General features: G+C 48.0%; 39 protein-coding genes (1 of these 39 running past the window's edge). 35 read left to right on the top strand and 4 right to left on the bottom strand.

Annotation, left to right across the window (positions count from 1 at the left end):
* From ONB37_15135 to ONB37_15115, 5 genes are all read left to right on the top strand, one after another.
* Positions 1-1,862, top strand: the 3' portion of a protein-coding gene (locus tag ONB37_15135; GenBank protein ID MDZ7401488.1) for an SUMF1/EgtB/PvdO family nonheme iron enzyme. The gene continues 859 nt to the left of window position 1, outside the view; only the last 1,862 of its 2,721 coding nucleotides appear in the window; the start codon falls outside the window, past its left edge; it ends in the stop codon at positions 1,860-1,862.
* A 34-nt stretch (positions 1,863-1,896) separates the two neighbouring features.
* Positions 1,897-2,247 (top strand): formylglycine-generating enzyme family protein, encoded by a 351-nt coding sequence (locus ONB37_15130; GenBank protein MDZ7401487.1) that lies wholly within the window; start codon positions 1,897-1,899, stop codon positions 2,245-2,247.
* Between the two features lie 486 nt (positions 2,248-2,733).
* Entirely contained in the window at positions 2,734-3,513 is a 780-nt protein-coding gene (locus ONB37_15125) for an HAD family hydrolase (GenBank protein ID MDZ7401486.1), read from the top strand.
* A gap of 38 nt (positions 3,514-3,551) precedes the next feature.
* Positions 3,552-4,481, top strand: a complete 930-nt coding sequence (locus tag ONB37_15120) for a formamidopyrimidine-DNA glycosylase (GenBank protein ID MDZ7401485.1) — start codon at positions 3,552-3,554, stop codon at positions 4,479-4,481.
* A gap of 23 nt (positions 4,482-4,504) precedes the next feature.
* A complete protein-coding gene (locus ONB37_15115; GenBank protein MDZ7401484.1) occupies positions 4,505-4,972 on the top strand; it encodes an MGMT family protein in 468 nt (155 codons plus the stop codon).
* Here ONB37_15115 and ONB37_15110 read toward each other — a convergent pair.
* Positions 4,878-5,135 (bottom strand): GlsB/YeaQ/YmgE family stress response membrane protein, encoded by a 258-nt coding sequence (locus ONB37_15110; protein MDZ7401483.1) that lies wholly within the window; start codon positions 5,133-5,135, stop codon positions 4,878-4,880. The genes ONB37_15115 and ONB37_15110 overlap by 95 nt on opposite strands.
* A gap of 633 nt (positions 5,136-5,768) precedes the next feature.
* Between ONB37_15110 and ONB37_15105 the strand changes: the two genes are divergently transcribed.
* The 22 genes from ONB37_15105 to ONB37_15000 all read left to right on the top strand — a co-directional run bounded on the left by ONB37_15105 (position 5,769) and on the right by ONB37_15000 (position 45,519).
* Positions 5,769-6,329 (top strand): GyrI-like domain-containing protein, encoded by a 561-nt coding sequence (locus tag ONB37_15105; GenBank protein MDZ7401482.1) that lies wholly within the window; start codon positions 5,769-5,771, stop codon positions 6,327-6,329.
* A gap of 577 nt (positions 6,330-6,906) precedes the next feature.
* The gene (locus tag ONB37_15100) at positions 6,907-7,287 is read left to right on the top strand and encodes a hypothetical protein (GenBank protein ID MDZ7401481.1); all 381 of its coding nucleotides are present in this window, start codon (positions 6,907-6,909) and stop codon (positions 7,285-7,287) included.
* Between the two features lie 317 nt (positions 7,288-7,604).
* Positions 7,605-8,726, top strand: a complete 1,122-nt coding sequence (amrB, locus tag ONB37_15095; protein MDZ7401480.1) for an AmmeMemoRadiSam system protein B — start codon at positions 7,605-7,607, stop codon at positions 8,724-8,726.
* A 314-nt stretch (positions 8,727-9,040) separates the two neighbouring features.
* Positions 9,041-11,722 (top strand): hypothetical protein, encoded by a 2,682-nt coding sequence (locus ONB37_15090; protein ID MDZ7401479.1) that lies wholly within the window; start codon positions 9,041-9,043, stop codon positions 11,720-11,722.
* A gap of 282 nt (positions 11,723-12,004) precedes the next feature.
* Positions 12,005-12,535, top strand: coding sequence for a peptidylprolyl isomerase (locus ONB37_15085; protein ID MDZ7401478.1), 531 nt, complete (start codon positions 12,005-12,007; stop codon positions 12,533-12,535).
* Positions 12,536-12,730: 195 nt separating this feature from the next.
* A complete protein-coding gene (gene pgsB / locus ONB37_15080) occupies positions 12,731-13,891 on the top strand; it encodes a poly-gamma-glutamate synthase PgsB (protein MDZ7401477.1) in 1,161 nt (386 codons plus the stop codon).
* Positions 13,881-14,309: a poly-gamma-glutamate biosynthesis protein PgsC gene (gene pgsC / locus ONB37_15075; GenBank protein ID MDZ7401476.1), complete on the top strand. Its 429-nt coding sequence runs from the start codon at positions 13,881-13,883 to the stop codon at positions 14,307-14,309. Before pgsB ends, pgsC begins: the two co-directional genes overlap by 11 nt.
* Before the next feature lie 338 nt (positions 14,310-14,647).
* Positions 14,648-16,405, top strand: coding sequence for a C69 family dipeptidase (locus ONB37_15070; GenBank protein MDZ7401475.1), 1,758 nt, complete (start codon positions 14,648-14,650; stop codon positions 16,403-16,405).
* Positions 16,406-16,746: 341 nt separating this feature from the next.
* Positions 16,747-17,421 carry a DUF6305 family protein gene (locus tag ONB37_15065; GenBank protein MDZ7401474.1) on the top strand — a complete coding sequence of 225 codons (675 nt, stop codon included), beginning with the start codon at positions 16,747-16,749 and terminating at the stop codon, positions 17,419-17,421.
* Positions 17,422-17,793: 372 nt separating this feature from the next.
* A complete protein-coding gene (locus ONB37_15060; GenBank protein MDZ7401473.1) occupies positions 17,794-19,107 on the top strand; it encodes a C4-dicarboxylate ABC transporter in 1,314 nt (437 codons plus the stop codon).
* A 91-nt stretch (positions 19,108-19,198) separates the two neighbouring features.
* Positions 19,199-19,354 carry a hypothetical protein gene (locus tag ONB37_15055; protein ID MDZ7401472.1) on the top strand — a complete coding sequence of 52 codons (156 nt, stop codon included), beginning with the start codon at positions 19,199-19,201 and terminating at the stop codon, positions 19,352-19,354.
* A 145-nt stretch (positions 19,355-19,499) separates the two neighbouring features.
* On the top strand, positions 19,500-20,663 hold the full coding sequence (locus ONB37_15050; protein ID MDZ7401471.1) for a succinylglutamate desuccinylase: 1,164 nt from the start codon (positions 19,500-19,502) through the stop codon (positions 20,661-20,663).
* A 155-nt stretch (positions 20,664-20,818) separates the two neighbouring features.
* On the top strand, positions 20,819-21,946 hold the full coding sequence (gene pgsW / locus ONB37_15045) for a poly-gamma-glutamate system protein (protein MDZ7401470.1): 1,128 nt from the start codon (positions 20,819-20,821) through the stop codon (positions 21,944-21,946).
* Positions 21,947-22,029: 83 nt separating this feature from the next.
* Positions 22,030-24,681, top strand: coding sequence for a M14 family zinc carboxypeptidase (locus ONB37_15040; protein MDZ7401469.1), 2,652 nt, complete (start codon positions 22,030-22,032; stop codon positions 24,679-24,681).
* A gap of 82 nt (positions 24,682-24,763) precedes the next feature.
* Positions 24,764-26,638 (top strand): gamma-glutamyltransferase, encoded by a 1,875-nt coding sequence (locus ONB37_15035; protein ID MDZ7401468.1) that lies wholly within the window; start codon positions 24,764-24,766, stop codon positions 26,636-26,638.
* Positions 26,639-26,722: 84 nt separating this feature from the next.
* Positions 26,723-29,278, top strand: a complete 2,556-nt coding sequence (locus ONB37_15030; protein ID MDZ7401467.1) for a glycoside hydrolase family 31 protein — start codon at positions 26,723-26,725, stop codon at positions 29,276-29,278.
* 468 nt (positions 29,279-29,746) lie between these two features.
* The gene (locus tag ONB37_15025; GenBank protein MDZ7401466.1) at positions 29,747-31,675 is read left to right on the top strand and encodes a DUF4185 domain-containing protein; all 1,929 of its coding nucleotides are present in this window, start codon (positions 29,747-29,749) and stop codon (positions 31,673-31,675) included.
* A 716-nt stretch (positions 31,676-32,391) separates the two neighbouring features.
* A complete protein-coding gene (locus ONB37_15020) occupies positions 32,392-35,325 on the top strand; it encodes a glycosyl hydrolase (protein ID MDZ7401465.1) in 2,934 nt (977 codons plus the stop codon).
* Between the two features lie 834 nt (positions 35,326-36,159).
* A complete protein-coding gene (locus ONB37_15015; GenBank protein MDZ7401464.1) occupies positions 36,160-39,147 on the top strand; it encodes a TonB-dependent receptor in 2,988 nt (995 codons plus the stop codon).
* A 72-nt stretch (positions 39,148-39,219) separates the two neighbouring features.
* Positions 39,220-41,055 (top strand): hypothetical protein, encoded by a 1,836-nt coding sequence (locus tag ONB37_15010; GenBank protein ID MDZ7401463.1) that lies wholly within the window; start codon positions 39,220-39,222, stop codon positions 41,053-41,055.
* 123 nt (positions 41,056-41,178) lie between these two features.
* Complete coding sequence (locus ONB37_15005; protein MDZ7401462.1) at positions 41,179-42,120, top strand: PorV/PorQ family protein; 942 nt, start codon at positions 41,179-41,181, stop codon at positions 42,118-42,120.
* A 618-nt stretch (positions 42,121-42,738) separates the two neighbouring features.
* Positions 42,739-45,519: a glycosyl hydrolase-related protein gene (locus ONB37_15000; protein MDZ7401461.1), complete on the top strand. Its 2,781-nt coding sequence runs from the start codon at positions 42,739-42,741 to the stop codon at positions 45,517-45,519.
* 8 nt (positions 45,520-45,527) lie between these two features.
* Here ONB37_15000 and ONB37_14995 read toward each other — a convergent pair whose 3' ends face one another.
* Together ONB37_14995 and ONB37_14990 are read right to left on the bottom strand one after the other, a co-directional pair.
* Positions 45,528-45,863, bottom strand: coding sequence for a DUF5615 family PIN-like protein (locus ONB37_14995; GenBank protein ID MDZ7401460.1), 336 nt, complete (start codon positions 45,861-45,863; stop codon positions 45,528-45,530).
* Positions 45,856-46,158: a DUF433 domain-containing protein gene (locus tag ONB37_14990; protein ID MDZ7401459.1), complete on the bottom strand. Its 303-nt coding sequence runs from the start codon at positions 46,156-46,158 to the stop codon at positions 45,856-45,858. Before ONB37_14990 ends, ONB37_14995 begins: the two co-directional genes overlap by 8 nt.
* Before the next feature lie 194 nt (positions 46,159-46,352).
* On the opposite strand from ONB37_14990, the gene ONB37_14985 reads away from it, so the two are divergent.
* The 5 genes from ONB37_14985 (at position 46,353) to ONB37_14965 (ending at position 52,743) form a co-directional block, all read left to right on the top strand.
* Positions 46,353-47,378 (top strand): DUF4185 domain-containing protein, encoded by a 1,026-nt coding sequence (locus ONB37_14985; GenBank protein MDZ7401458.1) that lies wholly within the window; start codon positions 46,353-46,355, stop codon positions 47,376-47,378.
* 109 nt (positions 47,379-47,487) lie between these two features.
* On the top strand, positions 47,488-47,844 hold the full coding sequence (locus ONB37_14980) for a four helix bundle protein (GenBank protein ID MDZ7401457.1): 357 nt from the start codon (positions 47,488-47,490) through the stop codon (positions 47,842-47,844).
* Positions 47,845-47,943: 99 nt separating this feature from the next.
* Positions 47,944-49,701 (top strand): ABC transporter ATP-binding protein/permease, encoded by a 1,758-nt coding sequence (locus tag ONB37_14975; protein ID MDZ7401456.1) that lies wholly within the window; start codon positions 47,944-47,946, stop codon positions 49,699-49,701.
* A 336-nt stretch (positions 49,702-50,037) separates the two neighbouring features.
* Positions 50,038-51,921 (top strand): ABC transporter ATP-binding protein/permease, encoded by a 1,884-nt coding sequence (locus ONB37_14970; protein ID MDZ7401455.1) that lies wholly within the window; start codon positions 50,038-50,040, stop codon positions 51,919-51,921.
* 12 nt (positions 51,922-51,933) lie between these two features.
* Positions 51,934-52,743, top strand: coding sequence for a hypothetical protein (locus ONB37_14965; protein ID MDZ7401454.1), 810 nt, complete (start codon positions 51,934-51,936; stop codon positions 52,741-52,743).
* Positions 52,744-52,810: 67 nt separating this feature from the next.
* On the opposite strand, the gene ONB37_14960 is transcribed toward ONB37_14965, so the two are convergent.
* The gene (locus tag ONB37_14960; GenBank protein ID MDZ7401453.1) at positions 52,811-53,131 is read right to left on the bottom strand and encodes a hypothetical protein; all 321 of its coding nucleotides are present in this window, start codon (positions 53,129-53,131) and stop codon (positions 52,811-52,813) included.
* Positions 53,132-53,505: 374 nt separating this feature from the next.
* On the opposite strand from ONB37_14960, the gene ONB37_14955 reads away from it, so the two are divergent.
* The 3 genes from ONB37_14955 to ONB37_14945 form a co-directional block, all read left to right on the top strand.
* Entirely contained in the window at positions 53,506-54,570 is a 1,065-nt protein-coding gene (locus ONB37_14955; GenBank protein ID MDZ7401452.1) for a DUF4185 domain-containing protein, read from the top strand.
* 139 nt (positions 54,571-54,709) lie between these two features.
* Entirely contained in the window at positions 54,710-55,885 is a 1,176-nt protein-coding gene (locus tag ONB37_14950) for a uroporphyrinogen decarboxylase family protein (protein MDZ7401451.1), read from the top strand.
* 241 nt (positions 55,886-56,126) lie between these two features.
* A partial coding sequence (locus ONB37_14945) for an alpha/beta hydrolase-fold protein (GenBank protein MDZ7401450.1) occupies positions 56,127-57,671 on the top strand: 1,545 nt, incomplete at its 3' end.

Raw genomic sequence — 57,671 nt, 5'->3', positions numbered from 1 at the left:
TTATTGCCAATGAATTGGCCGCTGCCACCCTGGCCGAATACGCCGATCCCTTGCGCCAGGAGCTGCTTAAGAACGGCGGCTTGCTATTGCTCGATGGATTGGACGAAGTGCCCGAAGCGGATAAACGCCGAGAGCAGATTAAACAAGCGGTGGAAGATTTCGCAGCGGCTTATCCCCGCTGTCGCATTTTGGTAACCAGCCGAACTTATGCCTATCAGAAGCAGGATTGGCGCCTGCCAGATTTTGCCGAGACCATCCTGGCGCCATTCAATACCGGACAAATTGAACGCTTTATCGATCGCTGGTACAGCTACATCGGCGTTTTGCGAGGCTTGAATTCGGACGACGCTCGAGGCCGGGCAGAGCTATTGAAACGTGCCGTCTTGACCAATGATCGGCTGCTGGCATTGGCCGAACGACCGCTATTGCTGACCCTGATGGCCAGCCTCCATGCCTGGCGTGGGGGTAGCTTGCCGGAACGCCGCGAGCAATTGTACGCCGATACCGTGGATCTGCTGCTGGATTGGTGGGAAAGCCCCAAGACCGTTCGGGATGCCGATGGCACGATTAAAGTATTGCAGCCCAGCCTGGCTGAATGGCTGAAAGTGGATCGCCAGCGCGTGCGCGACCAGTTGAATGAACTGGCATTTCTTGCCCACCATTCCCAGCCGGAGCTGGTCGGCACCGCCGATATTGCCGAACACGACCTGGTGGCGGGCATGATGAAGCTGAGCCAGAATCCGGATGTGAAGCCGGCGCGGCTCATCGAATACCTCAGCCACCGCGCCGGCCTGTTGCTGCCGCGTGGGGTGGGCATTTACACGTTTCCGCATCGCACCTTTCAAGAGTATCTGGCGGCCTGCTATCTGACCGACCATGATTACCCGGATAAGCTGGCTGAACTGCTGCGAGCCGAATCCAATCGCTGGCGCGAAGTGACCCTGCTGGCTGGAGCCAAAGCCGCCCGTGGCGCTGCCTCAACCATCTGGCTTTTGGTAGATGCCCTGTGCTGCAAAGAAATGGAAAAACAGCAGCCCGATTTATCCGAGGTCTGGTGCGCTCATCTGGCTGGACAGGCGATCGTGGAAACCGCGGACCTGAGCCGACTCAGCGAAAGCAACCGGATCAAGGCGGAGCGGATCAGAAATTGGCTGGTCGCTATTCTCCGCAACGAAAAGTTCCCTGCCATCGAACGCGCCGCAGCCGGCCGCACCCTGGCTAAACTCGGCGATCCTCGACCCGGCGTCGGCATTTTGATCCGCGAAAAAACCGAACTGCCGGATATTCTTTGGTGCCTAATCCCGGCCGGCGAGTTCTGGATGGGCAGCGATAAAAAAGTGGATAGCTTAGCTGATGATAGAGAATTTCATATACATAAATTGACGCTGCCAGATTTCTATATCAGCCGCTATCCCATCACCAACGCCCAGTTTATGGCATTTGTGAAAGCTGGCGGATATCAAAATCCACAGTATTGGCCGGAGGCAAAGCAGGCAAACATCTGGCAGGACGGCAAAGTGAAAGGCAATGGGGATGAAAAACCTCGTTCTCAGCCACAAAATTTTGGCGAACCGTTCCATCTGCCCAACCACCCAGTGGTCGGTATAACCTGGTACGAAGCCCTGGCCTTTTGTCGATGGTTGAATGAAAAAATATTGAATTTGGATGTGGTTGATGTGGATGTTGTGGATTTTTTGGTTGTAGAGACGATTCATGAATCGTCTCTACAACCACAACCACAAACACGAAAACATCCACATGCGTCAGGACTATTTCCGATCCATATCTGGCAACCAGGAAAAATCAACACCCAAAAATTAGCGGCAAAAAAAATGGCAAATCACCCTGCCCTCGGAAGCTGAATGGGAGAAAGCCGGCCGAGGCAGTGATAAACGGATTTATCCCTGGGGCGATAAGACCGATCCCAATTGCGCCAATTACGGCGATACGGGAATTGGCACCACCAGCGCGGTGGGCTGTTTTGGCGCTGGGACGAATCATTTTGGTTTACTGGACATGAGCGGCAATGTCTGGGAATGGACCCGAAGCAATTATGAGGGGTATCCTTATCAAACAAAATGTGAAAATTTAGCTGCTGGAACTGACTACGCCCGTGTGTTGCGTGGCGGGGCGTTCGGCATTGATCAGAGGGTCGTTCGTTGCGCCTATCGTTACATGAACGTTCCACATTTCAGGCACGACTTTGTGGGGTTTCGGGTGGTGTTGTCCCCCCCAATTTTTATCTGAATCTCTGATCTCTGTATCTCTGAACTCTCAAGCGCGCGCAGCGCGCTTCGCGAAAATTTTTGGAGTTAAGCCGTAAGGCTTTTAGTCTTTCAGCGACGAAAAAATAACTAAAAGGCTAACGCCTTAACTCCATGATTCACTCCGCCAGTTGGCCTTTGGCGACAACCGAAGTGAATGAATGGGCAAAGATTGCCATTGTGAGCATCCGCCAACTGACCATTACCGTCAACTCGAGCTCAAAAAAATGTTAAAACCGTTAAAACGGTTATTGAATGCGATCCGAGTTTGTTATTAAAGCCCGAATGAATTCGGACTTTAATGACAAATTCATAAGAGTGGCTGACCGCTTCAGCGGTCTCTGAAAACAAAATATTCTATTTGGGCGCTAATAGCCCGTTGGTGGATCGCTCAAAATAAAATTCCCTTCTTAAGTTGAAACCAATAGCCAGTTGGCAGATGGAATCAGCTTGCAAAACTGGAAAGAAAATGATCAAATGGATTTTTTTCGACATCGGCAACGTGATATTAAATGATGACCCTGCCATGGCGTTCTTCTATCATGAGATCTTTCAGGCCATTCAGCAAAACGGACAAACCGTCTCGTTGGAGGAGGTTCTGGCCGTGCGAGAACGATCGATTTTGGTGGAGCGCAACGGCAGGCACTATGAAGTGGTGATGAGGCGATTTTTAGGGGATGGCGTCTGGCAAAAGGTTGACAGACGGATCCGACGAGCTTTATCGGATAACTGGGCGCAGCATAGCCCGATCATTCCAGGAATTGGTCCGGTCATTCAAAAATTAGCTGAAAATTATCAGTTGGGCATCATCGCGAATCAGCCGCGGGAGGTGATCGGCGTGCTCGATCAATTGGGGCTGCTTGGCTATTTTCGGATCCATGGCATCAGTCAAATTGTGGGGATGGTTAAACCAGACGTGAACTTTTTCCGTTGGGCATTGGCGCAGGCAAATTGCCCAGCGCCCGAGGCGATCATGATCGGCGATCGGGTGGATAACGACATCAAACCGGCCAAAGCCATTGGCATGAAAACCATCTGGCTGTCCCTGCCACTGGAAAAGAAAGGATATGAACCGAGGGAGGATTTTGAACGGCGATATTTCGAAAGCCTGCGGCGCGCCAGCGCCTCTCGCATGCCACCCTTAGATGCATCCGACACCCCAGATGCTTTTGCCCAGGATTTTGAAACGCTATTGGATCAAATTTATTGGTTGAACAATTCTGTGCATGCTCCCAAGCAAGAGTTCTAATGGTTCGCAGGGGGCGATCGAACAAACGGAGGCCTCCAGTGCCCGAATATCCGGACATTATCGTCTATCTAGAGCGATTGAATGCGCTGCTGTTGGGCCAAGCCTTAGAACAAGTGCGCATCGTCAGCCCATTTCTGCTGCGCAGTGTTGATCCGCCCATCCAGGAGGTCGTTCACAAAAAACTCATCGGCTTCCAACGGCTGGGCAAGCAGATCGTGTTCGCCTTCGAGGATAAATTTTATTTGATCTTTCATTTGATGGTGGCGGGCCGCTTCCACTGGCGGGCACTTGGTGCTGCTGTTCCCGCCAAAGTCGGTTTGGCTGGCTTCGACTTTCCCAATGGGACCCTCTTGTTGACAGAAGCTGGGACAAAGAAACGCGCGTCGTTGCATCTGATCCGGGGCGAGTTCCAACTGCTGTCGTTCGATGCTGGCGGATTGGACGTCTTAACGGCCTCATTCTCGGAATTTAAAGCTCGTCTTCAGTCCGAAAACCATACGCTCAAACGGGCGCTCACTGATCCACACCTGTTCAGCGGGATCGGCAACACCTATTCCGACGAGATTCTGCATCGGGCGCGGCTCTCTCCAGTGATGTTGACCAGCAGAATCTCCGACGCCCAGATCGAACAACTCTATCAGGCCGCTCAAACTACGCTGATAGAATGGGTTAACCGGCTTCGGGCCGAAGCTGGCGATGGCTTCCCTGAAAAGGTTACGGCGTTCCGAGCCGACATGGCCGTCCATGGCCGTTTCGGAAAACCTTGCCCCGTGTGCGGCACAATTATCCAGCGCATCCGATATGCCGAAAATGAGACCAATTATTGTCCGACCTGCCAAACGAGCGGCAGATTGCTGGCTGATCGATCGCTATCGCGACTCTTGCGCTCTGATTGGCCTAAAAATTTGGATGAGCTGGAGGCTCACGCATCCAAATTTCGGGGAGCAATCGAAAGGGGGCGGACCTGAGTGATGATGTCAAAAAGACGGAGATGTATGAGCACATTTACGAAGTGATCTCTCAAATCCTAGTCGGTCGCGTAGCCAGCTACGGCCAAGTAGCAGAAATTGTCGGCGAATTGAGCGCTTGCAATATGGGATATGCCTCGGCAGCGCTGATGTCCAATTGCGATGTGCCATGGCATCGGGTGATCAATCGCCAGGGACATATCAGTTTGCGGATCGATGGCGACGAAAGCCTGAGACAACGCGAAAAACTGGAGGCCAAAGGGATTCAGTTCGACATCCCTGGTCGCATCGACCTGAGTCAATATGGTTGGGCCGGTCCGCAATGGGAATGGCTGAGCTCATGGATTGCTCTAGCGCCCTTGCGAAGGCCAAGCACCCTCGCAAGGGCAGCCGAAGCTACTTCTTCACTCGAATCAACCCGATCAACCAGATCAGTACAATGGCACCGACCACGGCTGCTACCAACATCCCGATCGGGCCTGCGGCTTTGATCTGCAGCAAGCTAAATAAAAACCCTCCGATCAGCGCGCCTATCACTCCGAGGATGAGATTTCCAATCAGACCGAACCCTCTGCCTTTGGTGATGCGGCCAGCAATCCAGCCAGCTAAGAGACCAATAATTAAAAACCAGAAAGTGAACTCAGGCTTCATCATTCCTCCTCGTGGTTATTACCTTTGGTTCTGCATAAAAAGCAAATTATGATTATCACGCTTCCGATCTTTCACATCGAATTATCAATTTTGCCGCTTCTTTCAAAAAAAAGTTGTTTGGATTCACAGGAATATGTTTTAAATTTTTAGAGCCATGAAACTCAGTTATAATTCCTAAATTAGACAAACTAAATTTGCATCTTCATTGCTAGCAATGCTCAGATCCGATTTATCTTGCTCAAAGAAATTCCTGCTAACCAATAGCGAGCCGTCATATCAACCGCGTTTGGTAGGATGATTCTACCATAAGTCTGCTATTAGTATTAACAAAAAATAATCACAATGTCAATAAAAAAATTTTTCGATTTGATTTGCAGCTTGTCATAGCGACCTTTTCGGTAGCAGACGAACTGTGCCAATTCGATTTTCCACTTGACATTTAAAAATATTTGCTATATATTTCAGCGCATTAAAAGATTTTTGATTCGGTTCGATCGATAGTCCATGCCAATGAGTTTCTCATCGGTGCGCGGTAACCATCGCATAATTCGAGCTTGTCTTGACTGAGCCAAGCGCGGAGCGAAGCGCTGTTTATCTAAATGGGCTTCAGTCGTTGACCCATGATAGGAGCATATCATGAGAATCGCGAGGGCGATCTTCATTGGGATTTTATTATTGTTGACTGCTGGCTGCCAAAAAAATCATGAGAAACCTGTCGTAATCGAGCAAGCTGATCCTGAGATTCAATGTGCCACAATCGAAATATCGCCTTTCAGCTATGTCTGTTTGTCCTCCCAGGGAAATTTCAGGGATTATCAGTCTGCTGTTGATACCTTCCGAGCAGAGGCATCCATTCAAGGGTTTGAATTGGCAGATACTTTGCTCGCGATTTTTGATCATGCACCAGGCGAGGGAACAGGTCCGATGAACTGGGACATTGGATTTGTGGTGCCCGAAAGCCTGGTGGTAATGGAACCACTCCAGGTAAAAAAATGGAACTTTAACAGAGTGGTGCAAGCAAAATATCAGGGACCAGAGAACAAATTAGAGACAATTTATCCTCTTGTTTCAAAATTCATGAGGTCACACCACTTGTCGCCTGCGGGACCAATTGTGGAGCGGTTCCCAGCGAACCATCCTTCTAACGTTCCAACGGAATTTGCAACAGAAATTTGGTTTGCCATTAAAAATGAATAACTACCTGATCGTTTTCCCAATTTATGGGGTGGAGCTTTATCCCAGCGCTACTAAAAGTTTCAACTTAAAGCATAGCAGCTATCATCGCAGAGAGTTGATAGTTGGTCATCGAAAAAGGAGACGACCCGTTGTAATCTTGTGAGGAGATTCAATTGAATCATCAAGGGACAACCCATGTTGCTTTCAACTCCAACCCAATGCCGCTTATTTTTGCCACAATTTCAAATGAGTTACGTTTGCTGAAGATCTATTGGAACCGCTCCGACAGAGGAAGTGCTCGGAATGCTGATTTTCGAGCAAACCTGTGGAGGAGATCGAGATCCATCGTCTCCTTTATTGGAACAATGAGTCAATATGGGAGCAAACGGTTCGAGCGGATTATCACTCAGTTCTGTATCCTCATGATTTCGATCATCGGATATGGCGTCCAACAAAAACTGATTTTGTCCTTTTTCAAGTATACGCCTCTTTGGGCAATTCCAACATCAAGCTTGATTTTCATTTCACACTTCACTTCCCCAATTTTTCAGCGCAAAAGATACATTCGCTCTTCATCTCTCTAATGTGGAGGTTCGGTATGGAAAAAATCAAAGAATTGTTTGTTGTTCTTGAGGATCGCCCGAAAGCATTGGGAGAAATGCTATCGGTTTTAGCAAAGGAGAATATTAAAATAGAAACGCTGGCCGCTTTTGTCGATAGCGCCAAGCTGATCGTTAAAAACCCTGAAAAGGCACAGCAGGTTTTAAGGCAACACAATTACGTCACTGAAATTCGAGACGTGATCCAAACCAAAGTTGAAAATAAGACCAAAGAGCTTGCTTATATCACCGAACGAATCGGGCATGTTGGGATCAATATCAGTTATATTTATGGGATTACCTGTGCAGGAGGAAAGCAATTCTCTATTGTCATGGATGTGTCGGACGTGGATACCGCCCTCTCGTTGTTTAAATCATAGTCGAAATTAGAGGCAAATATTAAGATTATCTAATTGGATTAAATTCGGAGCTCCTTTCATCTTTAACTTCACCGCCTAAGCTAATGCTATCCTAACAAGGCGATTCGCATACTTTAGCAGAAAAGTTGCACTATGGGGACAATCAAGGCCTATAATTGAGTTTGCTGAAGGATTTATTGTGTTTCATTCATCAATGAAATTTAATGCTCATTGTCTAATTCATGACAATAGGTGTTAAGAACGATAAAATTACCAGTGAAAAGCACGATCTAATTTGACTTCCTTCAAAAGCGGGGCGTATTAACAGGACCAATACTATGAATGGTTTTCACTGGATCAAAACTAGCTCGACTTTTGCATCCATCTGCTTATTGATTTGCGCATTCGCATTCATCAAGCAGTGCTGGAGTCAGGCAGTACCAAAAGGTGCGCGCGTTCGCGCGCTTAAGGATACCATTGGCTTCTGTTATACTCAAGAGCAGATTCAAGCCGTGGTGGAGCTGGCAGAAAAGTTAGAGCATGAACAATTGGCTTTGCTTCGCGCTCGGTTTCAGCCTCGGCCATGGGTTGCTGGAATTTGTCCACATGACGACCATCTGCTGGCTGGCCGGGTTTATGTTCATTTGTTTCAGAATATGAAGGCTAAACGTTATGTCATCTTCGGTGTCGCACATAAAGCCGCACAATGGGGCGTTCAGGATTCGCTAATTTTCGATGATTTCGATTATTGGCGCTCCGCGAATGGGATTATGAAAATTTCGGATTTGCGCCAGGAAATCATCGAGCTTTTGCCGAAAGAGATTTTTGTGATCAATAATGAGTGGCAATCCGAGGAGCATTCCGTCGAAGGCATCTTGCCGTTCATTCAGTATTACCAACCAGAGGCAGAGATCGTTTCGATTTTGGTGCCTTATATGAATTGGCCGCGCATCGAGCTGCTCTCTCAATATCTTTCAAAAGCGCTGGTCACGATCATTAAGAAGCATGGCTGGCGCTTGGGCGTGGACATTGCCTTCATCTGTTCCAACGATGGTGATCACTACGGCGATCAGGATTGGGGTGGCCGAAATTTGGCACCTTTTGGCGTAGACGAGGCTGGGTATTTGAAGGCCACCCAGCAGGATAGCAGCCTCATTCGTAACAATCTCACTGGGAAGTTGACCAGTGAGAAGCTTCAACATTTCTGCCAACGCGTATGGGGAGAGAATGATCTGAGAGATTATAAGATCCGTTGGTGCGGCCGTTTCGCCATCCCATTTGGCCTCAACACAGTGCGAAAATTGATCGAGCAACTGGATCATGCGCCGCTTCACGGTTACCTCCTGCGTTACGACACCAGCTATCGCCTGGGAAAATTACCGCTGGAGATCGGCATCGGTACTACTGCGCCGTATAATATCCATCATTGGGTGGGCTATAGCGCCATTGGTTATTATTAGCCCGCAAGGCCTATTTTCTGTAAGAATCCATAAACATCTGTAAGACTCATCATCTCCAAAATGCCAATATCGCACCTGCGCATGCAGGTACCCCATAACAAGTGAGATTCAACACAAAGATTCCTGCATACGCAGGAATGACAGGGCAGTCTGATAATAATGCCATGCTTGCGCATGCAGGCACCCTATGGCAAGTGAGATTCAACACAAAGATTCCTGCATACGCAGGAATGACAGTTGTTAACATGCACCTGAATGAGAGATGTTTGATCATTTATCGACCTCGAAACGCATTATTCGTTAAGGAGAAATAGATGAACCCGCGCCATTGGACTCCAACCTATATTGTCCTGCTGGGTCTTCTCATCATCACATGGCTTTTCGGCCTACAACTCGAAGGATTTACCAAATGGGGCAAGACTCCAATCGATGCAGAACAACGATTGAAGTTATATCACCAGCACGAGGTCATGAAAAAGGGGTCGTTATTCGCTGAACTGCCATGGCAATTTTTGGGTCCAACAAACATCAGTGGCCGGATGACTGATGTGGCTGTTGTTGCCCCAAAGGGGAAGAACTATACGATCTATGTGGCGGGCGCTTCAGGCGGCGTATGGAAATCGGTGAATGAAGGCACCACATGGCAGCCGATCTTCGAGCACGCACCTTCGACTTCCATCGGCGACATCGCCCTGGCACCGTCGGATCCCAATATCTTGTGGGTTGGAACTGGCGAGGCCAATATTTTCCGCAGCTCTATGGCTGGTAGTGGCGTATTTCGATCGACGGATGCAGGTGAAACCTGGGAATACAAGGGATTGGCCAACACTCACACCATCGCCCGAATCGTGATCCATCCCACCGATCCAAATATCGTCTACGTCGCCGCCTCGGGTCATGAGTGGACTAACAATCCAGACCGCGGCATTTATAAAACGACAAATGGCGGAGAGTCTTGGAAAAAAGTGCTCTATATCAACGATAAAACAGGGGCAATTGACTTGGTGATGGATCCCAGCGATCCTAATACGCTCTATGCCGCCACGTGGCAGCGCATTCGGAAAAAATGGAACGATCCGCGAAACGAGCCTGATTACTCTGGGAGCGGAATCTTTAAGACGATCGATGGGGGTGAACATTGGCAGCCCATCAATCAAGGGCTTCCAGAGGCAAAATTTCGAGGTCGAATTGGAATCGATCTTTGTCAATCCAAGCCAAATGTGCTCTATGCGTTTATTGACAATTACGAGCCATACAAAGAGCCAGAGACAGAAGAAACCGATGCATACGGCCGTCCTCGGGGACCGATCATCAAAGGCGCAACGATATTTCGATCAGTGGACGCAGGAAAAAGCTGGCAGCAGACCCATGAGACCACTGATGAGACGGTCAAACTCTCTGGCACTTACGGCTGGGTGTTCGGCCAAATCCGAGTTGATCCCATCTACGAAAATAAAATCTACGTCATGGGCATTCATTTACATGTCTCAGAGGACGGTGGAAAAACCTTTCGGCGATTGACAGGAATGCACGTCGATCACCATGGGCTCTGGATCGATCCAGACAATCCTAAATATTTGGTCAATGCCAATGATGGCGGGTTGGCGATCTCTTATGATGGCGGCCAGAATTGGCGCACCTTCACTGATAATTTGCCTCTGGTGCAATTTTTTAATGTGATGTATGATATGGCCGAACCATTTCATGTTTACGGCTCGATTCAAGATCATGGCAGCTATCGCGGTGTTGTAGATTTAAGCTTGGGGCGGGATCGGATTCCCGCTGTCAGATGGGAGCCAGCTCCAGGCGGAGAGGGCAGCCATCACGCTATCGATCCCACCGATCCCAATATCGTTTATTCGGCTGGCTTCTATGGTACGCTTACCCGCAGCGATCTCGGCAAGAATGAACGAAAGACCATAGCGCCAAAACCTGGCCCCAACGAGCCAAAGTTGCGTGGGCAATGGCTGGCGCCGTTCATTATTTCTCCACATAATCCCAGAATCATCTATCACGGGATGAACTTTCTGTTCCGATCGCTGGATCAAGGCGACACATGGCAAAAGATCAGTCCAGATCTCACTTACAACGATCCGAATAAAATGGGAGACATCCCTTACCAGACCATTTTTACGATTTCAGAATCGCCGCTCAAATTTGGGCTGATTTATGTTGGTACTGATGACGGCCGTGCTCATGTGACCCATGATTATGGTTTGAGCTGGCAGGAGATTTCGAAACCGTTGCCAGATCGCTGGATCTCAAGGATCGTTGCATCTAAATTCGATGAAGGCACAATATATTTGGCACAAAACGGCAAACGGGATGATGATTTCGCCGCTTACTTGTGGCGGTCACGAGATTACGGCCGTTCGTGGGAAGACCTCTCCAGCAATCTGCCATGCGGACCGATCAACGTGGTCCGAGAAGACCCCAAAAACAAAAATGTGCTCTATGTGGGCACCGATTTGGGCGCTTATGTATCCATCGATGCGGGTAACTCCTGGCAAGTACTAGCCAAAAATTTCCCGACCACCTTTGTTCATGATTTGGTGATTCATCCTCGCGAAGATATCCTGATCGCCGCTACTCATGGTCGGGGAGTGTGGGCAATGGATGTGCGTTATATCCAAGCCATAACCGACTCAATGCTAATTTCTGGGGCGTTTCTTTATGATATCCCAGCCATTAAATTGCCCCCACTAACGCGAGAGGGCAAACCCCGCTGGTCAACCGAAGCAAAATTCGGTTACTTTTTAGCCAGCGACCAACCTATTAAATTATCCGTTATCGATCCATCTCAACAATCAATCAAAGAATTTGCAGCATCGGATAAAAAGGGACTTCATTTTATCCGTTGGGATCTCAAAACTACTGATCCCAAGGATGCCAAAAGCGAACCTAAGCTGATTGCCCCGGGAAAATACAAGCTCCGACTGTCGACCAGCAGAGGTAGTTGGGAGAAAGAATTTGACGTCGTTCCAGCAGGATCCTAGCTCCTGCCGTCAAAATGGAAAATTGTCATTCATCTTTCAGTGGGCAAATTTGATCTTTTCAAAGGGTTTTATTTGGTTGCACAATTTATCAAGATGGCTGATGAGGCAGTCACAACATTTCGGGTAATTCATATGCTATTGCAAGTTTAAGGACGATCCTCTGGCATTGAGCCGAAAAGTGTCTGAATTGAATTCCACCTGCAATGATAAATTATGATTAAAAATTTGAGACTGTCAAGCTTTTTCCTTTGTATTCTGTTTTTAAGCTGTCATGGGCGACAATTGCCGCGAGTCACATTTCAAACCAGCCTAGGCGATTTTGAGGTGGTGCTTTATGCCAAAGCCGCGCCCATAACCACTGCAAACTTTCTGCGATATGTAGACGAAAATCGATTTGAGGGGGCTTCGTTCTATCGGACGGTTCGTCTGGATAATCAACCGAACAATGCGATCAAGATCGAAGTCATTCAAGGCGGGCTAAAAGATGATGATCATCCATTGAGTTTGCCTCCGATACCGCATGAAACTACGGCGATGACCGGGATTGTTCATCAAGATGGAGTTATTTCCATGGCTCGGAACGAGCCAGGCACAGCGACATCGGAATTTTTCATCTGCATTGGCGATCAACCAGCGCTTGATTTCGGCGGCAGAAGGAATCCCGATGGTCAGGGCTTCGCCGCCTTTGGTCGTGTGATCAAAGGAATGGACGTGGTACGCGCCATCCATCGCCAGCCAGCAGAGGGGCAGTGGTTGAACCCAACTATCCCCTTCAAAGTCAGCCGCATAAAAAGCCGGAACTCAAATCGCTAATTCGATGACAGCATGACGGTATCGATCATCCCTCCACATAAATTCGGATGCTGCATGATTGATTTATTACTAATCAATGGCGTCAAATTTTCGTTCCTCCCAGGGCGTTATGTTCCAGCAGCGAACACTTAAAACTGAATTAGCTGAATTCTCTTGAGAAATTTTGGGAAGGACCATCTGTTGATTGCTTTGGTTTTGACAATTTTGTGCTTCATGATTTATCTGATTGCTGAGCGAATCCTATTGGAGCGAAGGTTGCAGGCGATCCCACTGCGGATCACGGTCACAGGCACTCGGGGGAAAACCACGCTGGTTCGAATGATCGCAGCGGTGCTCCGTGCCAGTGGAAAACGGGTGCTCGCAAAGACCACCGGATCGGAAGCAAAATACATCCTCCCAGACGGGAGCGAGCAATACGTCCCTCGGCGCGGTCTGCCCACCATTCTGGAACAGAAACATTTGCTGAGAAAGGCTGTTCAACTTCAAGTAAATTGCATCGTATCCGAAATCATGAGCATTCATCCAGAAAATCATTTTATTGAGTCCCAGCAACTGTTGCGACCGAACATCGTTCTAATCACCAATATCCGATTAGATCATATCGATGCCATGGGCGAGACTGAAGACCAGATCGCCTCAGTCTTTTGCTTGGATTTACCTCCCAATGCAAAGCTATTTATTCCAGCCACTGAGCTGCGGCCATCAATCTCCGCAATCTGCAAGAAAAATGGTATTCATTTGATCGCGATTTCAGAGAAAAAAAGAGAAGATGAGCTTGATGCCGAACGCTATCGTTTGCCGGCGCTGTTATCTGACCACATCGCCTTAGCTTCAGCGCTGGGACATCATCTCGGAATGGATGATGAGACCATTTCCAAAGGAATCAACAGCGCCCAGGCGGATATCGGTGGCTTGAAAATCTGGAGATATCAATCTGCCAACTCTGGTCCTGCCCATTACTTAGTCAATGCCTTTGCTGCAAATGACCCTACTTCGACTCGCGAAATCCTGGATTGGGTCAAAAAGCAGTTACCGGAGGCAGATCAAAACTTAATCGGGCTCCTGAACCTGCGCGCCGATCGTGGCGATCGAACACTCCAATGGATTCATGCTCTGAAAAATGGCTCAGAGTTTAATTTCAAACAAATTTTTGTGATCGGCGCTCATAAAAAAGTCATGAAGCGGCACATTCCCTCTGTTCAAATTTTGTCCGCCAAACAGCCCACTGCGCTCATGACCGACATATTTGCTAAACTCGGAATTCCTTCTGTGATTTTTGGCTTCGGTAACATCGCTGGTCTGGGCCGCTTATTGGTGGAACATTGGAATCTGATCGGGGAAGCTTATGAGATATGAAATTTCTTTTTTAGGGTTGCTCATCTCGTTGTTGTTCATTTCGTTGACTGGATATTATCCAGGTGGCATCATTGTGCCGAGCTATTTGGTCTTGTTTGTCGACCAGCCAGCTCGGATTGCTGCGACATGGGTGGTCGCGCTGCTGACCATGATCAGCTTCAAGATTATCTCACGGCATCTGATCTTGTTCGGCAAAAGAAGGCTTGTCTTTATGATCTTGTTCGGTGGCCTTTGGACGTTTATTTCATTACAGTTTTTCCCCTCTATTTTGCCCGCATCACTTGAATTCCGTGTTATCGGCTGGGTGGTCCCTGGGCTCATCGCGAACCAGTTCGAGCGCCAGGGCGTGTTGATCACTACTGCCGCGTTAATCACAGTGACCGTGACTATCTATTTTCTTGGGAAACTTCTGTTTTGAGAGCAGCCAATAATCGGGTCTTGCTTCGGCAAAATCGGACAGATCAGGACTCTAAAAGGCCAATAAAGATGGTTTCTGTGGCGATCTTCAGGTTGATTCTATATATTTTTTGCAGCCGAAGAACAGCCGAGCCCAGCGAAGACCTCGCTCGATAAATATAGCAAGACTTTGGTTTTTTATCTCATGGACTATTGATTATGATCTCACTTTTGAACAATCCTGGTTCAGTTCAAAAAATCAGGGCAATAAAATAAATTGGTTGTTTTGAATCTACAAAAAGTTTATATTAGAAAACTTCAGAGTTCACCATTCGATCTAAAATTCAATTTGGAGGCACTATGAGAGGAAAAAGCTTGTTGGTGATTGCATTGTTCTTGTCTGCCATGCTCTGGATTGCCATGGGTACATCAGCTATTGCCCAGAGTTGTGGGAATTGTGATCGGGAAGATGAATATCGGCGTGATGCCTGCACGGTCGTGATCGTTGGGAAAGCAGCATCGGCCGATGGCTCGGTGATTTCCACTCACACCTGCGATTGTGGAGTGTGCGATTGGACCTGGCGTTACGTTCCTCCAAAGGATCACGCGCCTGGCACGATGCGAAAAATCTATTGGTTCAATCAATTTGAGACCAAACCCCCGGAGAAGGGCTTGCGCTGGGATGCCATCGAGGGCAATTTCAACGGTCTGGAGATCCCTGAGGTGCCTCATACCTTTGGCTATTTACATGGCGCTTTCGGTTATATGAACGACAATCAGGTGGCAATTGGTGAATCGACCATTGGCAACCGCAAGGAGATGGATAACGAGACTTCAGCACCCAAAATGGACATCACCGCGTTGACCATGCTCGCGATGGAGCGCGCTAGAACCGCGCGGGAGGCGATCCAGATTATGGGTGATCTGGCGGTGAAATATGGGTATGGCCACACCGACAATGGCGAAATGTTAGCCGTCACTGATCCCAATGAAGCATGGATCTTCGAAATCTTTCCAGTCGGGCCGCTATGGGTCCCAGATAGCGACATGCCGGGTGCAGTATGGTGCGCACAGCGCGTGCCAGACGATCATGTCAGCATTTGCCCCAATGAATCGCGAATTGGCGAAATCGACCTAAGCAATAAAAACTATTTTATGGCCTCAGAAAATGCCATCTCCTTTGCCATCGAGAATGGTTTTTACGACCCCAACAGCGGTAAGCCATTCAATTGGAAACGAGCGTATTCTCCGAGTGAATTTAGCGCTAGCAGCACCAATGGCGCCAGAGGCCGAATGTGGCGTTTTTTTGATCTGGTGGCCCCCTCGAAAAAGTTCAGCCCAGATACACCCAACATGGATTTCCCATTCTCCATAAAACCTGAAAAAAAGTACTCAGTTTATGATGTGATGCTAATGTTGCGGGATAAGTTCGATGGCACGCAATTTTGGACCGCCCGTGGCATTCAAGGCGGACCATTCCAGAACCCCAATTACTTGCCTTATGGTTTTAAATTGGATGACCAAAAGTATGACACGCCACGCTGCATCGGCGTCAACCGCGCCGAATATGTTGTGATTACCCAATGCCGGAGCTGGTTGCCCAATCCGATCGGCGGGTTACTCTGGATCGGCTGGGGGGCTCAAGATACCCACTGCATGATGCCGTTCTACCAGGGCGTGACTGAGCTTCCAAAGTCATTTCAAATTGGCGATCATTGGCAGTTCGATCGCAATTCTGCCCGTTGGGCGTTCGACTACGTCGACTTCCATACCCAAGTGGTTTATTCCTATGCGATCCAGGACGTCCGAAAAGCCCAAGAAAAATGGGAAAAGCCAGCCGTCGATCGCACCCCCGAAATCGATCAAAAAGCGCTGGCGCTCTATAAGCAATCACCAGAATTAGCTCGAAAATTTTTAACGGAATATTGCATCAACAATGCAAATCTGGTCATCAATGCCTGGTGGGAATTGGGCGATCAATTGTTAGTCAAATACAATAAACTTTGGATCTACGACGTCCAGGAACGAAAACGTCGTCCATTGCTCTTCCCAGACTGGTGGCTCAGAGAATTGGTCAAATATAATGGCTTAACTCCCAGTCCCCAAAAGAACGAATAGCGAGAGAACCATAAAATTTGTCCAAGAACATGCGCATTTTTTGTGTTTGACGATTTCTTGAAAAATGATTTTAGTGGATGATTTGTAACAGAAACCGCTATGGCAGAACAATGTTAGCCAGTTAAGTTTTGGCAGGATGATTTGCAGCAGAACGCTTTTAGCAGGATAATTTTTGACAAGTTGTTTTGTTGAGAGGGGAATTTTCAGTAGCACAATCCCAATTCTCCTGCGATTTGATGTTTTGGAATGCATCATTTTGTTACCTTTATCGTCATTAGCTACAAGCATAGATTCTGCGATTCATACTCGTGTTTGAATCAAAAAATTAGAGGAGTTGCCGTATGAAGAGATTCAATAAAATTTCGATCGTTGCATTGATTTCAGGGATGATGCTTTTCCCGCCGCTTCTGATTTCTCAGGAGACGAATTTGCCAAAAGCCAAATTACCTGTGCTCACCACTTCTGCGGGCCAGAGCGCGGACATTAACACATTGAATGTTATCATGAATCAGGCTAAGGTCAAATATGACTATTGCGATGTCCCAACCGTAGACATGCTCCAGGCAGGTGTCGGACTGGGCGATCGCCAGTCCAAGCAAGGATTTCACGTTGAGATCAAGACCGATCTTGAAAAATTCAAGAAGGGAACTCCATATAAAACGATCATCTTCGCCATCGGTGCTAGCCTGAAGGGGATGGGGGCCTCTGGCTTAACGGTCGATAGTGAGGTAAAGCGCTTGAAAGAGCTCATCGACTATTGCAAGAAGAACAAGATTTTTATCATTGCGGTCCATTCTGGTGGTGAATCCAAGCGCGGGGCACCTGGAAGCGACAATGAGAAAATGATCGACGCGGTCGCTCCATTCGCCGACTATCTGATCGTGGTCAAGGATAGCAACAAAGATGGCCGATTCTCCAAAATTGCCCAGGAAAAAGGGATACCCTTCACAGAGGTGAATTACGCGCTCAATATCGTTGGAGTTTTAAAGCAGGTCTTTGCTGAAGATGAAAAATAGCCAGTTTGGATCCGATCGGATCTCACAAGTGCATCCCTTTTGTAGGGGAGTGATTTTACTGCTTCGCATAATGAACAAATGGATGATGTATGATTGTCATTGCGATGAATGCAGGAATCTCCTCGTAAGCCGAGGCTTATCCCCAAAAAAGAGATGGTTGAGAAACAAGAGCCATTGACTCCAGCTAAGCAGAACGAATTAATAGCCAATTGGAATTATTTTGCGGGAAGGGATGCAAATTAAATAAATGCGTAAAAGCGGTTGAACAATCGATGATGAAATTAGTTCAAAGACAGACATAGGAAATGAATTGGTATTCCAGGTTTGTAGCATTTTCACTCGAGCAATCACAGCATAAAAATTGAGCGGAACATGACTCTTCAAATTGGAACTATTCTTTTGATCATGGTGGTGGCATACGCGCTGGCGAGCTGGCGAAAATTCTCGGTGGAAATCTGCATGCTGGCTGCGGCTATCGCTGGTGGGATTGCCGGAGCAGTGGTGCACACGCCTCCCATCGGTCAGTTCGCGCGACATCTGGTGGAGGGGACGCTCACCTATCTCGATGTAATGTTGCTGTTTGTTACTGCTACAATATTCATTAAAATCATTGCCGAGTCGGGTGGAGTCAATTATGTGGTAAGAGGGATTGTCAAAACCTTTTATGGTTGGCGCTTGGCCGCGCTGTTGTTATTGATGATCGTCATTCTAATCCCTGGAGCGTTGACTGGTGCGGGGAGCGTTTCCATTTTGACGGTGGGTGCCCCGTGCGCCCTGGCGTTGCGGTATCTCGGCGTTTCACTGCGCCGAGTCGCAGCGATCTTGTTTATCATCGCCGGGCTCAGTGCTGCCGCTCCCCCAGTCAACATCTGGGCGATGATCCTCACTGCCGGCACGGCCATCCCGTACGTGGGCTTTGAGCTCCCATTGGGCATCCCAGTTCTGATTTTGGGCACATTCACCATTTTGGTATTGGGCTGGAAACGCGAACATCACATGCCCCTCGAAGAAGTCCTGAACAATATGCCTCAAGTCCCGGAACAAATGCGCTGGTGGCGCGTGCTACTGCCCTTCGCCACTTTTTTCGGCTTGGTGATTGCTTATCGCATCTGGCCATTCACCATGCCGATTTTGGGCCTTCCGCTGCAATTCACCATCGCTGCCATTGTCGCCCTGATGGCAAGTCCAAAAAGGATCAATATCCTCACCCTCAGTCGGGATACTGTCCAATTGCTGTTGCCGCTGTTGGCTGCCATGGCCATTGTGGGTTCGCTCCAGCAAATCATGACCGTCACTGGTGTGCGAGGGCTTATCTCGTATGCGGTGCTGAGCACTCCACTCGTTCTTCTCTACATCTTGTTGATCATCATTATCCCGATCTCCGAAGGGGTATTAACCTATGGCGCAGCCGCCATCATTGGCATTCCATTGGTGTGGTTTTTGGATTCCATCGGCCTTCATGCCACAGTCGTGATCGCTGGGCTGAGCCTCCTCTGGCCTTTGGGCGACGGTCTGCCGCCCACCGCTTTTATCGGACGCCTAAGCGTCATGATGTCCGAGTATAAGGATTCCTATTGGTCCTTCCTCCGTGCTACCTGGCTACCATGGATCGTCATCACCATCGTTGCCATTTTAATGATCATCTTTAGCGATAAATTGGGATTTTTGGTCGAATGGAGCATGTAGCCAATTGCAAATCGCAACCTTTAAGCAAATCGATTCTTTTCAGTTTTGATCAGCATCTTTGATCCAAAAAAGACACATCAAGGAGATTGATATGGGAATTATCATGATCATCTATTATCTGATCAGCGTTTTCATCGCTGCCATGGTGATCTGGAACTTTATCAGGGAGCGACAGGATAGAGAAAAGATGTTGCTCTATCTCATCGTTTTAATTCCACTGCTGCTGCGGATATTCCGCATACGATAAGCAGGTCCAACTTCGATCGGTTATCAAAGTTCTCCAACATCAATACGACCGTGATGTGCGATCGAGCCATAGAAACCATAAAGATCTACTTGATGTCAATTGGAAAAAATTCGCTCAATGAGCTTATTCAACTCTGGAGCAAATCATGTCAAAGAATTGGTCGATTAAATTGGTATTTAGCATCGTTATTCTGGCGATCACCCTCATCTCAGCCATCCAATTTTATCACCATCGCCATTATCAACTACCCATCGTGGCAGGGCCGGGCGTAACAAAGGTGGTGAGACTGAGCGACTACAATCCCCGACTGAAGGGCACAATGGGCGATACTTATGTATTTTTTCTAGAGGGCTCACAGCCAGGGGGTAAGGTATTGCTATTGGGTAATACCCATTCCAATGAACCGGAGGGTCTATTGACTGCACTGGTCTTCATCGAAAATGCCGTTGTCGAGCAAGGCACATTGATCATCATTCCCCAATTCAATAACAGCGGCAGCCGGGTCACCCATTTTGGCGATGGCTATCCCTTGTTCTTTGAGATCCCAACGCCCTGGGGTAGCAAAAAATTTCGCTACGGCGATCGCAATGCCGCTCCATTAGATAGTTGGCCAGATCCGGACGTTTATATTCATTACCCAGACCGGCAATTACTTTCTTATCTGGATGTTCGCAATGTCAATCGAACCTGGCCGGGCCGCGCCAATGGACCATTAATGGAACGTGTGACCTTCGCAGCGATGCAACTAATGCGACAAGAGGCCGTCGATGTGGCCATCGACATCCATGGGGCGGAAACCATGTTCCCAGTCACCAATTGCATCGTCGCGCCAGAGAAATCCATGGACATCGCAACCATGACTTCAATGACGGTCACCGCCATGGAGGGCTTTGAGAACCATGTGGAGCCATCGCCCAAAGGGTTCCGCGGTTTGTCGCATCGGGAAATCGGCGATTATTCCAATACGTTGCCGTTCCTATTAGAAGCACCAATCCCCTTTCTGGATCAACCCACAGGGCCCAAAACCATCGATCTATTGCTCACTGGCAGAGACCCGTTTCTCTTAAGCCTTGCCAAACAAAAAAAATTGTTCGTCCCCTATGATGAAACTGGCTGGCCCATCGAAAAACGGGTCGGGCAGCATTGTTCCGTGGTGCTGGAAATTATTAATCAATTTTCTCAGATGACCCCTGAGCGCGCGATCATGATCAGCCAGGTCCCTCGCTATGCTGAAGTTGTCGAAAACGGCGTGGGATATTATTATCACGATCCCAGCAAAGCCCCATCCAATCGGCTCTTTTTCAACTAACCATCTTATCAGGGTGGGGTAGAATAGCGAAAGAAGGAATGGACAAAAGATGGATTAATGCAGTGAGAACGTGTTGAAGCTATGGAGCGCTGAAGGATTATTACGGGGGTTGAAGTGTTACCTGGGGAAGAATATTCACTCATTCATCAGTTGAAATGAAAGCGCCAGGTCAAGAACGATTTTATTTCCAGGAAGTCCATGGGCGACACTGGAGAGGGCTGATTCTAATTGCCAGTATCATCAGCGTGGCAGCAATCGTTTGCGTCAAGCTGTTGCGGTCAGGATCTGACAGGAACACCAGTGTTTCGCAGCGAACCGCAGCTATTCTCATGCAAGAGGCAATATCAGCGATTCAAGCCCATTGCGATAGTGTTGGGATTCCAATCGACATCGCCAATGATCCGAATCGAACTGGCATCATCGGCTCAGAGATCTCTCCTATTGCCACGACGCTGGGCAATCTGGAAGCGAAACGCACATCGACCAATCCTGCTTTCGCCAGGGTTATAGTGCATTTGCTCCAACAAGCTGGCGTTAACCCTGGTGATAGCATTGCAATCGGCTGCTCCGCCTCGTTCCCGGCGCTGATGATCGCTACATTGGCAGCAGCCAAGGCGCTATCAGTCTATCCGATCACCATTCTATCGCTGGGCAGTTCGTCGTATGGTGCCACAAATCCCGATTTTAATTTGCTTCATATCTTTCAGGTTCTCTACCAGAAAAAAATTTTCCCAATCGCGCCACGTGCCATTTCTCTCGGCGGCGATCGCGATGTGGGTGACGATTTCGATCCCGCAATTCGATCCAACTTGATCGAGCAGATCGAGCAGAGCGGGATTGAATTGCTTTATGAGCCTAATTTGGAAAAAAATGTGGCTCGCCGGATGAACATTTATCTCGGGCCAGGGGGCTCTCATCGGATCGCTGCGTTTGTCAATATTGGCGGCAATTATGCCAATATCGGCACCAGCGAGTTGGTGCTACAACTTAAACCAGGTCTGAATCGCCCCAAGGTCCTACCAGCCAAAGAAGAGCGGGGGGTATTATTTGAAATGGCCAGCAAAGGGATCCCGATCATCCATTTATTGCACATCAAAGGTCTAGCCTTTAACTATGGCCTTCCTTGGGACCCAGTGCCGCTCCCAGATCTCACTCGACGGCCATTGGGGGAAATCATAGATCGTCAAATGAACTTCGTGTCCATTGCAGCAATTGACTTAATGGCGATTTCTGGACTGACCATCTATGGGACGATCAAACAACGTCAATTGCGCCGCAGGTAAGTCGAAGTAATTGGAATGCAAGCGCTGACCGATTTTACCAGACATGCGTATCACTTGAACTCATTGGTAAAGGATCATACAAAATGCGCAACCGCTTCATAAAAGGATTAATTGTTCTAATATCTTGGTGTGCACCAGCTTTCGGGCAGGTCATTTCGCCTGAGGCGTACTTGGGTTTTAAGCCTGGGGCCGATTTCCACCTAATGAGTTACGAACAGGCCATCGGATATTTTGAAACTTTAGCCAGCCAGACGGATCGAATGATCGTGCTCGATATGGGGCGGACCTCCGAAGGTCGCCGGATGAAATACGGCGTGGTATCCTCAGCAGAGAACATCCAGGAGCTTGAACATTATAAAGAACTAAATAAGAAACTGAGCTTGGTTAAAGGGATTGATGAAGAACAAGCCAAAAAATTCGCCCAGCAGGGCAAAGTGATCGTCTGGATCGATGGAGGATTGCACGGCACTGAGGTCGCGCCAGCCCAGTTACTACCTCAGCTTGCCTACGATCTGGTCACGATGGAGGACCCTCGGACCCAACTGATCCGTCACGAGGTGATCACTTTAATCGTGTTTGCCAATCCTGATGGAATGACGATCGTGTCGAATTGGTACATGCCGAATGTGGGGACGCCTTATGAGGTGAGCCCGATCCCCTGGCTTTATCATAAATACGCTGGACACGACAATAATCGGGATTCTTTTGTCTCGAATTTGATCGAGACGCAGAATATGAATATTGCCACATCGCAGGTTTGGTATCCTGAAATCCTGTACAATCAGCATCAAACCGCTCCATTTCCAGCGCGCATCTGGATCCCTCCCGATGCCGAACCGACTAATCCCAACATCCACCCGATCATCATTCGTTGGAAAAATTTGATCGGCGCGGCCATGGGAAAGGCCTTTGATGAAGCAGGTCAACCTGGCGCGATCTCACGCGTCAATTTCGATACCTGGTATCCCGGCTACGCTACCCAAGTGGTCGATGGTCATAATACTGTCTCCATCCTCACAGAAACGCAGCTCTATCGTTACGCCACACCCCAATTCGTTCAAGTTCGCGATTTTCCAAAGGAGCACCAGGATTTAACTCGGGGGGTCTTTTATCCGAATCCTTGGCTCGGCGGCTGGTGGCGTTTGAGCGACGCGATCGCTTATAACTGGACCGCCTGTATGGCGCTCTTGGAAACGGCTGCCAAGTATCGCTATGATCTGCTTTTCGACAAATGGCGCATCGGAAAAGATGTGATCGAGCGCTTTGCCAGCGAGCCCCCTTACGGGTGGATCATCCCCAGTGATCAACGCGATCCCTATTCAACAGCCAACCTCATCAACAAGCTTTTAATCAACGGGATTGAGATTTATGAGACCGAGACCGATTTCGTGCACAATGGCATCCATTATCCCAAGGGGAGTTACATAATTCCAACCAGTCAGCCGTTCGGTTTATTCGTCAAAAATTTATTCGAAAACCAGGAATACCCTGATCTGCGGAAGTATAAGCACCTGTGGCAGGGCCTTGTAGACTCCCCACAGATGAGCCGTGAGCCGATTCCAGCCTATGATGCTGCTGGCTGGACCCTTCCGTTGCAGATGGGTGTTACTTGCCACCAGATCAGCAAACCTTTCGAAGTGAAAAGCAAGCAGGTCACTCACGTCGCATTGCAGTCTGGTCCATTAAACGGCAAGGGGGATGACTTTATTTTTTCAGCCAGTGATAACGGGAGTTACATTGCTATCAATCAGATGCTCGCTGCAGGCGGAAAGGTAAGGCGTAGCACTGGGCCATTCAGTTTCGCTGGAAAAAACTACCCCCACGGTTCATTTCTGGTCGATGCAACCAGCGTTCGTTTCGAAAAATTGCAAGATATTTTGAAAAATACAGGTGCCCAAGCGAGACGGGGAACAGTGGGGGTCAATGCCATCTCAGTTAAAAAACCACGTATCGGTCTTTACAAATCATGGGTCGCGGTCATGGATGCTGGCTGGCTGGCCTGGATTTTCGAACAATTCTCCTTCCCATTCGACACATTGACCAATGCGATGATTAAGGCCGGTGACCTGAATAAACGATATGACGTCATTGTTTTGCCCGATCAGCCCACCAAATCCATCATCGAAGGCCATAAAAAAGGCACGATGCCCCCAGATTACGTCGGTGGTATTGGTTTGGATGGGGTCGATCGGCTCAAGGAATTTGTTCGCAATGGCGGCAGACTGGTCTGTAACGAGTCATCCTGCGATTTGGTCATCAAGCATTTCTATTTTCCGCTGAGAAATGTGCTGGAAAACGTCAAGCCAGATAGTTTCAGCAATCCAGGTTCGATTTTAAAAATGAAATTCGATACCACGCACCCTTTGGCCTCGGGGCTGGAGGAACACGGATATGGTTTTTTCGCTACGGGTTTCGTATTCGAGACGATTTCGGATACGGCTAAAAACGCCCCAACCGAGAAAGAACAAACTCAAAATAAGGACCAGAAGCCAAAGCCGAAACAAACAGTCTCTCCCAAATACATTAAAATCGAGCCAAAAGCTGTCGTCAGCTTCCCAGACGATTCGCTGTTGGTCAGCGGTTGGATCCTTGGGGAGCGCCTGCTCCGCGATCGGCCGACTGTATTGGAGGTCCCTTATGGGAGAGGCAAGGTCGTCTTGTTCGGTTTCAATGTCCACAACCGCGCTCAAGCTTTTGCTACCATGAAATTGTTATTCAATGCGATGTATTATTAAGCAAGACTGGGACATTTTGTCCTCCCAGGTCAATCGAGAAATGGATATCACAATCCCTATTGGTTGAAAGGAAGTTGCTTTTATGTTAGTTAGAAAGTTTTTCGTTTTTCGCGCTATTCTCATCTTATCTTTCGCGTCCCAAATAGTTGCTTTTTGCCCAAGATCTCCATTCGCCACAGAGAAGCCGATCCTTCATGGTCGTCATTGGGTTGCGATCACAGGAAAGCCTTTGGCAGCGACTGCTGGAGCGCGGATTTTCATGCAAGGAGGCAATGCCGTGGATGCAGCCTGTGCCATGCTGGCTGCGGTTTGTACGATGAACGACATGTTGAGCTGGGGTGGCGAGACCCAAGCGCTAATCTACAATCCGTTCACGAAAAAAGTGATCGGTGTCAATGCGCTCGGGGTAGCTCCGAGCGGCGCAACGGCAGAGTTTTTCAAAGCGAAGGGGATGAACTATCCTCCAGAGTATGGCCCGCTAGCCGCGGTAACGCCTGGCACTCCCGGCGGGCTGATGGTGATGCTGGCAGAGTTCGGCACGATGAGCTTGCAGCAGGTGCTCGCTCCAGCCATGGAACTGGCCGAGGGTTATCCCATTGAACATGAGTTGTCTCAGAGCATCGAACGCTACAAAAAGCAAATCAAAGAGTGGAAATATTCCAGACAAATATTGCTCCCGCATCTTGGCGAAGCGCATGAGGCTCCTCATCCTGGTGAAATTTTTCGGCAACTGGACCTGTTGAATACATTAAAAAAATTGGTCGCAGCTGAAGCCGAAGCCCGTGCCGCTGGTAAAGATAGAAAGCAGGCGATCTACATGGCCTATGACCGCTTTTACAAAGGCGATATTGCCGAAGAATTCGCTCGCGCCTGCCAGGAACAAGGCGGATTGATCACCAAAGAAGATCTAGGGAATTGGAAGTACTATCTTGAATCCCCGGTGATGACCATTTATAAAGGGATCGAGGTCTACAAATTGACCACCTGGGTTCAGGGGCCAGTGATGTTGCAGGCATTGAATATGCTTGAAAATCTCGACCTAAAAGCAATGGGTTTTAACAGTGCTCGCTACATCCATACCCTTTATCAGGTCATGAATTTGGCCTTTGCAGATCGCGATTTCTATTACGGCGATCCCTACGTCCCGCCCGAAGAACCAATCAAAGGACTGCTGTCTAAAGACTACGCTCGGGAACGGGTGAAACAAATCAATTGGGAGCGGAATGACGCAGCTATTGGGCCGGGCGATCCCTATCCTTTTGAAGGGAAAAAAAATCCCTTTTTAGAACTCATAAAAAATTGGAACCGTACCAGCATCAAGCAGCCAGATCGATCTACCGCAACGGCAGACTTGCTGATCGATGAGCTTTTTGGCCGAGGAACAACCTCAATTCAGGCAGCAGACAAAACTGGTTGGGTCGTATCCGTTACCCCCAGCGGCGGTTGGATGCCGGTGTGCATCGCTGGTGCGACTGGCGTTGGCATGAGCCAGCGAATGCAAAGCTTTGTCTTGAATCCATCGGAAAATCCCTACAACGTCGTCGCTCCAGGGAAGCGTCCTCGGTCGACTTTAACACCCACCCTCGCCCTCAAGGACGGCCGTCCGTTCCTCTCATTTTCAATTCAGGGAGGCGACACCCAAGATCAAAACTGCCTCCAATTCTTTTTAAATGTGGTTGAATTCGGGATGAACGTCCAAGAAGCCTGCGAAGCCCCCAATATCACCAGTTATCAAATGTTCAGCTCGTTTGGCAATCATGAAAAATTTCCTGGCCGAATGCTGTTACGAGATGATGTGCCCCCATGGGTCAGAAAAGAATTGGAACAAATGGGGTATGAGCTGCGGTTCAACCGCAAAACTTCAGGCCCGATGAACGCCATCTTTTTCGATTGGCAGCATGGCAGTTTCTGGGGCGGATCAAGCAACTATGGCGAAGATTACGGAATTGCCTGGTAAATTCGGTAAGGATTTATACGAGCCATGAAAAATAAATATTATCTCTCAAAAATAAATCTCATTGCATTGTGGATAGGAGTGCTTGTGGTAGGACAGCTTATGACTGCATCTGGTCAAACTTTTTCTCCAAAGGCTAATCCGGAAGTTATGGTGTGCTGTGGCAACGCTCGCTTTTCGGTATTGACACCGGAGCTGATTCGACTGGAATGGTCAGCAACCGGCAATTTTGAAGATCGCGCGTCGTTGGTCTTTCTCAATCGCAGGCTACCAGTGCCAAAATTTCAAACGCAAATAGCAGACGGATGGCTGATCATCACCACGGATCAACTGACATTGCGATATCGAGAAAACAGCGGAAAATTTAACAGTCAAAATTTAGCTATCTCATTGACGTTGAACGGCCAGGTAGTAACCTGGCATCCCGGCTTAGAGGATACGACCAATTTGCGAGGCACGACGCGGACGTTGGATGGGATTAAAGGCGCAGCATCTTTAGAACCAGGTTTGATTTCACGTAGCGGCTGGGCGCTCGTTGATGACTCGGACCGTCCCTTATTCGATGATAGCGACTGGCCCTGGGTGATCCTTCGGCCTTCGGATGACCATCAGGACTGGTATTTCTTCGGCTATGGTCATAATTATAAAAAAGCGCTATTTGATTTCACTCAAGTAGCTGGCAAGATTCCCTTGCCCCCGCGCTTTGCCTTTGGCCTGTGGTGGTCGCGCTATTGGGCTTATACTGACCAGGAATTCAAGCAACTCGTGCACGAGTTTGAGATACACGATGTGCCGTTGGACGTGCTGGTGATCGACATGGATTGGCATCAGACATTTGGACTTCGCTGGTGGCAAAAGCGGTATGATCAAGCCGGCCAACGGTTGGGCTGGTCAGGCTATACTTGGGATAGGATTCTATTCCCCGACCCCGAAGGGTTTCTGAGATGGTGTCATCGGAAAGGGTTAAAAACGACGCTGAATCTCCATCCTGCATCTGGCGTTCAACCCCACGAGGAGCGATATCCTGAGATGGCTCGGGCTATGGGCATCGATCCGGCAACCAAAAAGTATGTGCCATTCGATATCGTGGACAAAAAATTTGCTGAAAATTATCTGAAAATTTTGCACCATCCCCTGGAGGCGCAAGGCGTCGACTTTTGGTGGCTCGATTGGCAGCAACAGCCAACCACCCGTATCCCAGGTGTCAATCCCACTTGGTGGCTTAACTACGTCCATTTCACCGATATGGAACGCCGGGGCAAACGCCCGCTGATCTTCCACCGTTGGGGTGGATTAGGCAACCATCGCTATCAGATCGGTTTTTCTGGCGACGCCATTTCGGTATGGGAGTCTTTGGCCTTTCAACCCTATTTTACGGCCACTGCTGCGAATGTCGGCTATGGGTATTGGAGCCACGACATTGGCGGCCACATGCCTGGGGAAGTCTCCCCCGAGTTGTATACACGGTGGATTCAATTCGGAATCTTCAGCCCCATTCTGCGGACTCATACAACTAAAAATCCCATGGCCGAGCGCCGGATTTGGGCTTACCCTGTAGATTATTTTTTGGTCATGCGCGAGGCAATCCTGCTGCGCTACGCATTGATCCCGTATATTTACACAGCCGCTCGCCAAACTTACGACACTGGTATTTCCATCTGTCGACCGATGTATTATGACTATCCAGACAGCGATGAAGCTTATCGATTCAAAAATCAATACATGTTTGGGAATGACATCCTCGTTGCACCGATCACCGCCCCTCTCTCGCCCGATTCCATGTTAGTCACCAAATCAATCTGGCTGCCGCCAGGCGAATGGATCGAGTGGTTCACTGGTGAACGACTAACAGGCCCGCGGCGTTACCGACGACAATTTGCGTTAGATGAGATACCTGTGTATGTCAAGGCGGGCGCCATTATCCCGCTCCAGACACAAAAAAAAGCCGCGATTGAAACCATGGTGGATCCGCTGGTCCTAGCCGTTTTCAGAGGTCAATCTGGTTTTACACGAGTCTATGAAGATGAAGGGAATACGCTGGGCTACAAAGATAACATTTGCTCCTGGACACCGATCCAATTCTCTTGGAACCAGCAGGATCAGTTGCAATTGGAGATCCTATCAGTGGAAGGTCAATTTCCAAATATGCCATCTGAACGTTGTTACGAAATCCGAATACCATTTGTCCTGCCGCCAACAACGGTTACTTGTAATAGACATCTGATTGCCTACGATGCTGACGGAACGGCGAAAGTGGGATGGCGGTACGATGGTAACAAATTGCAGCTCCATATTTTTCTGCCACCGTATCGGGTAACTGAAAAAGTGGTAATTGTGGTGGGCTTCCCCTCCATTTCCCAAGAGCAAGCGAAACTGATCCAGGGCGTGCCTGGTAAACTGGCGCGCTTGCGGCGCATTATGCCGCTGCTCAATAGCCTTTGGCCACAGGAATGGTCGCCTGATATTTTAATCGAAGCAGCCCAGACTGGCAATCGAATCAGCATTCATCCAGAACAAGCATTGACTGAATTGCAACATTTAAAAGAGATCATGCCAGCAGTTATTAAACAGATCGAGGCATTGAAAAAGGTGAATCCAGAGGTTGTGACCCGCGCGCTGATGCACCTTGGATCACGACCATAGCTCGTAAATCTTAACCAAAGTTTCTCGATTAAATCATTCTCTCTCGCGCTAAAAGTTTTTCACAATAACATCGAAACCTATGAGAAAGAAAACTGATTGGGAATGAATGGATAATTTATGTCAACAATGATGCCATTTAGCGCTATTTTACCTCATTTCAGATTGGGGGATTTGGTCTAGATTCTTGCAAAATTGGCGGTTTTATGGTGCTGATTCAAGGCAGTTATCCCTTTATCCATTCCATGTGCCGTCGACATGAAACTCTATTGCATTAGCCAATTTTTCATGGATAGTGTCACCAAAAGTAACCAATTGTTTCGCCAATTGCTATTGCCATGACCTCTTGAGTTAACCTATTTGGAGCTCTAACAAATTGCCAGGATCAAAATTTTCTTGTTGACATTGATGATCAATTTGAATAAATTCTTAATCCATTTTTCTTCTTTGTATTCTTGATTATTTGCTTGAATGAAAACCAAAGTAAAATCAGCGCTTCTTTTTTTGTTTTTTCTTCTGGCGCAATGCCGATTTGTTGAAATCAACCAGCCTCGCAGCGCCCAACCTGGTGAAACCATCGCCATTTCCGTTACTGTTTTCGATAATATTGTTCCCGAGCCCAATCCCCACAAGGGAGTATTGGCCATTTTAATCCCAGAGGACTGGTCTTTCATTTCAGCCGAATACAAGGGTGATCTTGGGACTGGGACAATGGAGTTGGCGCCGACCTGGGCCGATTCCGTGGAAGCCCATTATCCCGCCGCCGCCTTTGGCTTGAACATGAAATGGATCGGATTGACTTCTGATACAGGCTACACCTATCAAAATCCGATTACTGTCACAGCCGATGTCCGATTGCAGGTCGGACAAAATGAAGGTCATTTCAAGCTGGCCTATCTGATCACCAAAGCTACGGGTGGGCTGATCGGCAACGATCCGTCCTGGGCGCCGCTGTCCTATCCTCATCCCATTGGCGTGCCCGACTCGGGACAGGTCGTGCTGCCGTTCGGGGTTGAGCGAGCTGCTGATTGGGATGCGCTGCTGGATCGAACCTCGGGCTGGACAGGCGCCGATGGCATTTATTCCATTCCGCTGTCGGGCGTGGAGACTCATGCTGATCCGAGCAACGAACGAACCCTGCTGGTCTTCAGCGATACCTTCATCGGCAAAGTGGATGCCAACAATCAGCGCAAAGACACCAAGATGGTCAATAACACGTATGCGGTTTTGCATGGCAACCAACCCGATCCCCAGAGAATCCAATTTTTCTGGCGAACCAATTCCAGCGGACAGCCACAATCGGTGTTTGTCCCAGAAACGCCAAACGCCCAGCCAGGCGATTGGTACTGGCTGATGGATGGGGTGGCGATTCAGGACAAAATTTATGTCTTTGCTTTGCGCTTGAATTCAGGCAGCGGCGGTGGCATTTTCAATTTTAAGATCGTTGGCGTCAACTTGCTCGAATTCACCCTCGATGCTTCGGATAGCGTTCGGGACTGCCAGCAGCTCGATACGCCGCTGTTTTGTAAAAATGAAGCCGAGGGCTGGGAGATCGTCCTGGGCCAGGCTGTGATGCCGATGACGGAAGCGGCGGGCAATCCCAATCCCGATGGCTATCTCTACGTTTATGGCCCCCGAAGTAGCTCCAGCAAGAAAGATCTGGTCGCTGCCCGAGTGTTGCCCGATGAAATAGATGACTTTTCCAGGTGGCAATATTGGGATGGTTCAGCCTGGGGATCGGAAATTGCAAATTGTGCTCCGATTACCAATGGCATTTCCCAGGAGTTCAGCGTTTCGCCGCTGGATAATGGAAAATTCATTCTGGTATTCCAGTTTGGGGATCAGGTGGGATTCCGCATTGGCGATAGTCCCATTGGCCCATTTCATTTTTACAGGGAAATTTGGAACTGCCCCGAGGTGCTGGAAGATCCGTACATCCTGGTGTACAACGCCAAAGCCCATCCCCATCTTTCTCAGCCAGGAAAATTGCTGATCAGTTACAACGTCAACACGTTCAATTTTTGGGATCACTTTTCCAATGCCGATATTTATCGACCACGATTCATCACGCTAGAACTGAACGAGCAGGTGACCAGAGTCGAAAAAAAAAGTGAGCTGCCCACATTGTTCGCACTGAGCCAGAATTATCCCAATCCCTTTAATGCAACGACCCGAATTGAATTCCAGTTGGATCGAAGCTCACACGTCGTCCTAAAAATCTATAATGTGTTGGGGCAGGAGATGAGGACGCTGATCCATGAAAATTTAAATGCTGGCATTCATTCGGCGGTCTGGGATGGAAAAAATGAGTTGGGAGAAGATGTGGGTTCGGGGATTTATTTCTATCGAATTCAGATCGACCGAGATGGTGAGAGCAAGAAGATGTTATTGTTGCAGTGATTTTATTTATAAACTTTCGCCAACGGATGTTTCTTTTGATCTTTTTCGATAACTCTGAATTAATTCCATCGCTTGAGAGCGATGGAATCAGTATCACAATTGTCATTACGAACCGCCAGTTGGCCATAAGCGTCAACCAAAGAGAGAAAGGTTATTCTGAGCGATCCGCCAAATGGCTATTAGCATCCATAGAAGATATTTTTTCTCAGAGACCGCTGAAGCGGTCAGCAACTCTGTTTAATTTGTCATAAACGCCCGAATTAATTCGGGCGTCCATGACAAACTCGTATCGATCTCAATAACCGTTTTAACGGTTTTAACATTTTTGAGCATCATTTGATGGTAAGGGCCAGTGTCTGAACTGATTCCATCGCTTAGAGCGATGGAATCAGTCCTGCATTAAGGCTATCTGGTGGAGAGGAATCTGGTTGATAAATTGATTACTGCAGACATACAGATTCCTCACTCCTCCGCCAGTTGGCGGATCCGTTCGGAATGACAACAAAATTTTTATTTTGCAGATTTCTAAATTAAAAGTCATCAAGATTAAAAACCATTTCTGTGGGAGAGAGTATCTTGGTTTTTCGTTCTCCCATGCAAGGATTGGAATAAATTGGTTTTCTCCCAACTGATAGATAAAACCAACTGATAAAAATCCGTTGGCTCGTTCCTATCCGTTGGAGAAAAATAAATGATTATATATTTAAAAGCAGTCAATGAAATTTAATTCGAAAGAAAAATCCAATCTCTTTTACTATTCGATTTTCAATTTCATCGGTATATTTTTCATTATCCTCTTTTTTATCATCGGATGCAAAATCTCAACTATAAATCAATCCGCCAGGTTTCATCAGCAATTCAAAAATCCACCATCCGCCTATCTCCCCACCGTTTACTGGTTCTGGAACGGTCGCATCGAATCTGATCAGATCAAAGCGCAACTGGAGGCAATGAAGCGCAGCAACACGGTCGGCAGCGTCTGCATCCTGGCCTGGGAAGGACTGGCGATTGACTATCTTTCGGAGGAATGGTTCGACAAAGTCAAATATGCCTGCCAGATTGCGGGAGAGCTTGGGCTGGAAATCTGGCTGTACGATGAAATCCGCTGGCCCAGTGGCCATGCGGGTGGAAAGGTGTTGGACGCCAACCCTGAATTGAAGGCCAGATGCCTTTCTCAAACCGAACAGCGAGTGAACGGCAATCAGAAGATCACTTTTGAAATTCAGTCCGAGCCAGTGGCCATTGTTGCAGCGCAGTTCAAAAATCAGATCATTGACGAATCCAGCCTAATGGACCTCACCGCCTATTTCGATGGCAGCCATTTCTCCTGGGATGTGCCCGCAGGCGATTGGTCCCTGTTCATCTATTCGATGCAACCGTGCAGCTTCAAGCCCACTTTTCTGGAGCGGGAGTACGTGGACCTGCTGAATCCCGAGGTGGCGAAAAAATTTATCGCTCTGACGCACGATCAGTATTATCAAATAATGCCCAAATATTTCGGCAGCGTGATCAAAGCCATCATCACCGATGAGCCTGGTTGCTATTGCAATTTGAAGGCGTTCCTGCTCGATCCCGAAAGCATCGCCTGGACGCCTAATTATCTGGCAGAGTTCCAGTCTCGAAAAAATTATAATCTGAAAAAATATCTTCCTGCCCTGTGGCATGACGTCGGAGAAAAGACGGCTCAAATTCGGATCGATTTTTATGATGTGCTCTCCGATCTGTTGCAGGAGTCCTATTTCAAGCCACTGCACGATTGGTGCGAGGCGCACCAGATCAAGCTGAACATTCAGCCCGCCCATGAGGAGACGATGAAATATGCCACGCTCATGCAGGGCGATTACTTCAAGGCCATGGAATACTCGCATCTGCCTGGGTGTGATGATGTCTATTCATGGGACCGAAGTCGCATCACGCCCAAGCTCGCCGCCTCGGCTGCTCACAGTTTTGGCAAGCAGGACGTCTATTGCGAGGTCTTTGGCGCATACGGCTGGGATGTGACGCTGGAGAAGATGAAGGGGATCACCAATTGGCTGTTTGCACGGGGCGTCAATCGGCTGCTGCTCAGCTCGTTCTATTTTGCCAGCGAAGGCGATTGGCGCTTTGAAATTCCCCCGTCGCTGTTCGTTCAAAATACGCTCTGGCCGTATTTGCCCCATTACTCTAGCTATGTGCAGCGGCTATCGTGCCTGCTTTCAGACGGAAGGACCGTAGCGCCGATTGCCATATTTTATCCCAATAAAAATGCCCAGGCGGAATTGACCCCGCTGAACGAAGCAGCCGTGGATCAGTTGGATCGCTCGTTTATCCAAATGTCAAATTTTCTGCTGAGCCATCAATGGGATTTTGAATACATGAATGAGCGAGCAGTGGAAAAAGCCACCATCAGAACGGCTGGCAAAAAAGTGGTGTTGCGCAAGGAACAATCGGATATTTGGATCGATCATGAACTGGTCATTGTACCGCACGCCAAAATTTTATCCGAATCGGCGCTGCTCAAGCTCAAAAAATTTTATGAACAAGGCGGCAAGCTCATCGTTTATGGTCAATTGCCGCAGGTTACTCCCAATGGAAAAGATTTAGCTACCATTGCCGAAACCATCTGGAAGAATCCCGCTGGCCCGAACAGTAACCCAAACGGCGGCCAGGCCTTTTTTATTCAAAATAATCTCGATTCCCTCCTGGCGTTGATCGAACAATTGCTGATCCCCGACCTTCGGCTGGATTCGCCCCACGAACACATCAGCTTCATTCACAAAATCAAAGATGGGCGAGATATTTATTTCATTGCCAATAGCGATAGTTCTCCAGTGAGAATCCAAGCATCGTTTTTAAATGACGGCCATCCGCAGATCTGGAATCCAGAAGATGGGACAATCTCGGATGCAATCCAATTTCAGCGAGATGAAAATCGAACAATTGTGCCCCTGGAGCTGGCTCGCTATGGTTCGGCGCTGATCGTCTTCAATCAAAATTCGAAAGAGAGGCCCCATGTCGTGGCAACCAATATGGACATGGAAAGTCTCGAAATTAGGGGCGATTCACTTTTTGTCTCTGCGTTGCCGACTGGAGCAGGGGAGAATTACATCGCCCTATTCTGGCGGGGACAGGAATTCGAGCAGCGATTTTCGGCCGATCCGCCCGATTCAGTCGAGCTAATGGATCTTTGGCAGTTCGAGCCAGCAGACCATTCCTTTCCCGCTGAAATCCGCCGTTCGGGCAGTTGGACGGAAGAGCAAAAGTTGGCCCAGCCGAATGGCTCAGCCATTGCGCCAGCTCATCCCTATTTCTCTGGCACAGGCGTTTATTCTCAAACATTTTTTATCGATAAATCTCTTTTCAAAAAGAACAGCAAGCTCATTTTGCAACTGGGGGCGGTGAAGGACATCTTCGAGCTCTGGCTGAACGGCGTTAAAGTGGGCGAGCGCTGCTGGCCGCCATTCGATTTTGATGTCACCGATTATTTGAAACCAGGTTCAAACCAGATTGAGCTAAGAATCACCAACACGCCCGCCAATCATTATGCGCTGCAATCTCGGCCATATCGATTGGGAGAAAATTGGGGAAAAATCCTGCCGTCGGGATTGATGGACAGGGTGAGGATTGTTTGTTATGAAAAATCCAGGATTGGATTTTTAGGCAAAAGATGAGGCTGGGTATTGGATGTCTGAATGAATTACAGCAGAATGATTGAAAGCAGGATGATTGATAGCAGGATGATTAAAGGCAGGATAATTGATGGCAGAATCATTGTTTGAAGAATGTGCTACTAAAAATTATCGATACTTAGTTATGATTAGTCAGATTTAGCTGAATGATTTCATTCCGAACGAAACGAAGTGGGGTGAGGAATCTGTATATTTCAAGATTGGGTGGTTTCATCAACAAATTTCTCTCTTCGCTCGAAATGATGTGCATTTGTTAACGGTTTTCACTAATCTGACTAAGTAGAATTAGCTAGAATGTTCAATATTAATCGATTCTGTGCTAAGCAACATCCCCCCTGGCCCCCCTTCAAAGGGGGGAACGATAGCAAGTCCCCCTTTGAAGGTGCATTGAGGAGGATGTTAAAATCGAGTCTGACCAAGTAGTATTATGCTGCTAAAAATTATCCTGCCATAAAAATCGACTCACAAAAGTCCAGATAGCAGGATGATTGATAGCAGAATAATTGATAGCAGGATGATTGACTCAAAATTCTTTTTAATTATCCTGCTACAAATTATTCTGCCATAGAAATTGGCTCTCAAAAGTCCAGATAGCAGGATGATTGATAGCAGGATGATTGACTAAAAAACCTTTTTAATTATGAAGACTTGGTCAGATTAATGAAATAGTTGAATTGGAAGATATGGACATCCCCCCTGGCCCCCCTTCAAAGGGGGGAACGATAGTAGAATTTCAACTGATGCCATCGCTCGGAGCGACGGCATCAGTGCTGATTTTCCTTTTAAGGCCATTAAGAAATTGATTAGGAGAAAGCCATGCAAAAGTTCAAAGGCAGACTTGTACCGATAATTTGCTCCATCTGTCTTGTCGCTGTTCTGTCCCCGTTGCTTTTAGCGGGTACTTCTGGCAAAATAGCAGGGGTGATCAAAGACAAAAAGACGGGGGAGCCACTGCCTGGGGTTAATATCATCATCCTCGGCACTCAGCTTGGGGCGGCTTCGAATATGCAGGGCAGGTACTTCATTCTGAATGTGCCGCCAGGCAGCTACACGCTCAAGATCACCATGATGGGCTACCGAACGGCGGAGATCAAAAATGTCAGGGTGAGCATCGACCAGACCACCAGCATCGATGTGGAGTTGGATCAAGAGGTGCTGGACCTGGGCGAGACCGTAGTGGTGGTGGCCGAACGGCCTGTGATTCAAAAAGACCTGACGACCAGCCAGGAGGTGGTAGCGTATGATGAGATGCAACGATCCATTGCCACCAGAGTCACCGAGGCCGTCAACCTCCAAACGGGCGTGTTTTTCGATCCGATTCCCGTTGAAGGAAATTTATCTGGAACAGGTCGGGGCGAGAAGCGCTATTCGATTCGAGGCGGCAGTCAGGATCAGGTAATTTGGTTTGTAGATGGCAGTCGTGCTGCTGCATTGATCGATGCGAAAGCTGACGCAGGTGGTTCATTTACTCAGATAAACCAAGAGGCTGTGAAAGAAATTCAGGTCATCACTGGTGGCTTCAACGCTGAATATGGCCAAGCGCAGTCAGGCATCGTGAATGTAATTACCAAAGAGGGAAGTCCGTTCTACACTTTTTCGGCAGATTATCAATATGGCCCACCTCATCAGCGCCATTTTGGGACTTATCTTTACGATCGAAATAAGAATATCGAATTCATTCGACATACGCTAATCGACAGTGTGACTGGTCAGGCCTACTTGGATCCAAAATGGTGGACGCCTGAGCGGCAGATGCAAGTTTACGATTATCGAAATTATGCTGAGCAAGACTTTCGTTTCTCATTTGGAGGTCCAGTGCCAGGATCGTTTCTGCCGATTATTGGGAGCGAGATCAAAAAAATGACGTTTTTTCTGACAGGGTGGCATCAGCAATTACCATATGAATTACCGAGGCCGCGGGCTATGCGCCGAATCATCAATTTCAATCTCAGCGGCAAGTACGCCGTATCATCCAACCGGAACATCAAATATGGCGCCATGTATAACCATGATGCCCATGCTACCAATGCAGAAGAGTCGTTTCCCTTGCGTGCGAAGTACTATCGCGGCTATGGCTCAATATTAGATAATTACGTTTACCAAGGACGACTGTCGCTGACCCACGTTCTAAAACCTGAGATGTTCTACGAGCTCAAACTTAGTTCCTATAGTTTTTTGCAAAAAGAGCGTCCCAGTCCGTACCGGGTACTGGGCGAAAGCAAAAAGCCCGATGTGTGGGGCTGGCATTATTACGATGATTTCGAATCCGAGCCCTTTATTGCTCATTTGTTCAGCCCTTACGCCAATAATCGGACCAGCTATTTGTCCTTTTGTGGCAATTTTAATTGGCAAGCCAACACAAATAATTTGCTGAAAACTGGTTTTGAATTTTATTACCATACCTATGCCGAAGATAGTTGGGTGTTGTCATCGTTTAGCGATGATTTAAAGGATTGGCGCCTCCGCGGGTTGAATGAAACATTTCATCCTTTGCAATTGGGACTTTATGTGCAGGATAAGATGGAGTTCGAGAGTATGATTCTCAATTTGGGAATCCGTTACGATTACTTTAATGGCAATCGTGATTGGTTTACCAAAGATAGTTTTGTCTGGAATCCTTCGCTGGATCCAGCGTATAACCCTTTAGCTGATCCAGATGCCGATGGGTTAGATACGCTGGGACATAGGAAATGGAGTTTTGAAAATGTCCTTGCGAAGCCGCGCAAGCCTGTCAAACCGTTTCATTCACTCAACCCCAGATTAGGGATTTCTTTCCCGATCACTGAGAATTCTGTATTTCATTTTAGCTATGGCCATTTCTATCAGATGCCGCCACTCAATGCACAATTTGAGTTGAGCTATTTTCGTCCAGTCCCGTTCATTAAAAATTCGCCGCCCCCAGGGCCAAATAATACAGATCCAGAACGGGTAATTAATATGACGCTCGAACCTCTCAAACCAGAGAAAACAATTCAATTTGAAATGGGAATAAAGCATCACTTTAAGCAATTGGCCGTGCTTAATATTACCGGTTTTTATAAGGACATTTTCGATCAGCATGAGCGGCCTGGGTTTCTGCGTGATTTGGTTTATGGCGTCGATCCTTATGGTCGAACTTCTAATTTGCCTTTTTCCACTCATTTTAGTGGAGATTATGGCGACGCCCGTGGGGTCGAGCTAGGCCTGAAAACATTATTCAGCAACAATCTTATTATAAATCTCAATTACAGTTTTTCAAAAAGCACCCACGGCACTGCTACACCAGCGCGGGTCAACATCGATAAAGACGGCAAGGTCACCTATCAGTGGTACGTGGAGGCCTCCGATCGGCTGCCCACGGAAAACAGTTACAGCCGTCCCCATATCTTGCGGGCTAATTTTTATCTCCAATATCCAAAACAGTGGCAAATTCCATTGGTTAGCCTGCTATTCGGGAACAGTGATCTGAGCTTGCTCTATACCTACGTCAGTGGCCAGGCATTCACTTATCTCGAGCCTGATGATCCGCCTGATCTGCTGGACAACCATCGCTTCCCTGCCCGCCAGACCTGGGATTTGAAATTCGATAAATATGTGACGTTTGGTGATCATACGTTCACGCTGTACACCAGAATCACCAATTTGTTCAACCAGAAAAACATCAAAGCGTATGGTCATCCCTATCCCTACGACGGCGGGGCTTTGGAAAAATTTGTCGAGACAGGCAAGCCCACGCTGATCGACTCCGATGGCTACGACATCAGTTACATGATCTATTACGAACCGAGGAACGTTTTGGTGGGGGTGAAATATAATTTTAAATAATCAAAAACGTGACCGTTATCCGCCAACTGGCGGATGACGGTCACGTTTGGCGCTTTAACTATGGAGCTAACGATGAAACGAATATTGATTCTTTTTTTCTTAATCCTAATCCCTTTGATTTTGAGCAAAATGGTTTTGGCTCAATACCGTGAGCCGCTGTTCAAAATCCACGATCGGGGTCGGCTCTGGGAGACGATGAAGGATAATGGCCAGATCGGTGGCGTGTTTTCGAGTTTTCAATATTATCCCAGCATGGATTGGCCAGGTGGTCCCGCAGTTTTGCCCAACAAGGACGAGCAGAGATCTTACTCCCAGGGCGGTGGCTTCTGGGTCGGTGGCAAAAATCCCGATGGCTCGGTCTTTCTGGATGAATGCGGCCCGTTTCTCTACGTGGATCAGGGCACTTTCTTCGAGATGAAAGAGGAAGAAAATTTCATCGGCTCGGCCAATTTCAATCCCAACGAGGCTGAGGAGAAGATCACCGCCCACTGGAAGACCAGCCGTGGCATCGAAGTGTGGCGGGTCAGTCGGGCCTGGAGCTATCCAGCCTTCGCCGACTTCATCATTATCGAATATACCTGCATCAACCGCTCGAATGATCAGTTGACCGATGTCTATTTCGGCTTCCCTTACCTGCTGCGCCCCAGCTACCAGGATGTAGTGGTGCAGGGCTTCTGGGGCGACAACGACAATATCGATGACGAGCTGATCGGCTATGATGAAACCAGAAAGCTATTTTATGCTTACGACTACAAGCCCAGCATCGAGACGGATTGGAGCATCGGCAATTATTGGGACAAGCGGGGCGAATTGCGGACACCTGGCTATGCGGGTTTTGCCCCGCTTTATCATACGCCCACCAAAGATGGTCGCCCTCAGCCTGCGACGATCTATTATGCCCAGATCATCAACAATGCCCATCGGCTCACGTTGGCCAATCAATCCGAGACCACGCTGTACGGCATCTTGAATGGCAGCGACCGCACGCTGATGGATGCGCATCAATTGGAAAATGTCCTATCGCCATTTCTGCTGCAGGGATTTGGGCCGTACGATCTTTCGCCCAGGGATTCGGTGAAAATCGTCATCGTCGAGGCGGTGAATGGCATTCCGATCGATCTGGCGGTGAAAGGATTGGCGTCGCAGTCGCTTTTGCCTGCTGGGTTGGATTCGTTGAAAAAGACTATTGATCGAGCCAAAGCGCTATTCGACAACAATTATGTTCCAGCGGCATTAGCTCCCCCTTCGCCCAAAGCTGAATACTATGTCCTGCCATCGACGCAAGAGTTGGTTATCATCTGGGACGCCGATGTGGAGGACTGGGTCGATCCGCTGACGGGCAATAAGGATCTGGCCTATTACAACATTTATCGCAGCAGTCGGTCGTTCATCGGGCCATTCGAAAAGTTGAAACGCACAGGCATCAAAATCTCGGGCACGGATCGCACCCGCTATTTCGATACGGAATTGGGAAAATGGAAGTACAAAGATAACACGGTACAGGTCGGCGTGGGCTATTTTTATGCCATCACTGCGGTGGACGTGAACGGCAACGAGAGCGGCATGGTCAATCGCAATGTCCAGCCGTTGCGCACAGCTCGGTCCCCTGCCGAAAATGCGTTGAATGTGAGCGTGTTCCCCAATCCATTTCGATTGGTTTCTGGTCTGCCCACGGCGGGCGAGGAGAGCTCCATTGTGTTCACCAATTTGCCAGCAAAGTGCACCATTCGCATTTACACTGCCAGCGGCGATCTGGTGCGCACGCTGGAGCACGATAGTCCCACCTCGGGCGAGCACGTGTGGGATCAATTGACCGACTCCCGCCAAAAAACGGCAGCGGGCATTTATTTATACACTGTGGAATCGGAAGTGGGGTATGCGAAGGGGACGCTGGTGTTGATTAAGTAACTTTAGTTGGTGATTGGTTTGATGGGTAATTTGGTAATTGGGTAATTGGGTTAATAGGTGATAGGGCGATTGGCAGACCAATTAGCCTATTACCAAAATACCTAAAAAGTAGGAGTAATTCTCATGAAAATAAAACTCATTATTTTATTGATTCTCACCACAGTCAGCATCGGTCAAGCGCAATGGGACTACGGTTTTGATTTCAATAAGGCGGGGACGGCAGGATTGCAGTTTCTGAAAATCGGCGTTGGGGCGAAGGAGAGCGCCATGGGCGAGGCAGCGCTGGGCGTTTCCAAAGGCGCTAATGCCATCTTCTGGAATCCAGCGGGCATCGCTTATGCAGCGCAGCGGGAAGTCACTTTTTCCTACAACAAATGGCTGCTGGATATCACCCACAGCGCTACCGCCATCACCATGCAGGTCAAAAATATTGGGACCATCGGCTTGAGTCTGCTCTATATGGGTGTCCCCGAATTTCAGGAGACCACAGTGCAGGCGCAGGATGGCACGGGCCGAATGGTCAGCGCTTATGATCTGGGAATTGGATTGGCCGTAGCCCGACGCTTCACGGACAAGCTCGCCATGGGCGGTCAAATTCGCTACGTCAAAGAGCAATTGGATCACGATTCGTTTTCCAATGTGCTCTTGGATATTGGTGCTATCTATTTCACGGGATTCCGCCATCTCAATATTTCGGTCTGCGCCCAGCATTTTGGGCCTGACATCAAAATGCTGCGGGATAAATTTCGTATGCCGCTGGCCTTCAAGGTCGGGCTGGCCGATGATTTGATCCATTTCGAAGATCAGCGTCTGACGCTGGCTATTGATCTGGTTCACCCCACAGATAACACCGAACGGATGAACTTCGGGCTGGAATATGGCTTTTTCAATTGGCTGTTCCTGCGAGGCGGCTATCGGCTAAACGCCGATCTGGGCAATTGGTCCTTCGGCGCAGGGCTGCAGCAATCGCTCATCGGCGTCAATGGTTCGATCGATTATTCGTTTTCCGATTATGGCCAAATTATGGGAGGAGTCAATCGACTCACCGTTACTTTTGGATTTTAAAATGCTTCTCCCACAGAAATGGTATCCCACAGAATTGATTTTTGGTCTCAGAAATGAAAGGTCTCAGAATCCAAAATTAAAATTTAATTTCAGTGGGATGTCAATTCTGTGGGAGAAAATTAAATTAGCGCAATTAGAAAAATTGGCGCAATTAGCGGTCAAAAAATTCATTTCTGTGGGAATGCTTCTCCCACAGAATTGATTTTTGGTCTCAGAAATGAAAGGTCACAGAATTAAAAAATAAATTTCTGAGTGCTTTCAATTCTGCGACCAATACTATTTGCGGTCAGGTCGAGACCGCCAATTATGCGAATTAAGCGCTAATTGCGCTAATTGACTATGAGAATCACAAGCTGTTTAATTAGCGTAATTCGAAAAATTGGCAAAATTAGCGGTCAAAAAATTCATTTCTGTGGGAATGCTTCTCCCACAGAAATGGTGTCCCACAGAATTGATTTTTGGTCTCAGAAATGAAAGGTCACAGAATCCAAAATTAAAATTTCATTTCGGTGAAATGTCAATTCTGTGGGAGAAAATTAAATTAGCTCAATTAGAAAAATTGGCGCAATTGGCGGTCAAAAAATTCATACATCAGGACAATCAACAGGAGTAAATTGCATGCCCCAAAACTACGAATTTCATGTCATCTCCAATACCCATTGGGATCGAGAGTGGCGCTATCCGTTTCAAGAGACACGAACGCATCTGGTCGAATTGATGGACTGGCTATTGGAATTGTTTGACAAATATCCTGACTACAAACATTACCATCTCGACTCCCAGATCATTCCACTCGAAGATTACCTCGAGATTAGGCCCGAAAAGAGAGATGTTTTGAAAAAGCATATTTCCGAAGGTCGGCTGCTGGTCGGCCCATGGTACACGTTGCCCGAAATGAATACAGTGAGTGGTGAGGCAATTATTCGGAATCTGATGCGAGGGCATAAAATTGCCGCAGAATTTGGACGGGTGATGAAGATCGGCTATACACCCACCTCGTACGGCCAGCTTTCGCAGATCGCTCAAATCTACGCTGGCTTCGGCATCGATGGCATGATGTTCTATCGGGGCATCGCCCGAGAGGAGTGCGCCACCGAGTACATTCTGGAAGCGCCCGATGGCACCCGAATTTTGGGCCTGCGGCTGAGCGCCCTGTTCAGTCGGGCTTCGTTCTGGATTCATCTGTTCCGAGCCACCATGTACGAGAACGCCTATCATGATGGCTATTACCGCTGGGAATCGGGCATGACACCGTTCCGCCGTTGTGACCTGCAGGCAGGCGATCTGGATTATCGGCTACTGGAACCCACCTCATTGAACTATTTCAATACAGCGCTGCTGGACGAAGGCATTAAGAACATCAAAGCTGATGTCGCTGCTGACGCCACCACGTCGTATCTGATCGTCATGGACGGCATGGATAGCGTGTTTCCCCATCCCAATACCATCAAAGTCATCGAATATTGCAATAGTAAGAACACGGGCGATGTCTATATCCACAGCTCGTTTCCCGCTGTGGTGGAAAAGATCAAGCAGGCGGTGGATTGGTCGAAATTGACGGTGCTCAAAGGCGAGCGCCGCCATCCCAGCAAGGACAATTGGTTCAATCGCTTTTTGAAAGACCAGATGTCCACCCGACTCTATCAGAAGCAGATCAATGCCAGAATGCAGACCCTGTTGGAAAAATGGGCTGAGCCGTTTTCGGCGTTTGCGTTGGTGCTGGGACAGGAGTATCCTGCTCGGTATCTTGAGCTGGCCTGGAAATATCTGCTCAGCAACCATCCCCACGACAGCATCACGGGCGTGAGCCTGGATCAGATTCATGACGACATGCGCTATCGCTGGGATCAGGTGAAGCAGATCGGCGAGGCAGTGACCAACAACGCCTTTGCGACGATTGCGAAGCAAATCGATTTGTCGGATGCGGCCAAAACGGATATTGGGATCATCGCCTTCAATCCGCTGAATTATGTGCGGACCGAGATCGTCGAGGTGGAGGTGGATTTTCCCGCCGAGCCGAAGAACAAGTCGCTGGAGATTTTCGATGCCGAGACCAAGCGGGCTGTCCCTTTCCAGTTGCAGGATCGCAAGGAGTGGGGCTCGCTGGTGATGAATCCGTACGATATTCCGTCGCCATTTTACACCCGTCGCTTCAAATTTGCTTTCGAAGCGGCCAAAATTCCAGCTTGTGGCTATCGCACTCTCATCGTTCGCTCCAAAACGGGCGAGTTGGTCAATTACGGCTCGATGCTCACGGCCAATAACGTGATGGAAAACGAATTTCTGCGGGTGGAATTCCATCCCAATGGCACGTTCGATCTGACGTACAAGCCCACAAATCGGCTGTTCGCCAATTGCCACTTTTTTGAAGAAGATGCCGAAGCAGGCGATCCCTGGACCCGAATTTCGCCGCTGGTAAATCCGAAATATACATCATTGGGCTGCGCCGCCCGAATTTCGATTGCAGAGGATGGCGAGCTCCAGACCACCTTCAAAGTCGAGCTGGAAATGCACGTGCCGAAATGCCTGGTCGATGGCAAACATCGGCGCAGCGATGAACTGGTGCCGTTGCCAATCACTTCGCTCATCACCTTGCGTAAGGGCAGCCCTCGGCTGGATATTGTCACAACGTTCGACAATCAGGCCTTGGATCATCGGTTGCGGGTCTGCTTCCCCAGTGGCGTGAATTCCAAAACCGTTGCTGTGGAGACCGCTTTTGATGTGGTGACCCGAACCATCGAATTGCCTGACACCCGAGATTGGGTCGAGCCTGCGACAGGAACGCAGCCCCATCTGTCATTTTTCGATATGTCCGATGGTCAAGGCGGATTGGCCGTGATCAGCCATGGGCTGGTGGAATACGAGGTTCAGGATAACGAGCCCCGCACCATGATACTGACGCTGGTAAAGGGATTGCGTTATCCCAAAGTCGGGTTGCCGCCCGAGCGAGTCGAACGATTGGAGCAAATTGGCAGCCAGTGCCTGGGCAAGCATACCTGCGCCTATGCTTTATATCCGCATGAAGGGAACTGGGAGAGCGGCGGGGTGTTCGAGCAAACTTATTGCCATTTCACGCCGCTGCGATTGGTCCAATGCGGTCCATCGCCTGGGCAATTGCCCAAAGCATTGCAGTTCCTCAAGATCGAGCCTGAAGAACTGGTCCTCAGCGCCGTGAAAAAGTGTGAAACTCGGGATTCGATCATCGTTCGCTTTTTCAATCCGACCGAGCGAGAAGTTCAAGGACGGATCAAGTTCTGGCAGCCGATCCAACAAGCGTGGCAGACCAATTTGAATGAAGAGCGGGAGAGGGAATTGGCGGTTGGCGAAAATGGGATTGTCGAGATGGAGGTGGGGCATAAGAAAATTATCACGGTGGAGATTATGCTTTTAAAAAAATGAGGCAGCTGTTAAAGGAATTCAATACAATTCATCATCTCTGCGGGTTCTAAAATTTCATAAATTAGAATCAAAGATTTGATCATCTGGCCGATGCTCTTCGATCCTAATCGGCAAAAAACAATTCCACAATGAGGAAAACCTTGGTCATGCAATCGAAGAAAGTCGCTATCGTGCGTAACCAGTACTCGACCTTGTTTTCGAGCAAAATCTAATTGATCTTCATCGGTTGCTTGTATCAGATTTAGCTCAGGGGTTGTGGTGACATCTATGCCACGTTTTCTCAAGCTTCGCGCAATAGCAGTTGAAACATTTTCATCGAGATGAAAACGAATTTTTTCAGACATACGCTTCCTTCAATTTCGATTTTAACTTTGAAGGATGTCTTTTGAGAAATGATTCTGAAAATTTTTCCTCTTCTCTGATGTCGTTATCGATCTGTTCCTTGTGATCAAAATAGTAGGTCAAAGCAGCATAAATGTCGGAAAATGTGAGACTGGGAAAATGAAGCAAAATTTCATCGGCCGAAAGTCCCATTTTTTCATGCCAGATCACAATGTCCTGGACTCGAATCCGATGTCCCGAAATGTGCGGTTTTCCTCCGCAAATGCCAGGGGTGATTTGGATGTGATTTTTTTCCATAATGCACCATTCATTCTGCATTTTTTTTGATCTTTTGTGATCATAATATAATTATTTTTTTTGGAAATGTCAATCACAATTATCGACTAAATGGAAACTAAGAAGCAGAACAAAATTTGATCGCTTGCATGTTTGGTTTTCAAGAAGTTTGAATCATTAATATTTGAATTTTGGATTTTCCGAAAGGCTCCAAGATGCTCAAAGTTGCCAGCACCCGTGATCTGGGACTGCTCTTCACCGAAAACAACGTCAAAATGATCGGCCAGGATGGAGCGTATTCCATCCCGATCAACGATCGAGAGGCACTCTGGGTTTTCGGCGATACTTTTGTGGGGAGCTTCGATGAAATGGGCCGACGGCTCATCGAGCGGATGCCGAATAACACGGGTTTGATTTGTCGCTCAAAAGATGCGGCCACGGGCTTGACTGACTTTTCGTATGTGACCGATGCAACGGGCGAGCTGCGCCAACTTGTTCCATTATCGCCCGACGAGGATCCATCCGTTCATCGCATCTGGCCAATGCACGGCTGTTGCATCGATGGAAAAGTCTATCTGTACTATATTCGAGTCAAAATTCTGCCCGAAGGCCAGTGGCCATATAAATTCGCTGTCGAGGGGAGTGGCATGACCGTGGCCAATTATCCTGAGCTAATATTTCAGCGGGTTGTAGATCAAGGTTCACCCATTTTCTGGCATCAAGATGAACCGCTATTCGGCGTGGCGGTCTTGCCCGTGAAGGCGGAAGGTTTCGTTTACGTCTATGGCTCGTATTACAAAGACTGGAAGCACTATTGCGCTCTGGCACGAGTGCCCTTCGATAGCCTGGGGTACATCTCCTATTATGAATATCTGATTTCCTCGAAACCCGAGTGGAGCGTGGATCGAAGCAAGGCCATTTCGATCATGGAGGGCATGCCGACCGAGCTGTCGGTCTCATATAACGCCTATCTGGGCTGCTATTTGGCGGTCCATTCATGGGAAACGACGGGTAAGGTCGTGGGCCGAACAGCCCCGCATCCCTGGGGACCGTGGAGCGAGCCCACCGTATTGTGGATACCAAAAGCGCCGCTGCGCAATCCGCTGGTCTATAATGGCCCATTGGTTTATGCGGGAAAGGAACATCCAGAATTGGCGAAGGAAAATGGGAGGGTGATTTATTTAACATGTGTGGAGTTCGAGGAGTATTATCCGAGGTTGATAGAGGTGACTTTGGCCTAGGGCTTGGGGCTTGGCGCATGGGGCATTGCGTGCACGGGATAGACAATTTCATTTATCGCATTAGACTTACTCAGCTACTTAACTCACTCAACTCAAAAAGGAGTTCAAAATGGCCAAATTTCGATTCGAGGACCTGGAAATTTGGAAGCTGGCGATTGAGATCGCCAATGAATTATTTAATATTGCTGATGAGTTGGCAGCAAAGCACCTTTATAGCTTTGCCGAACAACTTCGGGATTCAGGAATGAGCATGTGCAATAATATATCCGAGGGCTCTGGGTCCTACTCAAACAAAGAATTTGCTCACTTTCTGAATGTTGCCAGACGATCGACCTTCGAGTGCGCCAATATTCTTGTCATTTTGCTCATGCGCAATCTGATTTCAATCGAAACGAAAGAAAAACTATACGACAAACTATCAATCGAAAGCCGAAAAATCTCCAACTTCAGAAATACTCTATTGTGATATATTCATTATCTACGCAGATGGAGCAACAGGCACTAAGCTCTAAGCTCCTTGCTCCAAGCACCATGCCCCATGCACTAGAAATTTAGAGAGGCTTAATTGACAGCGATCGGCAAACATACACAGACCAAACTTCTCATCAAGCTATTCAGGTACGTCATCCCCTATTGGGACAAATACCTATTGGTGATTTTGCTGCAATTCATCCAGGGGACGATCCATGCGTTGCCGATTCTGTTGCTCTCGAAGTTGCCCCTTTTTATTGGAGCAGGCCGAACCGCCGATTACCTGAAATTCTGCCTGCTGATGCTGCTGCCTGCTTTTTTATTTCGCTATGTTATTTTCGAAAGCCTATTGAATACGCTGAACTGGTACATCGGTCTAAAATTATCGCTGAAGTTCAGGCAGGTACTCTATCGCCATCTCGAATCGCTCTCGCTGAGTTTCTACCAAACCCGTCCCGTTGGCGAGCACATCTATCGGGCCAATGTCGATATCGACTCGTTCATCCCGCTGTTCAACAATCCCATGAGCGGCTTCCCCATGCTGATCTCCAGCGTCTATCAGACGATTTTGATGGCGTATCTCATCTCTGTGGCAGGGCCTGAGATTCTCTTCTACCTTGCGCTGGTTTTGATTCCGATTTACTTTCTGGTACACGTGCTGTATACTACCGTCCGTCGATTGGATTATCGAAAGCGAGCCAGGGCTCAGGAAATGACCGCCGTGCTGCGGGATAGCATTGCTGGCATTCGGGTGATCAAGGCGTTCGATCGGGTGAAATACACGGTACGGCGCTATTATCGGGCGCTGGTCAATTATTTAAAATCAACCCAGTCTGCCTACCTCATGCAAACACTGGTGGCCGATCAGGTTCGGACGTCGCCCGTGCATATTTTGTGGCCGCTTTCACTGCCGTTCTTCGCTTACTTTGCGCTGAAAGGGAAAATTCCCGTTGTTACCTGGTTCAGTATCGTGATCTTCTCCCGCCAGATGCTCTATTTTCTGGATCTCACCTTCAGTTTCTTTCAGAAGCTGCGTCTTTACACCGTGCCTGCGCAGCGCTTCTTCGAGACGCTGGATATTCAACCCGAAATCACTGAACCAGAGGCTGCCAAAAAGATAGATAATCTCAAGGGAGATCTGGAATTCAATAATGTTAATTTTGCCTATCAACCAGGCTTTCCGATCCTGAAAAATATCTCTTTTAAATTAGAGCCAGGCAAGAAACTGGCTATCATCGGCGCCAGTGGGGCTGGCAAAAGCACCATCGCTAACCTGGCATTACGGCTTTACGATCCAAACAACGGCGCAATCAAAATCGACCATGAAAATCTGAAGCAGATCAACATGAAATCGGTGCTGGAGCAGACGGGTGTGATTTTGCAGGACACGTTTCTGTTCGGCGGCACGATTCGGGACAACATCCGCTACGCCCGACCTGATGCCACGGACGATGAGGTGATTCAAGCAGCGAAAGCGGCAGGTATTCACGATGACATCATGCAGATGCCAGGCGGTTACGACATGGATGTGGCCGAGGGCGCCAATCTCTCTGGCGGACAGAAACAGCGCATCGCTATTGCCCGTGCGTTGATCAAAAAGCCCAGGCTGCTACTACTGGATGAGGCGACGTCGTCATTGGACATCGCCACCGAGGATGCCATCATCGAAACGTTGAGGCAAAATTTCAAAGACATCCCGACCATCATCATCTCCCATCGCATCAAGTTGATTGCCGATGCCGATGAAATTCTGGTGCTCGATCACGGGGAGATCGTTGAGCGGGGGAAACACGAGGAGTTGATTCAGAAGCGGGGGATTTATTATAAATTTTATGAAGGGCAGGTTAGGTAATTGGGTAATTAGGTAATTAGTGCTTGAACAAAAACCATTGAATTTGAAGTAAAAGTGTCATTCCGAACGAAGCGAGGAATCTGGTGACATAGAGATTGTTGGATTTAAAGATTTCTCCTTTCGGTCGAAATGACAAGAAGGTGAGCTTTCTTTCAGGCGCTAATTAGGTAATTAGGTGATAGTGTTGCATGGGTTGGACTGCATGGCGCATGGGGCATGGCGCAGTGTTGAGCTTTTTTCTGTGACCTTTCAATTCCGAGACCAAGGATTGTTTCGCTATCCAATTACCCAGTTACCCAATTACCTAATTACCCAACGGCCGAACGATCAACTAAAATGAATCACGAAAAACAGACCGACTGGAAAATCTTTCTCTACTTCATCCGCTACCTGCTCCCGATCTGGGACAAGGTACTGCTGATGCTGCTACTGGCGGTGATGTTGACCGTGCTGGACATCAACACCATCGTGCTGCCGTTGGTCATCAGAAAATTCATCGACCAGGTGCTGGGGCAGCAGGATTGGCACATGTTTCGGATCCTGCTGATCATTTTGATCAGTCAGATCGTACTCTATCTTTCCTGCAACGGCATCCTGGAATTGATCAAATTCGTGGTCTCGATGAAGCTGGGCATCAATCTCGGAATGCACGTGTTCAAACATGCGCTCAGTTTGCCATTGAGCTTTTTCCAGAAACGACCAGTCGGCGAGCATATCTATCGACTGGGGACGACGTTCGATCCTGGTTTTGCTAATCTCGCCATCCTTGGCGTGTTGTTTGAAACCGCAGGTTCGGCCAAGGGACAAACGCAGCCGTTCGTCGGCAACGATGTGGATGCCGTGCTGGCCATGGTCACTCAATCGGTGGATTTAATTATTCGAGTGACCGCCAGATTGCTGTTGATCATCATCACCATTTCGGTCACCATTAGCGCTTCCATCGGCCTGGCGCTGATCATCTTCTGCATCCCGTACATCTGGGGCATTCATCTGTTGTACAACGTCCAGCGCCGTATCGATTTCAAGTATCGGGAGAAAAGCCAGAGCTTCCTGGCGGGATTGCAGGAGTGGTTCGCTGGCATCAAAACCATCAAGGCATTTGGAAAAGACAAATTCGAGGTGTTCAAAAACATCAGGCTATACATCAAAATGCTGCGGGTGGAGTGGCAAAATTATTTTGTCAAATTGGCTACCGACAATTTCATCTACCTGTTGCGCTATGGCTTCATCGTCGGAGCGATCCTGTATTCCTGTCTGACCCAAAAGCCAACGGCTGGCGCTATTGCAGCGCTGTTTCTTCTGCTGGAACAGTTTTTTAGCCCCATCAATCAATACATTCGGGTGATTGAGGGGGTGCGGCTGCAATTGATCCCCGCCAGGAGGTTGATGGATACCCTGGGCCTGGAGCCGTCGATCGTGGAGAAAAAAGATGCCATCGCCATTGGAATATTTTCGGGGCCATATCACATTAATGATGTTTCGTTCCGCTACGTGCCTGAGAAACAAATCTTAACCGACATCACTTTGACCATAGCCAGAGGCAAGCGAATTGCAATTGTCGGTGCGTCGGGCTCGGGCAAGACGTCGCTGGTCAATCTGGTAATGCGGTTTTACGATCCTGAGAAGGGAGAGATTTTGGCCGACCAGGTAAATTTAAAAGACCTGAAGCTGGGCAGTTATTACCAAAACATCGGGATTATCTTGCAGGAGGATTTTTTATTTAGCGGCACAGTCAAAGAAAATATTCGCTTCGGCAAATTGGACGCTACTATCGAGGAAATCGAAGCGGCGGCGAAGCTGGCAGCCGTGCATGATGACATTTTAAAATTGCCCAATGGATACGATACCGATCTGGCCGAGGGCACCCGACTTTCGGGCGGGCAGAGGCAGCGGATCGCCATCGCTAGGGCATTGATCCGTCAGCCGAGGATTTTGATCCTGGACGAGGCAACCAGCGCCCTGGATTCAGAAACCGCCCGCCGCATTGAAGAAACCATTTTCAACATCAGCCAGGAGATGACCGTCATTATGATCACCCACAAGCTGATTTCAGTCAAAAATTTCGATGAGATTTTTGTGATCGACAAAGGTAGGCTCATCGAACATGGCTCTTTTGATCAGTTAATGGAACGGAACGGCCTGTTCGCTTCGATGTACAATCAGCAGAGTAGCGTAAACAACGTGACCGTCACCTCGCAGGTGGCGGTCACGTCCGTTTAAAAGGATATTTTTATGAATCGATTCACCAAAAAACTTTTAGCCAAATACGTCACCTACATCGAAATCATCGGTTATGGCTTTGTGCTGTTGTTCGTTGCTGGGATGATTGCCCTGTCCTACATCAAAGCCGAGGATGAATTTGTCACTTTGCAGGGCAAATTCGAAGTCCCCGCCGATCTGATCCAGTTCGATCGCACGCATTATCTCATCGACCAGCTTTCCGATTCCAATACCGTTGTCGAGATCAATGCGCCGTTGTTGGAGGTCACGGATGATGAGAAATTCATTGCCGAGCAGACGATCCTGAACAATCTGCAAGGGCAGGTGGTGATCGCCCAAACTGCTGCCCAGAAAAATCTGGAACAGGGCTTAAATCGAATCATCGCAGATCTAATTCAGAAGCGATATCCCAGCCTCCGCATGTCCACGGTGCGGGCCAAGATTGCAGGGGATTTTTTGATTACCAATTTGGCGAGCGATCTCATCCCCCAAAAGAAAATCATCGGCGGCGTGTTTAATTTCGACAACAATCTGATTCGAGTGTCGGAATTTCCGCCCGATCGGCAGGTTAGGCGCAAATTGAAATTGGGGCAAACGGGCACGGCCACGTTGAAGCTGAGCCCTTTGGAATCGATCAATTTGCCCGTCGTTCTCGTTTCCTTAAGTGAGAAAGAGGCTTATTTTCATTCGGCTGAAATTCCAAAAGAGCTCAAGTTTAAAATTGCACAATATATTTGCTCCAATCCAGAGAATGATAAAATTGAGGCTACTGTCAGTGTTTTGGTCGGGTGGAAAAGCTGGATGAGGTTGATTTGGAGGTAAGCGCATGGGGCTTGGGGCATAAACCTACCCTTCCGAAGGCTTCAAACCTTCTGAAGGGCAATGAGCATTAAGAAATAGCCACGTGTTCCGATTCGAACGACAATTTGGTAATTCGAGATGGCGGCGGCGGAGCAAGTTTTTGAATTCGAATGTAAATGACAGGTCGATTTTTCACATCATCAATTGCTCGATAATGCTCAACCAGCTTCATCATCTTGGAACAGAATTCGGGATCGTCGGAAGGTAATAGTATCACCAGGGCATTCTCAGGGATTCGATTTAAAATATCGGGATGTTCGATGATGTATTTGTTAAATTCGGTTGTCAGCATCAAATTTTTCAAGAATAATTGCTGATCATCTTGGATTAAATTTTCTATGTTATTCATTTTTCATTTTCTCCAGATTATTATAACAACCGACTTTGCAAAATAAAGAATCTTATCATTCCGAACCTTCAGATGTCGGGGAATCTTATTAATCAATTAAGGCCTATGAAAACGACAGATTCCTCACTCAGCTGCGCTTCGTTTGGAATGACCGTAAAATTTTAGTTTTGCAGAAGTCTATTTTAATAAATTTTTTTGAATCTATCAAGTATTTTTTATCGCTTTTGTTTAGACGTATACTTCTAAGGGTTTGGAATCTTAGGTGGGGTAAAGGGTACTAGGAATTAAAAGAGAATTTAGCTTCTGTGGGATTCCAATTCTATGGGAGAAAATCTTTTGAATTTTGATTGTTTAGTTTAATGACTTGAAGTTTTATGCTTGATAAAATAAAAATCGACATCATTCCATTACCTGAAATAGGTCGTTTATTTCGAGAGGGCAAGAACGGCTGGTTCGGCGGCGATTGCGCCTTTAGCTTACCGCTGACCAATGATCGGGTGCTATGGCTGTTCGGGGATTCGTTCATTCAAGAAAAGAAACAGTTTTCTCGGGAAGGGGCACGGTTCATCAACAACTCCATTGCCATTCAGCAAGGCAACTTAATAAATAGCGATGCATTGCAATTTTATTGGAACAAAGAAAACGGCCATCATCGGGCTTTTTTTGTCAATGAGAACGAGCCAGGCTTTCTCTGGCCATTAAGTGCGATTTTCATCAGGGGAAAATTGTTTGTCTTTTGTGTCCGCATCCAGATCGTTGATCCTGAAAACGTGTTTGGATTTCGCCAGATCGGTAATGAGATTTTTCGCATCGAAAATCCCGACGATCCACCCGACCGATGGCAAATGACCGTCCACAAGCTGCCGTTCCAGCGCCAGTTTGGCAGCTTCGGCTCGAATTTCTTTGTCAGCCAGGATTACGTTTACATCTACGGCTACCGCAATGTTAAAAATGGCTGGGAAGATGCCGTTATCAATTTGATCATTGCCAGGATAAAAAGCGATCTGGCTGATGAAATTCACAATCAGAACCATTGGGAATATCTCGATGGCGCAACGGGCATCTGGCGCAGGGAAGTTCATCAACTGAAGCCCGTGATCGAACATTTCACGACGGAATTTTCACTGACGTTCGTGCCTGCCATCGGCAAATATGTGCTGGTCGCTAATGCCTGGAAACACCCGCATCCGATCACAATTCGCTTTGCCGACACGCCTGTGGGGCCGTTCAGCGAGCCGCAGATTGTCTATCACTGTCCCGAGATCGGCTGGAGTCCCAATTATTTCTGTTACGCCGCCAAAGCCCATCCTGAGTTGGCGGAAGCGGATAATGAGTTGGTGATTAGTTACATGACGAATTCAAAAGTGATGCAGGAGGTTTTCGAGGATCTAAGGATTTATTTTCCGAGGTTCTTGAAAATAGTGATCAGTAATCAGTGATCAGTAATCAGTAATCGGTGAACAGTCATCAATAAGCATAAAGGATTGGCATTAGGAATTTAGTACTTCAGTGGTGATTTTCTCGAGCATCTGACAACAATAATTTCATATCGATAAAATAACTTGTTGGAGTTAAAAAATGATATCCAAAGAACGAGTCTTAACCGCCTTGAATCACCAAGAACCCGATCGTATTCCGAAATTTGAGCTGTGTGTGAATTCGCCTGTGGGGAGCAAGGTGCTGGGGCGAGATGCCTGGGTGGGTACAGGCGGATATGTCATGGGCAAGTTACGAAACGACATGATTCTGGCGGGCAGGCGGAGCGAGTTCTATCGAAAATTCATCGAAGATACCATCGAGCTTTATGATAAGCTGGGCTACGATATTTTGGTTATCGATCCGCACGAGGGCGAGAATGATCTCAAGCCACAGGCGGTGAGCGAGAACGAATGGAAATATCAAATCGGCGAGGGCTATTGGTCGCTGATGCGCTACCTGCCAGAGGAAGATTTGTACTATGAAGTGGATTCCAGCCTGGCGCACGAAGGCATGGACGGCTTCAAAAAGATGGTTCGGGAGATGGAGAAACGTGGCCCGCAGCCGATCCAGCCTGATGACTCCCAATTCGAGGCGCTGGATTATGCCATCCAGAATTCCAGGGGGATGTTCGTGCTCGGGCATTACGATATTTTCCTGCCGTCGTTCTCATCCTGGCTGCCGATTTTTCTTGAAGCGATGGTCACCGATCCCGAATTGGTGAAAACTTATCTTGACATCGTTCACGAAAATAATTTCCCGCTGCTGACCGCCCAATTGGAGCGTGGCGTGGACGGCATCGATGGCCGAATGGATTTTTGCGGGAAAAATGGACCGATGTTTTCGCCCAAGCATTTCGAAATGTTCGTGAAGCCCTATCTCCAGCAGATCACGGCCGAATGCCACAAATACGGCAAACCGTTCATCAAGCATCTGGATGGCAATTATAAGGTGATCGAGCGGCAGATCCTATTGGAATGCGGCATCGACGGCATCCATTCCATCGAACCAGTGGCGGGCATGGATATCGGAGAATTGAAGCGCAATTACGGCGACAAAGTGACCCTCTGCGGCAATGTGGATTGCGCCGAACTGCTCTCCTATCGGACTCCTGCCGAAGTGAAAGCGGCGACTAAAGAGGTCATTCGGGTGGCTGCACCAGGCGGTGGTTTTATTCTGGCGTCATCGAATTGCATCCATAGCCAGGTGCCTGTGGAAAATCTCTGGGCGATGCTGGAGGCGGCGGAGGAGTATGGGAGTTATCCGATTCAAATTTGATAAAATTGAGTCCATCCGCCGATTGGCAATTGGCGTTAACCTAAGCAAATGAATGGGTAAAAGCGGTCATTCTGAGGAGCAAAGCGACGAAGAATCCTTTCGATTAGCGCACATATCTTCGATAAATCAAGGGATTCTTCACTCCCTGCGGTCGCTCAGAATGACATTTAATTTTTAAGTTGACGCCAATGGCCGACTGGCGGATGGAACCAGCTCTCTGATAACTTTAAGAAAGAACTGTATGAAAAAAAACGTTGCAAAAATTTTTATCATTGCTTTAGACCTCATTTTTATGACCTCTTTTTCGAAAGCTCAGATTGTAAATTTAGGCGACATCTTCTCCGATGATTTCGAAACCCCAGCCGCCAACAAATGGCAGGACATGAAAGTCTGGGGCTTTGGCGTCTGGCAGATCAGGGATGGCGTGTTCGTTTCGCTCGATAGCAGCAATATCAGCCAGCAAATGTACTCGGCCCTGCCGAAATTCGACAACGCCATCGTCAATCGGGATTATGCTGCTCTGTTCCGTTACAAGCCGATGGCAGGACATAATTATAGTTTCACCATCGACGTCCGTCCTCAGGGCTGGAACAATTATAAATTCGAAATCTCGAACGATGGCACGATCCGCATTTTGAAAAATCTGGCAGGAAAGCTGCCGAGGCCACTGTTTACCTCAATTCCAGGGCAAATTGTTTTCAATGAGTGGCAATGGGTTCGACTCGAAGTTACTGGAGAAAAACCGCTCTGCTTGAAAATCAAAATCTGGCAAAACGAGCTTGCCGATGAGCCCGAATTTTTTAATGCCATTGCCATCGATGAGAATCCACTCGTGCCGCAGAATATGAATTTTGCCCTCACCTCAGTTCAATCGGGTGGGGCCTATACGATGATCGACGATTTCAATATTTACAGCTATCGAGTCAAAGCCGATGCCGCTGCACAGGCGCTCGTTCGGCCAAATAATGAAAAGATCATCGACGCCACTTTTGCAGCAGCGGACAAAAATGAGTTACAGAATTTTTTGACGGAGTACGCTGATCTCAAAGAGACAATTGAAACCCTAAAACATCAACCTGCCTTGGGAGTCGAAATTAATGATCTGGCCAATCTGGAAGTGGAGTTGTTCGCCATCCAAAAACGCTTGAGCGATTGTGATGTGCCCGATCATTTTCATTTTTATCGAGAGTCCATTCAACAAGGGCTGGTGCAGGCAAAATCACATTTGACCTTGCTCGAAGAAAAAATGCAGCCCTTTCATCACCAGGTCGGCACGTTCATGCGGGGTTATTACTCCGAGATCGATGGGAGCCTGCAGGGGTACGCCCTGTTTGTGCCTGAACAATACGATGGCAAAAGGCCGTTCCCGCTGGTGATCAATCTGCACGGCTACGATCCGAGCTTTTCCAGCTGGCAGGAGAATTTGTTTCTGCCTGTCTTTATGCCCCATGCCACGGCTAAGGGGCGGTACATCCTGGTCAATCCTTTCGGTCGGGGCAACACGATGTATCAAAATATCGGCGAACAGGATGTGTTGGCCGTTTTGAATGAAGTGCAGCGACTTTATTCCATTAATGAAAATCGAATTTACCTGACAGGCGGTTCCATGGGCGGAGCTGGCACATGGTGGCTGGGATTAAGTCATCCCGATCTATTCGCTGCCATTGCGCCGATTATGGGGCCAACCGAATTCGCCTTCTGGAACCAGCCAGTCCCTGAGAACATGTCGCCAATTCGGAAGTTCATCAATGAAAAGCAGAGTGCCCTGTCGCTGGCGGAAAATGCA

The sequence above is a fragment of the candidate division KSB1 bacterium genome (genome assembly GCA_034506395.1).
Classification (GTDB): Bacteria; Zhuqueibacterota; Zhuqueibacteria; order Thermofontimicrobiales; family Thermofontimicrobiaceae; genus Thermofontimicrobium.
This window is presented reverse-complemented; position numbering and strand designations above follow the sequence as displayed.

Coding starts and splice junctions, on each gene's coding strand:
- ONB37_15125 (MDZ7401486.1), top strand. CDS start 2,734: ATGATCAAATGGATTTTTTTCGACATCGGCAACGTGATATTAAATGAT.
- ONB37_15115 (MDZ7401484.1), top strand. CDS start 4,505: ATGTATGAGCACATTTACGAAGTGATCTCTCAAATCCTAGTCGGTCGC.
- ONB37_15110 (MDZ7401483.1), bottom strand. CDS start 5,135: ATGATGAAGCCTGAGTTCACTTTCTGGTTTTTAATTATTGGTCTCTTA.
- ONB37_15105 (MDZ7401482.1), top strand. CDS start 5,769: ATGAGAATCGCGAGGGCGATCTTCATTGGGATTTTATTATTGTTGACT.
- ONB37_15100 (MDZ7401481.1), top strand. CDS start 6,907: ATGGAAAAAATCAAAGAATTGTTTGTTGTTCTTGAGGATCGCCCGAAA.
- amrB (MDZ7401480.1), top strand. CDS start 7,605: ATGAATGGTTTTCACTGGATCAAAACTAGCTCGACTTTTGCATCCATC.
- ONB37_15090 (MDZ7401479.1), top strand. CDS start 9,041: ATGAACCCGCGCCATTGGACTCCAACCTATATTGTCCTGCTGGGTCTT.
- pgsC (MDZ7401476.1), top strand. CDS start 13,881: ATGAGATATGAAATTTCTTTTTTAGGGTTGCTCATCTCGTTGTTGTTC.
- ONB37_15070 (MDZ7401475.1), top strand. CDS start 14,648: ATGAGAGGAAAAAGCTTGTTGGTGATTGCATTGTTCTTGTCTGCCATG.
- ONB37_15065 (MDZ7401474.1), top strand. CDS start 16,747: ATGAAGAGATTCAATAAAATTTCGATCGTTGCATTGATTTCAGGGATG.
- ONB37_15060 (MDZ7401473.1), top strand. CDS start 17,794: ATGACTCTTCAAATTGGAACTATTCTTTTGATCATGGTGGTGGCATAC.
- ONB37_15055 (MDZ7401472.1), top strand. CDS start 19,199: ATGGGAATTATCATGATCATCTATTATCTGATCAGCGTTTTCATCGCT.
- ONB37_15050 (MDZ7401471.1), top strand. CDS start 19,500: ATGTCAAAGAATTGGTCGATTAAATTGGTATTTAGCATCGTTATTCTG.
- pgsW (MDZ7401470.1), top strand. CDS start 20,819: ATGAAAGCGCCAGGTCAAGAACGATTTTATTTCCAGGAAGTCCATGGG.
- ONB37_15040 (MDZ7401469.1), top strand. CDS start 22,030: ATGCGCAACCGCTTCATAAAAGGATTAATTGTTCTAATATCTTGGTGT.
- ONB37_15035 (MDZ7401468.1), top strand. CDS start 24,764: ATGTTAGTTAGAAAGTTTTTCGTTTTTCGCGCTATTCTCATCTTATCT.
- ONB37_15025 (MDZ7401466.1), top strand. CDS start 29,747: ATGAAAACCAAAGTAAAATCAGCGCTTCTTTTTTTGTTTTTTCTTCTG.
- ONB37_15020 (MDZ7401465.1), top strand. CDS start 32,392: ATGAAATTTAATTCGAAAGAAAAATCCAATCTCTTTTACTATTCGATT.
- ONB37_15015 (MDZ7401464.1), top strand. CDS start 36,160: ATGCAAAAGTTCAAAGGCAGACTTGTACCGATAATTTGCTCCATCTGT.
- ONB37_15010 (MDZ7401463.1), top strand. CDS start 39,220: ATGAAACGAATATTGATTCTTTTTTTCTTAATCCTAATCCCTTTGATT.
- ONB37_15005 (MDZ7401462.1), top strand. CDS start 41,179: ATGAAAATAAAACTCATTATTTTATTGATTCTCACCACAGTCAGCATC.
- ONB37_15000 (MDZ7401461.1), top strand. CDS start 42,739: ATGCCCCAAAACTACGAATTTCATGTCATCTCCAATACCCATTGGGAT.
- ONB37_14995 (MDZ7401460.1), bottom strand. CDS start 45,863: ATGTCTGAAAAAATTCGTTTTCATCTCGATGAAAATGTTTCAACTGCT.
- ONB37_14990 (MDZ7401459.1), bottom strand. CDS start 46,158: ATGGAAAAAAATCACATCCAAATCACCCCTGGCATTTGCGGAGGAAAA.
- ONB37_14985 (MDZ7401458.1), top strand. CDS start 46,353: ATGCTCAAAGTTGCCAGCACCCGTGATCTGGGACTGCTCTTCACCGAA.
- ONB37_14980 (MDZ7401457.1), top strand. CDS start 47,488: ATGGCCAAATTTCGATTCGAGGACCTGGAAATTTGGAAGCTGGCGATT.
- ONB37_14970 (MDZ7401455.1), top strand. CDS start 50,038: ATGAATCACGAAAAACAGACCGACTGGAAAATCTTTCTCTACTTCATC.
- ONB37_14965 (MDZ7401454.1), top strand. CDS start 51,934: ATGAATCGATTCACCAAAAAACTTTTAGCCAAATACGTCACCTACATC.
- ONB37_14960 (MDZ7401453.1), bottom strand. CDS start 53,131: ATGAATAACATAGAAAATTTAATCCAAGATGATCAGCAATTATTCTTG.
- ONB37_14955 (MDZ7401452.1), top strand. CDS start 53,506: ATGCTTGATAAAATAAAAATCGACATCATTCCATTACCTGAAATAGGT.
- ONB37_14950 (MDZ7401451.1), top strand. CDS start 54,710: ATGATATCCAAAGAACGAGTCTTAACCGCCTTGAATCACCAAGAACCC.